General features: G+C 65.9%; 57 protein-coding genes and 1 pseudogene (1 of these 58 cut by a window edge). 45 read left to right on the plus strand and 13 right to left on the minus strand.

Annotation, left to right across the window (positions count from 1 at the left end; genetic code table 11):
* Positions 1-157 precede the first annotated feature (157 nt).
* The 5 genes and pseudogenes from BMW72_RS08485 to BMW72_RS18710 all read left to right on the plus strand — a co-directional run bounded on the left by BMW72_RS08485 (position 158) and on the right by BMW72_RS18710 (position 5,099).
* On the plus strand, positions 158-1,372 hold the full coding sequence (locus BMW72_RS08485; RefSeq protein ID WP_092109447.1) for an ABC transporter substrate-binding protein: 1,215 nt from the start codon (positions 158-160) through the stop codon (positions 1,370-1,372).
* Positions 1,372-2,571, plus strand: a complete 1,200-nt coding sequence (locus tag BMW72_RS08490; RefSeq protein ID WP_092109450.1) for an ABC transporter ATP-binding protein — start codon at positions 1,372-1,374, stop codon at positions 2,569-2,571. The genes BMW72_RS08485 and BMW72_RS08490 overlap by 1 nt, the downstream gene beginning before the upstream one ends.
* A 2-nt stretch (positions 2,572-2,573) precedes the next feature.
* Positions 2,574-3,491, plus strand: coding sequence for an ABC transporter permease (locus BMW72_RS08495; protein WP_092109453.1), 918 nt, complete (start codon positions 2,574-2,576; stop codon positions 3,489-3,491).
* Positions 3,488-4,294: an ABC transporter permease gene (locus tag BMW72_RS08500; RefSeq protein ID WP_174721714.1), complete on the plus strand. Its 807-nt coding sequence runs from the start codon at positions 3,488-3,490 to the stop codon at positions 4,292-4,294. The genes BMW72_RS08495 and BMW72_RS08500 overlap by 4 nt, the downstream gene beginning before the upstream one ends.
* A gap of 38 nt (positions 4,295-4,332) precedes the next feature.
* A pseudogene (locus tag BMW72_RS18710) lies at positions 4,333-5,099 on the plus strand (diacylglycerol/lipid kinase family protein).
* Here the strand turns inward: BMW72_RS18710 and BMW72_RS08510 are convergent.
* Together BMW72_RS08510 and gabT are read right to left on the minus strand one after the other, a co-directional pair.
* Positions 5,090-6,082, minus strand: coding sequence for an asparaginase (locus tag BMW72_RS08510; protein WP_092109456.1), 993 nt, complete (start codon positions 6,080-6,082; stop codon positions 5,090-5,092). The pseudogene BMW72_RS18710 and the gene BMW72_RS08510 sit on opposite strands and share 10 nt — an antisense overlap.
* 4 nt (positions 6,083-6,086) lie before the next feature.
* Positions 6,087-7,472: a 4-aminobutyrate--2-oxoglutarate transaminase gene (gene gabT / locus BMW72_RS08515; protein ID WP_092109459.1), complete on the minus strand. Its 1,386-nt coding sequence runs from the start codon at positions 7,470-7,472 to the stop codon at positions 6,087-6,089.
* Between the two features lie 78 nt (positions 7,473-7,550).
* Here gabT and BMW72_RS08520 point away from each other — a divergent pair, with 78 nt between their 5' ends.
* The 4 genes from BMW72_RS08520 (at position 7,551) to BMW72_RS08535 (ending at position 10,615) form a co-directional block, all read left to right on the plus strand.
* A complete protein-coding gene (locus BMW72_RS08520; protein ID WP_092109462.1) occupies positions 7,551-8,030 on the plus strand; it encodes an OsmC family protein in 480 nt (159 codons plus the stop codon).
* A 165-nt stretch (positions 8,031-8,195) separates the two neighbouring features.
* A complete protein-coding gene (locus tag BMW72_RS08525) occupies positions 8,196-8,555 on the plus strand; it encodes a PadR family transcriptional regulator (protein ID WP_092109464.1) in 360 nt (119 codons plus the stop codon).
* Positions 8,552-9,649, plus strand: a complete 1,098-nt coding sequence (locus BMW72_RS08530) for a hypothetical protein (protein ID WP_092109467.1) — start codon at positions 8,552-8,554, stop codon at positions 9,647-9,649. Before BMW72_RS08525 ends, BMW72_RS08530 begins: the two co-directional genes overlap by 4 nt.
* A 159-nt stretch (positions 9,650-9,808) precedes the next feature.
* Positions 9,809-10,615 carry a hypothetical protein gene (locus BMW72_RS08535; RefSeq protein ID WP_134450324.1) on the plus strand — a complete coding sequence of 269 codons (807 nt, stop codon included), beginning with the start codon at positions 9,809-9,811 and terminating at the stop codon, positions 10,613-10,615.
* 119 nt (positions 10,616-10,734) lie between these two features.
* Here BMW72_RS08535 and BMW72_RS08540 read toward each other — a convergent pair whose 3' ends face one another.
* Both BMW72_RS08540 and BMW72_RS08545 read right to left on the minus strand, forming a co-directional pair.
* Entirely contained in the window at positions 10,735-12,081 is a 1,347-nt protein-coding gene (locus BMW72_RS08540; protein WP_092109474.1) for an aminotransferase class III-fold pyridoxal phosphate-dependent enzyme, read from the minus strand.
* 53 nt (positions 12,082-12,134) lie between these two features.
* The gene (locus tag BMW72_RS08545; RefSeq protein WP_370448733.1) at positions 12,135-12,974 is read right to left on the minus strand and encodes a lysophospholipid acyltransferase family protein; all 840 of its coding nucleotides are present in this window, start codon (positions 12,972-12,974) and stop codon (positions 12,135-12,137) included.
* A 67-nt stretch (positions 12,975-13,041) separates the two neighbouring features.
* Here BMW72_RS08545 and dxr point away from each other — a divergent pair, with 67 nt between their 5' ends.
* A complete protein-coding gene (gene dxr / locus BMW72_RS08550) occupies positions 13,042-14,124 on the plus strand; it encodes a 1-deoxy-D-xylulose-5-phosphate reductoisomerase (RefSeq protein WP_092109477.1) in 1,083 nt (360 codons plus the stop codon).
* 39 nt (positions 14,125-14,163) lie between these two features.
* Here the strand turns inward: dxr and BMW72_RS08555 are convergent, their stop codons facing one another.
* Positions 14,164-14,688 (minus strand): hypothetical protein, encoded by a 525-nt coding sequence (locus BMW72_RS08555; RefSeq protein WP_092109480.1) that lies wholly within the window; start codon positions 14,686-14,688, stop codon positions 14,164-14,166.
* Complete coding sequence (locus BMW72_RS08560; protein WP_241983815.1) at positions 14,685-15,959, minus strand: serine/threonine-protein kinase; 1,275 nt, start codon at positions 15,957-15,959, stop codon at positions 14,685-14,687. The genes BMW72_RS08555 and BMW72_RS08560 overlap by 4 nt, the downstream gene beginning before the upstream one ends.
* A 109-nt stretch (positions 15,960-16,068) precedes the next feature.
* Between BMW72_RS08560 and BMW72_RS08565 the strand changes: the two genes are divergently transcribed.
* Positions 16,069-17,448, plus strand: coding sequence for a M50 family metallopeptidase (locus BMW72_RS08565; RefSeq protein WP_166787681.1), 1,380 nt, complete (start codon positions 16,069-16,071; stop codon positions 17,446-17,448).
* 3 nt (positions 17,449-17,451) lie between these two features.
* Here BMW72_RS08565 and BMW72_RS08570 read toward each other — a convergent pair whose 3' ends face one another.
* Positions 17,452-18,630, minus strand: a complete 1,179-nt coding sequence (locus tag BMW72_RS08570; protein WP_092109490.1) for an acetyl-CoA C-acetyltransferase — start codon at positions 18,628-18,630, stop codon at positions 17,452-17,454.
* A 220-nt stretch (positions 18,631-18,850) separates the two neighbouring features.
* On the opposite strand from BMW72_RS08570, the gene BMW72_RS08575 reads away from it, so the two are divergent.
* From BMW72_RS08575 to rbfA, 20 genes are all read left to right on the plus strand, one after another.
* Positions 18,851-20,065, plus strand: coding sequence for a substrate-binding domain-containing protein (locus BMW72_RS08575; protein ID WP_092109494.1), 1,215 nt, complete (start codon positions 18,851-18,853; stop codon positions 20,063-20,065).
* 4 nt (positions 20,066-20,069) lie between these two features.
* Positions 20,070-20,840, plus strand: coding sequence for an ABC transporter ATP-binding protein (locus BMW72_RS08580; protein WP_092109497.1), 771 nt, complete (start codon positions 20,070-20,072; stop codon positions 20,838-20,840).
* The gene (locus BMW72_RS08585; protein WP_092109500.1) at positions 20,837-21,598 is read left to right on the plus strand and encodes an ABC transporter ATP-binding protein; all 762 of its coding nucleotides are present in this window, start codon (positions 20,837-20,839) and stop codon (positions 21,596-21,598) included. Before BMW72_RS08580 ends, BMW72_RS08585 begins: the two co-directional genes overlap by 4 nt.
* A complete protein-coding gene (locus BMW72_RS08590) occupies positions 21,595-22,470 on the plus strand; it encodes a branched-chain amino acid ABC transporter permease (RefSeq protein WP_092109503.1) in 876 nt (291 codons plus the stop codon). The genes BMW72_RS08585 and BMW72_RS08590 overlap by 4 nt, the downstream gene beginning before the upstream one ends.
* Positions 22,467-23,564: a branched-chain amino acid ABC transporter permease gene (locus BMW72_RS08595; protein ID WP_092109506.1), complete on the plus strand. Its 1,098-nt coding sequence runs from the start codon at positions 22,467-22,469 to the stop codon at positions 23,562-23,564. The genes BMW72_RS08590 and BMW72_RS08595 overlap by 4 nt, the downstream gene beginning before the upstream one ends.
* Positions 23,561-25,120: a class I adenylate-forming enzyme family protein gene (locus BMW72_RS08600; RefSeq protein ID WP_092109510.1), complete on the plus strand. Its 1,560-nt coding sequence runs from the start codon at positions 23,561-23,563 to the stop codon at positions 25,118-25,120. Before BMW72_RS08595 ends, BMW72_RS08600 begins: the two co-directional genes overlap by 4 nt.
* Positions 25,117-25,794 (plus strand): TetR/AcrR family transcriptional regulator, encoded by a 678-nt coding sequence (locus tag BMW72_RS08605; protein ID WP_092109513.1) that lies wholly within the window; start codon positions 25,117-25,119, stop codon positions 25,792-25,794. The genes BMW72_RS08600 and BMW72_RS08605 overlap by 4 nt, the downstream gene beginning before the upstream one ends.
* On the plus strand, positions 25,791-26,687 hold the full coding sequence (locus BMW72_RS08610; protein ID WP_092109516.1) for an alpha/beta fold hydrolase: 897 nt from the start codon (positions 25,791-25,793) through the stop codon (positions 26,685-26,687). Before BMW72_RS08605 ends, BMW72_RS08610 begins: the two co-directional genes overlap by 4 nt.
* Complete coding sequence (locus BMW72_RS08615) at positions 26,684-27,733, plus strand: alpha/beta fold hydrolase (RefSeq protein WP_092109519.1); 1,050 nt, start codon at positions 26,684-26,686, stop codon at positions 27,731-27,733. The genes BMW72_RS08610 and BMW72_RS08615 overlap by 4 nt, the downstream gene beginning before the upstream one ends.
* A 62-nt stretch (positions 27,734-27,795) precedes the next feature.
* Positions 27,796-28,950: a flavodoxin-dependent (E)-4-hydroxy-3-methylbut-2-enyl-diphosphate synthase gene (gene ispG, locus BMW72_RS08620; RefSeq protein ID WP_174843160.1), complete on the plus strand. Its 1,155-nt coding sequence runs from the start codon at positions 27,796-27,798 to the stop codon at positions 28,948-28,950.
* A 206-nt stretch (positions 28,951-29,156) separates the two neighbouring features.
* Positions 29,157-29,360, plus strand: a complete 204-nt coding sequence (locus BMW72_RS08625) for an antitoxin MazE family protein (RefSeq protein WP_092109525.1) — start codon at positions 29,157-29,159, stop codon at positions 29,358-29,360.
* Entirely contained in the window at positions 29,357-29,683 is a 327-nt protein-coding gene (locus BMW72_RS08630; protein WP_092109528.1) for a type II toxin-antitoxin system PemK/MazF family toxin, read from the plus strand. The genes BMW72_RS08625 and BMW72_RS08630 overlap by 4 nt, the downstream gene beginning before the upstream one ends.
* 93 nt (positions 29,684-29,776) lie before the next feature.
* Positions 29,777-30,097 carry an ArsR/SmtB family transcription factor gene (locus BMW72_RS08635; RefSeq protein ID WP_092109531.1) on the plus strand — a complete coding sequence of 107 codons (321 nt, stop codon included), beginning with the start codon at positions 29,777-29,779 and terminating at the stop codon, positions 30,095-30,097.
* A complete protein-coding gene (locus tag BMW72_RS08640; protein WP_092109534.1) occupies positions 30,094-30,330 on the plus strand; it encodes a hypothetical protein in 237 nt (78 codons plus the stop codon). Before BMW72_RS08635 ends, BMW72_RS08640 begins: the two co-directional genes overlap by 4 nt.
* A gap of 102 nt (positions 30,331-30,432) precedes the next feature.
* Complete coding sequence (locus BMW72_RS08645) at positions 30,433-30,960, plus strand: ABC transporter permease family protein (protein WP_092109537.1); 528 nt, start codon at positions 30,433-30,435, stop codon at positions 30,958-30,960.
* A 4-nt stretch (positions 30,961-30,964) separates the two neighbouring features.
* Entirely contained in the window at positions 30,965-32,728 is a 1,764-nt protein-coding gene (locus BMW72_RS08650; RefSeq protein WP_092109540.1) for a proline--tRNA ligase, read from the plus strand.
* Positions 32,729-32,919: 191 nt separating this feature from the next.
* Positions 32,920-33,957, plus strand: a complete 1,038-nt coding sequence (nusA, locus tag BMW72_RS08655; protein ID WP_092109543.1) for a transcription termination factor NusA — start codon at positions 32,920-32,922, stop codon at positions 33,955-33,957.
* 8 nt (positions 33,958-33,965) lie between these two features.
* Positions 33,966-34,223, plus strand: a complete 258-nt coding sequence (locus tag BMW72_RS08660) for a YlxR family protein (RefSeq protein WP_092109546.1) — start codon at positions 33,966-33,968, stop codon at positions 34,221-34,223.
* A gap of 76 nt (positions 34,224-34,299) precedes the next feature.
* The gene (gene infB, locus BMW72_RS08665) at positions 34,300-37,164 is read left to right on the plus strand and encodes a translation initiation factor IF-2 (RefSeq protein ID WP_092109549.1); all 2,865 of its coding nucleotides are present in this window, start codon (positions 34,300-34,302) and stop codon (positions 37,162-37,164) included.
* Between the two features lie 223 nt (positions 37,165-37,387).
* On the plus strand, positions 37,388-37,888 hold the full coding sequence (gene rbfA / locus BMW72_RS08670) for a 30S ribosome-binding factor RbfA (protein ID WP_092109552.1): 501 nt from the start codon (positions 37,388-37,390) through the stop codon (positions 37,886-37,888).
* 133 nt (positions 37,889-38,021) lie between these two features.
* On the opposite strand, the gene BMW72_RS08675 is transcribed toward rbfA, so the two are convergent.
* The 3 genes from BMW72_RS08675 to BMW72_RS08685 are packed head-to-tail and all read right to left on the minus strand — an operon-like array spanning position 38,022 to position 40,229.
* The gene (locus BMW72_RS08675) at positions 38,022-38,534 is read right to left on the minus strand and encodes a dihydrofolate reductase (RefSeq protein ID WP_092109555.1); all 513 of its coding nucleotides are present in this window, start codon (positions 38,532-38,534) and stop codon (positions 38,022-38,024) included.
* Positions 38,531-39,343 (minus strand): thymidylate synthase, encoded by an 813-nt coding sequence (locus tag BMW72_RS08680; RefSeq protein WP_241983816.1) that lies wholly within the window; start codon positions 39,341-39,343, stop codon positions 38,531-38,533. Before BMW72_RS08680 ends, BMW72_RS08675 begins: the two co-directional genes overlap by 4 nt.
* Before the next feature lie 22 nt (positions 39,344-39,365).
* The gene (locus BMW72_RS08685) at positions 39,366-40,229 is read right to left on the minus strand and encodes an HhH-GPD family protein (protein ID WP_092109650.1); all 864 of its coding nucleotides are present in this window, start codon (positions 40,227-40,229) and stop codon (positions 39,366-39,368) included.
* Positions 40,230-40,276: 47 nt separating this feature from the next.
* On the opposite strand from BMW72_RS08685, the gene BMW72_RS08690 reads away from it, so the two are divergent.
* A complete protein-coding gene (locus tag BMW72_RS08690; RefSeq protein ID WP_092109560.1) occupies positions 40,277-40,879 on the plus strand; it encodes a nucleoside/nucleotide kinase family protein in 603 nt (200 codons plus the stop codon).
* Positions 40,880-40,882: 3 nt separating this feature from the next.
* Here BMW72_RS08690 and BMW72_RS08695 read toward each other — a convergent pair whose 3' ends face one another.
* Positions 40,883-41,875, minus strand: coding sequence for a ketopantoate reductase family protein (locus BMW72_RS08695; RefSeq protein WP_092109563.1), 993 nt, complete (start codon positions 41,873-41,875; stop codon positions 40,883-40,885).
* A 76-nt stretch (positions 41,876-41,951) separates the two neighbouring features.
* On the opposite strand from BMW72_RS08695, the gene truB reads away from it, so the two are divergent.
* Genes truB through BMW72_RS08715 form a run of 4 tightly spaced genes read left to right on the plus strand, consistent with a single transcriptional unit; the run spans position 41,952 to position 44,688 of the window.
* Complete coding sequence (gene truB, locus BMW72_RS08700; RefSeq protein WP_092109565.1) at positions 41,952-42,881, plus strand: tRNA pseudouridine(55) synthase TruB; 930 nt, start codon at positions 41,952-41,954, stop codon at positions 42,879-42,881.
* A complete protein-coding gene (locus BMW72_RS08705) occupies positions 42,878-43,246 on the plus strand; it encodes a hypothetical protein (protein ID WP_092109568.1) in 369 nt (122 codons plus the stop codon). Before truB ends, BMW72_RS08705 begins: the two co-directional genes overlap by 4 nt.
* Before the next feature lie 60 nt (positions 43,247-43,306).
* Entirely contained in the window at positions 43,307-43,744 is a 438-nt protein-coding gene (locus BMW72_RS08710; protein WP_092109571.1) for a hypothetical protein, read from the plus strand.
* A complete protein-coding gene (locus tag BMW72_RS08715) occupies positions 43,741-44,688 on the plus strand; it encodes a bifunctional riboflavin kinase/FAD synthetase (protein ID WP_092109573.1) in 948 nt (315 codons plus the stop codon). The genes BMW72_RS08710 and BMW72_RS08715 overlap by 4 nt, the downstream gene beginning before the upstream one ends.
* Here BMW72_RS08715 and BMW72_RS18400 read toward each other — a convergent pair.
* Positions 44,685-44,903 carry a hypothetical protein gene (locus BMW72_RS18400; protein ID WP_134360190.1) on the minus strand — a complete coding sequence of 73 codons (219 nt, stop codon included), beginning with the start codon at positions 44,901-44,903 and terminating at the stop codon, positions 44,685-44,687. The genes BMW72_RS08715 and BMW72_RS18400 overlap by 4 nt on opposite strands.
* A 128-nt stretch (positions 44,904-45,031) precedes the next feature.
* Between BMW72_RS18400 and BMW72_RS18405 the strand changes: the two genes are divergently transcribed.
* Both BMW72_RS18405 and BMW72_RS08725 read left to right on the plus strand, forming a co-directional pair.
* A complete protein-coding gene (locus tag BMW72_RS18405; protein ID WP_134360189.1) occupies positions 45,032-45,691 on the plus strand; it encodes a ScbR family autoregulator-binding transcription factor in 660 nt (219 codons plus the stop codon).
* Positions 45,692-45,695: 4 nt separating this feature from the next.
* Positions 45,696-46,919 (plus strand): MFS transporter, encoded by a 1,224-nt coding sequence (locus BMW72_RS08725; RefSeq protein WP_092109577.1) that lies wholly within the window; start codon positions 45,696-45,698, stop codon positions 46,917-46,919.
* Positions 46,920-46,948: 29 nt separating this feature from the next.
* Here BMW72_RS08725 and BMW72_RS08730 read toward each other — a convergent pair whose 3' ends face one another.
* On the minus strand, positions 46,949-47,893 hold the full coding sequence (locus tag BMW72_RS08730; RefSeq protein WP_092109580.1) for an ROK family protein: 945 nt from the start codon (positions 47,891-47,893) through the stop codon (positions 46,949-46,951).
* A 120-nt stretch (positions 47,894-48,013) separates the two neighbouring features.
* Between BMW72_RS08730 and BMW72_RS08735 the strand changes: the two genes are divergently transcribed.
* From BMW72_RS08735 to BMW72_RS08765, 7 genes are all read left to right on the plus strand, one after another.
* Complete coding sequence (locus BMW72_RS08735; RefSeq protein WP_241988458.1) at positions 48,014-48,988, plus strand: sugar-binding transcriptional regulator; 975 nt, start codon at positions 48,014-48,016, stop codon at positions 48,986-48,988.
* Positions 48,985-49,998 (plus strand): deoxyribose-phosphate aldolase, encoded by a 1,014-nt coding sequence (deoC, locus tag BMW72_RS08740; RefSeq protein ID WP_092109582.1) that lies wholly within the window; start codon positions 48,985-48,987, stop codon positions 49,996-49,998. The genes BMW72_RS08735 and deoC overlap by 4 nt, the downstream gene beginning before the upstream one ends.
* A gap of 9 nt (positions 49,999-50,007) precedes the next feature.
* The gene (locus tag BMW72_RS08745) at positions 50,008-51,552 is read left to right on the plus strand and encodes an aldehyde dehydrogenase family protein (protein ID WP_092109585.1); all 1,545 of its coding nucleotides are present in this window, start codon (positions 50,008-50,010) and stop codon (positions 51,550-51,552) included.
* Positions 51,549-52,412, plus strand: coding sequence for an aldehyde dehydrogenase family protein (locus tag BMW72_RS08750; RefSeq protein WP_092109588.1), 864 nt, complete (start codon positions 51,549-51,551; stop codon positions 52,410-52,412). The genes BMW72_RS08745 and BMW72_RS08750 overlap by 4 nt, the downstream gene beginning before the upstream one ends.
* A gap of 57 nt (positions 52,413-52,469) precedes the next feature.
* Positions 52,470-53,990 carry an SDR family oxidoreductase gene (locus tag BMW72_RS08755; RefSeq protein WP_092109590.1) on the plus strand — a complete coding sequence of 507 codons (1,521 nt, stop codon included), beginning with the start codon at positions 52,470-52,472 and terminating at the stop codon, positions 53,988-53,990.
* A gap of 95 nt (positions 53,991-54,085) precedes the next feature.
* Positions 54,086-54,646: a GDSL-type esterase/lipase family protein gene (locus BMW72_RS08760; protein WP_092109592.1), complete on the plus strand. Its 561-nt coding sequence runs from the start codon at positions 54,086-54,088 to the stop codon at positions 54,644-54,646.
* A 64-nt stretch (positions 54,647-54,710) separates the two neighbouring features.
* On the plus strand, positions 54,711-56,541 hold the 5' portion of the coding sequence (locus BMW72_RS08765; protein WP_092109594.1) for a DUF2207 family protein. The gene runs 83 nt beyond the window's last position; only the first 1,831 of its 1,914 coding nucleotides appear in the window; its start codon is at positions 54,711-54,713; the stop codon falls past the right edge of the window.

The following is a 56,541-nucleotide window of genomic DNA, read 5'->3' on the forward strand; positions in this document are numbered from 1 at the left end:
ATGTTGCGAGTTTGTGCTGATTTCGTGACAAATCGATTGCAAGATCAATGTTTTGACCTCTTTCAGGTGTTTCTACCACTGATATGTGCAATTATCGACCAACTCGCAACGCAGCGAGTCATGACCGTGTGCGTGCCCGAATGCTAGGAGAACCATGATGAAGTCCAAGCCGCTGCCCGCCGATCCCATGATCCGCCAACTCATCCGCCAAGCGCAAAACGCCCAAATGGGCCGCCGTACTCTCCTGGCCGGTGCCGGTGCCGGCGCCACAGCGCTCGCTCTCGCCGCGTGCTCCTCCGGCGCCGCGGTCAAACCCACCGCTGCCGCCGACACCTCAGCCACGAATAAGACCATCCGCTGGGACAACTGGGCGCTCTACGTCGACGTCGACGATGCCGGCAACTATCCCACCCTCGATGCGTTCAAGGCACAAACGGGAGTATCGGTCAAGTACACCGAGGCCGTGGACGACAACAACTCCTACTACGGCAAGGTGAAAGACCAGCTCGCCCTCGGCCAGGATATCGGTGCCGATGCCGTGTGCCTGACCGACTGGATGGTCAGCCGCATGATTCGGTTCGGCTACACCCAGGAACTCGATCACGCCAACATTCCCAACCTCGCCAATCTTCTGCCGTCGCTGCAGGACGTCGACTTCGACCCGGGGCGCGCCATGAGTGTGCCGTGGCAGGGCGGGTTCGCCGGCCTGGCCTGGAACAAGGCGAAGTATCCGCAGGGCCTGGCCTCGGTCGAAGACCTGTGGGCGCCGGAACTGAAGGGTCGTGTTGGGGTGCTCTCCGAAATGCGCGACACGATGGGCCTGATCATGCTCGACCAGGGCGTCGACATCTCCGGCAGCTGGGGCGAAGAGGAATTCACCGCCGCCATCGACGAGTTCAAAAAACAGGTCGCCGACGGCCAGATCCGCAACATCAAGGGCAACTCCTACAAAGAAGACCTCGCCAACGAGGACACCCTGGCCGCGATTGTCTGGTCGGGCGACATCGTGCAGCTGAACGCTGAAAACGGCGATAAGTGGGGCTTCATCGTTCCCGAAAAGGGCGGCACGCTCTGGAACGACAACTTCGTGGTGCCGATCGGTTCGCCCGGCAAAAAGAACGTCGAAGAACTCATCAACTACTATTACGACCCGGCCGTTGCCGCCGAGGTCGCCGCCTATGTCAACTACATCACCCCCGTCGTCGGTGCCAAGGAAGCCATGATGGCGATCGACCCGACGCTGGCCGAAGACCCCTTGATCTTTCCCGACGACGCCACCCTCGCCAACGCCTATGTCTTTCGTGGCCTCGACGGCACCGAAGAACAGACCTTCAATGCCCAGTTCCAGGCGATCCTGCTGGGTGCTGCCTGATGGCCGTCGGTGCGTTCGCCGATCGCGGCGCTGACCTGGAACTGGTCGGCATCGAGAAACGTTTCCCCGGGTTCACCGCCATCGAAAATCTCAATCTCACCATTCCGGCCGGGTCGTTCTTTGCACTGCTCGGTCCCTCCGGCTGCGGAAAGACGACCACGCTGCGGCTCGTCGCCGGGCTGGAAGAACCCACGAACGGCCGCATCCTCATCGGGGGAACGGATGTCACGAATCAGAAATCTTTCCAGCGTCCGGTCAACACCGTGTTCCAGAGTTACGCGCTCTTTCCGCACATGTCGGTGCTGGAGAACGTCGCCTTCGGGCTACGCCGACGCAAGATCGGCGACCCGGTGGCCAAAGCGCACGAGGCGCTGCTCCTGGTCGAGCTGGATCACCTCGCCCACCGCAAACCCCAGCAGCTCTCCGGCGGTCAGCAGCAGCGGGTGGCACTGGCCCGCGCCATCGTCAACCGGCCGGCGCTACTCCTGCTCGACGAGCCGCTCGGGGCACTCGACCTGAAGCTTCGACGTCAGATGCAGCTCGAGTTGAAGACCATTCAGGAGGAGGTCGGCCTCACCTTTCTGCACGTGACCCACGATCAGGAGGAGGCCATGACCATGGCCGACACTATCGCTGTCATGAACAAGGGTCGCATCGAACAGATGGGCGAACCCCAACAACTCTACGAACTGCCCAGGACCGCGTTCGTCGCCAACTTTCTCGGCCAGTCCAATCTGTTCACCGGTCCCGTCGTCTCCACCACCAGCACCGCCATCGCCGTCGACGTCTCCGGGCAGAAGATTGTGGTGCCGCTGGAGCGCGCGCACCGGGTGTCGGGCGAGGTCACGATCGGGGTGCGCCCCGAAAAACTCACCTTGCACGGCGAGGCGCCGTCTGACGATGCCGGCCGAAACCTGATGGGCCCAGGCACAGTCATCGATGTGTCGTTCAGCGGGGTCAGCACGCAATACCTCGTGGCGGTGCCAGGAGTCGGTACCCTGGTCGTCTTCGCCCAGAACATGGCCTTCGGCCCGGCCGCGCACGTCGGCGCCCAGGTCTGGCTCAGCTGGAACGTCGACCACGGTTTCGGGCTCGACGACGATCCAGCTGATTCGCCACGGTTCGAGGCCGACCTGGACACCAAGACCATCGCACAGCAGCGACGGTCGTCCCTGCTGACGGAGCTTGAGGGGGCCTAACGATGGCCTTCGCCGCATTCTCCTCCACGGCCGCTCCGACGACGGACCCGGTCACTCGGCGTCGCAGTCCGGTGGCGTTGTTCCTGCTGTTGCCGGGCATCCTCTATCTGGTGCTGTTCTTTCTCACCCCGCTCATATCGTTGCTGCTGACATCATTCCAGGCGCCGCGGGAGTTCGGCGATATCGGTCAGTTCGACTACGCCTTTCGCTGGCAGAACTACCTCGAGGTCGTGACGACCTATTGGCCGCACATCGTGCGCTCGTTCAGCTATGCGCTGGCCGCGACCTTCTTCGCACTGCTGATCAGTTATCCGCTGGCCTATTTCATCGGCGTAAAGGCCCGCAAGTGGCCGCTTCTGCAGAGTTTGATGCTCGTGCTCGTGATCGCACCGTTCTTCATCAGCTTTCTGCTGCGTACCCTGGCCTGGAAGCAGCTGTTCTCCGACGAGTCCTTCGTCGTGCAGTCGCTGAAAGCGCTGTCGCTGCTGGGGCCGGAAGCCCACGTGACCGGAACCGCGTTCTCGGTGATTTTCGGATTGACCTATAATTTCATCCCGTTCATGACCCTGCCGCTGTACACGACGCTGGAACGGCTCGACGTGCGCTATCTCGAGGCCGGCAGCGACCTCTATGCGAGCCCGTTCCACGTGTTCCGCAAGGTCACCATTCCGCTGTCCATGCCCGGGATTGTGGCGGGAACCCTGCTCACCTTCATCCCGGCCGCCGGTGACTATATCAACGCCAGCCGGGACTTTCTCGGCGGTACCGGCACCCAGATGATGGGTAACGTCATCGAGGCGAACTTTCTGGTCCTGCAGAACTTCCCCGCCGCCGCGGCGCTGTCGATCATTCTGATGACCGTCATCCTTGTGATCGTGAGTATTTATGTGAAACGTTCCGGAACGGAGGAACTGCTGTGAAGTTTTCCCTCGGCAAATGGTTGCTGCCCGTTTACAGCGGCCTTGCCCTGCTCTTTCTGATGATTCCCATCGGCTACACCTTTGTCTACTCGTTCAACGACTCGCTCAAATCGAATATCACCTGGCAGGGTTTCACCCTTGATAAATGGTTCAACGTCTGCAACGTGCAGAACGGGGCGGTCTGTCAGGCCTTCGGCAACAGCCTGTTCATCGGAGCCGTCGCCACCGTTGCGGCGACCACGCTCGGCACGATGATCGCGATCGCCATCGTGCGCTACCGGTTCAGGTTCCGGTCGCAGACCAGCCTGCTCCTGTTCCTGCCGATGGCCACCCCGGAGGTCGTGCTCGGCGCCGGCCTGGCGGCCCAATTTCTGTCGGTGGGTGTGCCGAAGGATATGCTGACGATCATTCTCGCGCACACCATGTTTTGCATCAGCTTCGTCGTGGTCACGGTCAAGGCGCGTGTCGCGAGTCTCGATCCGGCGTTGGAAGAGGCCGGTCGAGACCTCTATGGTTCGGCCGTGCAGGTTTTCGCACGCATCACGTTCCCGCTGCTCCTGCCCGGCATTCTGGCGGCTGCCCTGCTGTCGTTCGCGTTGTCCTTCGACGACTTCATCATCACGAACTTCAACTCGGGCGCGGTTTCGACGTTTCCGAAGTACATCTATATTTCGGCGGCGCGCGGTATTCCGGCGGAAGCCAATGTGCTTGCCTCTGCGGTGTTCATCATCGCGATCGTCGTGGTCGTGACGGTGCAGGTCACGGGGGCAGCCAAGGCCCGGCGTCTGGCCAGGCTCAGCTAGCGCCGGTAAGGCGGCTCCTGCGTGAGGCGGGCGCCGCCGTGACGGTGACCCACACCCAGAGCGTTCATCACGGCCACCAGGTCGCGACCGAGGCCGCCGCGCGCGGCAGCGGCGACGGCACGGTCGGATCTCTGGCCGGTGCGATCGTCGCGGCGGGAGGAACCCTCGGAGTTGTGCCGGTGGGGCGGGGGAACGATTTTGCACGGCAGTTGGGGATTTCGGCCGATATTGCGGCCGTGGCCAAACTCTTGCTGACCGGATCGGTGCGGCAGGTCGACATAATCGACGTCGGCGGTCAGATCGTGGTGGGGAGCGTCTACGCCGGAATCGATTCGCTCACGTCACAGCTCGTCAACCGGGTGCACCGGCTGCCGGCACGATGGCAGTATCCGACGGCGGCTGTCTGGGCGATTGCGACGCACCGATCGACCGGGTACCGCATCGTGATCGACGGCGTGAGCCAGAGCGTCGACGCGCACACCGTGACGTGGCGAACTCGGGTTACTACGGTTCGGGCATGCACGTGGCACCGTCGGCGCAGCTGGACGATGGCCTGTTCGACATCGTCATCTTTGCCTCAGCCGGCCGTCTGCGGCTTCTGAAAGCGCTGCGCATGATCTACACCGGGTCTCATCTGGAATTGCCAGAAGTGACCGTGCAGACCGGGCGAGTAGTCGCGATCGACTCGGTCGGGGCGGTGGATGCCTACGCCGATGGCGACCGCATCGGGCCGTTTCCGGTCGGGGCGCGGGTGCGGCCGGGCGCGCTTACCGTGATTGCGCCCGACCTCACCGGTCAGACGTAGCTGGCGCGAATCTCGCCGACCGGCCGGCCGCCGCCGGTGACGGTGAGGCCGAGCTCCGGCAGCAACTCGGCGACATCCGTTCGCGCGATGGCACCCGCGTCGGCCAGCAGACCCAGTGCGACTGCCGCCGCGGCGCGTAGGTTGCCGTCGAGAACCTTCAGCGCCACTGTCGTACCGTTCTCGGCGGCGGCGACCATGATTCCCTCCGCTCCGCCCTTCATGAACAGGCCGAGGCGTTCGATCACGATGCTGTCCGAGTGTCCGGGACCGGCTATCACCCAGCCGTTGGCGCGCACTGCCTCAGCGAGAAAACCGGCCTCACGATAGATCGCAAACGGTGAGTTGGACTTGCTGGTGGCGATGCGCGCAATGCCGCGGGCCAGCCCGGTGAGGGAGATCGCGTGCACCGGAGCGCCGCACCCGTCGGTGCCGGAAACCACCGGTCGTTCGCCGGTGAAACGTTCGAGCACGTCGAGAATACGTTTCTGCAGCGGATGCGCCGGATTCAAATAGCCGTCCAGCGCCCAGCCGTTCTGTTGACAGGCCACGAGCATCGCCGCGTGCTTGCCCGAGCACTCCATATACACGGGAGCCTTGCTGGCACCGAGACGCACCAGGGTGTCACGGGCTGCTGAATCGATCGGCCAGGCGGCCGGGCAGGCGAGCGCTGTCTCGGGCACTCCCGCCCGGGCCAGCAGTCCGCGAACGAGCTCGATGTGGGCCGGCGTGCCGGTGTGGCTCGCGGTGGCGATGGCGGCATCCGCTCCGCGCAGGGCGGCGCCGCTCGCCATGACCGCAACGGCCTGGAACGGTTTCATGGCCGAGCGCGGAAAAACCGGGCTGGTCACGTCGCCGAGCGTACGCAAGACCTCACCGTTGGTGCCGAGTACGATCGCCGATCCGGCGTGGCGGGATTCGACGAAGCTGCTGCGTTCGACGACGGCGAGCTCGACCGAATCGTTGACCGTGAAGGTTTCTGTCACGGCGTCAGTGTGCGGGCGCGGTCAGGGCTGCCATGGCGTCGTCGATCACCGAGAGGGCGTCGACGATGAGCGCATCGGACAGCGCCAGGCTCGGCAGGAAGCGCAGCACGTTACCGTAGGTGCCGGCGGTGAGCAGCAGAACGCCGTGCTGACCGGCGTAGGTCGAGATGGAGGCGACAGCGGCGGCGTTGGGGGCCTTCGTCGTGTCGCCCGTTCCCGGCTGCACCAGTTCGATCGCGATCATGGCACCACGGCCGCGGATCTCGCCGATGATGTCGTACTTGTTCTTCAGCGCGGTCAGGCCCGCGGTGAGGGACTTCTCGATGCGCTGCGCTTCGCCGAGCAGGTTGCCCGCTGCGATCGCGTCGAAGACGGCGATTGCTGCGGCGCAGGAGACGGGGTTGCCGCCGAAGGTGCCGCCGAGGCCGCCGGGCTGGGAGGCATCCATAATTTCGGCGCGACCGGTGACGGCGGCGAGGGGGAAGCCGCCGGCGATGCCCTTGGCGGTGAGCACGAGGTCAGGGATCCAGCCGAAGTGCTCGCTCGCGTAGTACTTGCCCGTGCGGGCCATGCCGCTCTGAATCTCGTCGGCGATCATTACGACCCCCTTGCTGCTGCACCATTCCTGCAGGGCCGGGAGGTAGCCCTCGGCTGGCACCATGAAACCACCCTCACCCTGGATCGGTTCGACGACCAGGCAGGCCAGATCGGATGCGCCGATCACCTTGTCGAGGTAGGCGATGGTGCGTGCGGCAGCTTCGGCGCCGGTCAGGCCGTCGTGATACGGGTAGGAGCTCGGTGCGTGGTACACATCGCTCGCGAGCGGGCCGTAGCCGGTGGCGTAGGGCATGGCCTTGTAGTTCATGGCCATGGTCAGTACGGTGCGGCCGTGGTAGGCGTGGTCGAGCACGGCGACGGCGCGCCGGCCGGTGAACTTGCGGGCGATTTTCACACCGTTCTCAACGGCTTCGGCACCGGAGTTGATGAGCACGCTTTTCTTCGGGAAATCTCCGGGGGTGTGCTCGGCGAGCAGCTCGGCGACCCGAACGTATTCTTCGTAGGGGGTGACGGTGAACAGGGTGTGGATGAAGTCCTGGGACTGTTCGACGGCCGCGGCGACGACGCTGGTCTCGGTGTGGCCGATGGTCGTGACGCCGATTCCGGCACCGAGGTCGATGAACTGGTTGCCGTCGACGTCGACGACGATCGCCCCATTGGCCTTGGCAATGTAGACGGGAAGCATGGAACTGACCCCGTCGGAGACAACGGCCCGGCGCCGCTCATGCAACGCCGCCGAGATCGGGCCGGGAATGGCGGTCACGATCTTTCGTTCTTGGGCAACGGAGTATGTTGCGGCATCGGTGGCAGAGTTTGTGAGGGTGTCAGTCATGATGAATCCACTGTACCGACCCCTGGCGGGGTCAACCTGAGTTCGCCTGCAAGAATCTTGGAGAGTAGAGGGAGAAGCATGAACGGAGTGCACGAATATGCGGTGCGAGTCGAGTGGACCGGTAATCGCGGCACCGGAACGAGTCATTACAAGGCCTATGGTCGGGACCATCTGATATCGCCGGCCGGTCGGGCATCCGCTGACAAGGCGACGATCCTGGGGTCGTCCGACCCTACCTTTCACGGTGACAACGACCGCTGGAACCCCGAGGAACTGTTGCTCGCGGCGCTCGGCCAATGCCATTTGCTGTCTTACCTGCACGTGGCGGCCCGCAACGGGGTGATCGTGACGGCGTATACGGATGCCCCGGTCGGCACGATGAAACAGGTCGCCGGTGGTGGGCACTTCACCTCGGTGACCCTGCGGCCGCGGGTGAGCATCACCGACCCCGAACAGGTTGAGTTTGCTCAGTCGCTGCATGCCGAGGCGGCCCGGGAATGCTTCATCGCGGCCTCGGTGAACTTTCCGGTCGAGCACGAGCCGGTCACCACCGCCTGATCGCTTCGCGACTCATCGAGCCGTGAGTTTGGCGGCATTTCAGCGCGGAAATGACCTCAGACTCACGGCTCGGCGAGGTCGACACAGATTGTGTATAGCGCGGTAGTGCGGTTTGCGTAGTAGTGTGGGATCCGTTGAAGGCTGAAACTGATCGAAGGGACGCCGATGGATACCACCCAGTTGCTCAAGGGGGTGCTCGATCTGGCCGTCCTGGCCGTGATCGTCGACGACGACGGCTACGGCTATGACATTGTGCGCCGGTTGCGCGCCGCCGGTCTGGATGAGGTCGGGGACGCCTCGGTCTACGGCACCCTGCGGCGGCTGTACAGCGCGGGAGCACTGTCGAGCTACGTCGTCCCGTCCGACGGCGGGCCGCACCGCAAGTACTACGGAATGAACGCGAACGGCCGGGCCATGCTCGCCGAACAGCGCGCGAACTGGACCCGCTTCGCCGACACCCTCACCCAGCTGCTCGATAAGCCGCAGCCCTCCGTCTCCCTACCCACGATCGGCGACAACTCATGAGCGACACCGCCACGACCATCCAGTCCATTCGCGATTTCGCCATTGCCGTGCGAGCTGCCCTGAGCGATCTGCCCACCGACGATGTCGATGAACTCACCGACGGACTCGAGGCCGACCTGACGGAGCAGGCGGCCGACGTCGATGCGGGCGATTTGGCGGTGCCCGACTTTGAGCTCGGCGATCCGGTCGCCTACGCCGACGAGCTGCGCGGCGCCGCCGGACTGCCGGTGCGTGGAACGGATGAGACCGCCCGGGTGCCGCAGCTGCGCCGGCTGCGCACCCGGGTCGGTGACGCGCGGGTGGGCGCGGCTCGGCGCATCCGTTCGAGTGCCGCTGGTGCGGCGCTGCTCGACTTTCTGCTCGCTTTGCGCCCCGCGTGGTGGGTGCTGCGCGGCTGGGTCGTCTACGCGGTCGTTGCGGTCTTCGCCGGCGGCGCTCTCAGCACTGTGCCGACCGATCCGCTGCGGTGGGTTGTACTCACGGCTTTCGTGGTGCTGAGCGTGCAGTGGGGGCGCGGCCGGTGGCTGCCCTGGCGCTGGCTTCCCGGTTTTCGCACGGTGGTCAGTGTGTGCGCGGTTCTCGTTCTGCCGATCGTGCTGCTGGCCACGGCCCAGAATGCCGGAGCGCAGAACAGTGCCTACCTGGACTACAACCCGGCGCCGTTGCCGGGACTCATGCAGAACGGTGAGCAGGTGACCAACGTATTCGCGTATGACGCCGATGGTCAGCCTCTGACAGACGTGCAGTTATTCGACCAAGACGGGCGATCTCTTAACGTGGTCAATGACCCGGCGAATACGAATTACCTCCCCCAACTCGATAAGGCCGGCGAGCAGGACATGGTCGTACCGAGCCTGCTGGTTCCGGCGGGCGGAGGCTGGAATGTGTTTCCGCTGCGGCTGGTTTCGTCTGACGATATCGACTATACCTACGACTATCTCGGCCAGGCCTACCAAGCGGATGCCGCGCCAGCGCCGTTACCGTACGCTCGGGTGCAGCCCTTGGTCGAACTGCCCGCGGAGGGGGAGCCGACGCCCGCGCCCACGCTGTCGCCGGAACCGACAACATCCGCCGCACCGACGGCCGGACAATGATGCTGCCGGTCACCGATCTGGTAGCGGTCATCAGCCCGTCGGCCGTCGACCTGCCTCCCACCCAATCCCTCGACATAACCGATTGGGTTGCCACGGGCGAATCGCCGCAAACCTCGACCAGACAGGATTGCACGGGTTAGGGTGGCACGAGGGGGAAACATGAGTCGAAACGTTGCCACTGCGCCGCACAATCTGTCGGTTGCGCGAGCGCGATGGCTTGGTGCGAGTGCCGTGGTGATCGTTGCAGTCCTTGCACTGACGGGCTGCGCTACCGGCGACAGCGTCGCTGCCGACACGGTTGAACACATCGCTGCGGAGCTCACCGACGACCTGGACTCGCCGGTGTCGCGGGTGCGGAATGCTGAATGGTTTGCGGCCACCTATATCACTCCGCTGAATTCCACGGCGGGCGGCCTCGGTTCCACTGTCTACGCGGACACACTCGCTTGGAGTGGGAGCTCCGGTGACGAAATGGGTGCCCGCATCGAGGTGCGCATCCGGGTGGATGAGGAGCAGAAAAATGCTGTCGGGGTCGGCGACTCCTCCTATGGCAAGGGGAGCGCGACCAAATGTTTCCGCTACGAGATTTTCCGGCGGCCACATCCGGTCACCCGACAAAGTATCAGCTGCCCGGACAATCCGGAGCTCGCGATCCCGACCGCGGCACCGCTCCCAGCCCTGCCTGACGACGCCAAGGATGTGCTCGCGGCGGTTCTGGGTGCCGCGACGAGCGCAAGTTTGGAGCGAGACGTGCGCGCCGCCTTCGCCGAAGACTTCATGACGGTCGATACGGATTACGTCGACGGTGCCCTTATCGCGGCCGTGGGTGTTCCGGGCGAGCGCGAATGCATTGTGGGAGTGCGGGGTTCCGATGGAGTCGTGGAATTCTCGGGCTTTGATCGCACCTGGATCGAGCCCGGCGAGCTCGGCTGTACGACGAACATTGTGACGAGCCCGCCCCTGTAGATGCCTCGAACCGAGGGGAGCCGCCGAGCCGTAAGTTTCAGGCGTCCCCTGCTGCCGAAACTCACGGCTTGGTGCCCATACTCACGGCTCGGCGACGGGGAAGCGACGCCGCCCGCGAGTTACGCCGGGTAGGCGGCGACCAGGGCGGTGAGGGCCTCTTCGAGCACCGTCGCCGCGTCATCGATGAGTTCGTCGGAGATCACGACACTGGGCATGATGCGCAGCACGGAATCCCAGCTGCCGGCATCCAGCGCGATGACCCCATTCGTGGTGGCGTGCTTGATCAACGCAGTGAGGGCCTCGGGGTAGGGCTTCTTGGTTCCGGGGTGTACGAGCTCAACGCCGAACATCGCGCCCTTGCCCCGCACCTCGCCGACGATGGAGAACTTATCGGCCCAGTCGCCGATGCGCGCCCAGAGGGCCGCCTCGACCCGCTTCGCCTCGCCGAGCAGGTTGTCCCGCTCGATCAGGTTGAATACCGCAAGGGCGGCAGCGGTCGAAACCGGGTTGCCGCCGAAGGTGCCGCCGATGCCGCCCGGCTGCACGGAATCCATGATGTCGGCGCGGCCGGTGACCGCGGCAAGCGGGAAGCCGCCGGCGATGCCCTTGGCGGTGGTGACCAGGTCGGGAACGACGTCGTGGTGCTCGATCGAGTACCAAACGCCGGTGCGGGCAATGCCGGCCTGAATCTCATCGGCCACGAACACGATGCCGTTCTCGGTGCAGAATTCGCGGATGCGCTTGAAGTATCCGGGCGCGGGGATGACGATTCCGCCATCGCCCTGGATCGGCTCGACGAAGAACGCCGCGACCTCGGTCGCGCCGATGTGGGTGTTGATGTAATCGATGGTCTTCTCGGCCGCTTCAAGCCCGCTCAGGCCGTCACGGAACGGGTAACTCGTCGGAACGCTGTAGATCTCACCGGGGAAGGGACCCATGCCGGCGCGTTCCGGCCAGGGCCGGTAGGTCATCGTCATGGTCAGGTTGGTGCGACCGTGGAAGGCGTGGTCGAGGGCCACGATGGCGCGACGGCCGGTGAACTTACGGGCGATCTTCACCGCGTTCTCCACCGCTTCCGCGCCGGTGTTCACGAGAACGGAATGCTTCTCAAAATCTCCCGGGGTGATCTGGCTAAGTTTCTCGGCGACCGCCACATAGTTTTCGTAGGGCGTGACCGTGAACAAGGTGTGAGTCAGTTTCGCTGCCTGAGCGGATGCCGCCGCGGCGACCTCCGGATGGGCGTGGCCGATCGTGGTCACCCCGATTCCGCAGCCGAGGTCGATGATCTGGTTGCCGTCGACGTCGACCAGGATGGCTCCAGCGCCGTGGTCCATGTAGATGTTGGCGAGGGTCCCGGCGCCGCGGGCGACCGTCTTCTCGCGCCGGGCCTGTAGTTCTACCGACTTGGGGCCGGGGAGAGCCGTGACGAGCTTGCGTTGCTGGGGCACCGAATACGTTGCAGTCATTGTTCCAGCCTATGACGGTCGGCGGTGCTCGCCGACCGATTCATCGCTCGCCGCTACAGGCGTTCGCGCGGAAAGACCCGGCGGGCGAGACGATTGAGCGTGCCGACCGGCGGCGATTCGTTGTAGGCATGGGCCAATTCTTGGCCGGACAGGCCGTGAATGGCCGCCATGACCTCATCCGTCGCCTGACGGCGGGCTTTGCCCGACGTTGCGTGGCCGTGATGGCTGAGGTCGAGCGGTTGGCCGAAGCTGACCGTGATCTTGCGGATGCGGGGCACCTTGGTGCCGACTGGCTGAATCTCCTGCGTGCCGATCAGTCCCACCGGAACTACGACGGCCCCGGTGGTGAGGGCCAGCCAGGCGACGCCGGTGCGGCCCTTGTAGAGACGGCCGTCGAGTGAGCGGGTGCCCTCCGGGTAGATCGCGAATGCGCCCTCGGCATCGAGCACCGCTCGACCTTCATCGAGGGCAAGCTGGGCGGCCTGCCCGGCCCCGCGTTCCACCCCGATGGCGCCGATCGCGGTGAAGAACGTGCGGGAGACCCAGCCATTGAAGCCGGTTCCGGTGAAGTAGGTCGATTTGGCGAGGAACTGCACCCGCCTCGTTGCGACGAGCGGGATGACGATGCTGTCGATGAAGGAGAGATGGTTGCTGGCCAGGATGACGCGGCCGGTGGCCGGGATGTTCTCGCGCCCCAGAATGCGCGGGCGGAACACAACGCGGGCGACGGGTGCCATGATGCCGTAGCCGAGAAAGTAGACGAAACCCGGACGCTTCACGTGCTCCGGTTCGTCGGGCAGGTCTGCCGCCTCGTCGCGTGGGACGGCTGCGGATTCGCTGTCGCTGGTGTCGGTTGCGTCGTCGTCTAGGGGTTCTGCTTGGGCACCAGTCACCCGTTGACCCTACGCCACAGTTACCGCGCACCGAACATGAACCGCGGCATGCACCTAGCATGGAGGGGTGCAGAGAGTAATCATCCTCGGGTCTACGGGCTCGATCGGAACCCAGGCCCTCGATGTCATTCGTGCCAACCCGGAACGGTTCGAGGTGGTTGGTCTCGCGGCCGGCAGCAACCGTGAACTCCTCGAGGCGCAGGCGCTCGACTTTCAGGTCGAGCACACTGCTTTGGGAGCGGATGCTGCGGAGCAGCTCGTGCAGGGCGTCGACACCGACGTCGTACTGAACGGCATCACCGGTTCGGTCGGTCTCGGACCGACGCTCGCCGCTTTGAAGGCCGGTCGTACCCTGGCCCTGGCCAATAAAGAGTCGCTCATCGTCGGCGGCGACCTGGTGAAATCGCTCGCCGCGCCCGGGCAGATTGTGCCCGTCGATTCCGAACACTCGGCCATTGCGCAGGCGCTGCTGGCCGGAACCGCGCAGGAGGTGCGTCGACTTGTGCTGACGGCATCCGGCGGACCGTTTCGTGGTTTCACGCGGGAGCAGCTGGCCCGGGTCACCCCGGCACAGGCCCTCGCGCACCCCACTTGGAACATGGGCCTTGTGGTGACCACCAACTCGGCCACCCTCGTCAACAAGGGCCTCGAAATCATCGAGGCGCACCTGCTGTTCGACGTGGAATATGACCGCATTGACGCCGTCGTGCACCCGCAATCCGTGGTGCACTCCATGGTGGAATTCGTCGACGGATCAACGATTGCGCAGGCAAGCCCGCCGGACATGCGCCTGCCGATCTCGCTCGGGCTGGACTGGCCGAACCGGGTCGCCGCTGTCGGCACCCCGATCGACTGGACCGTGCCGCACAGCTGGACCTTTGAGCCGCTCGACGACGCGGCATTCCCCGCGGTCGAACTGGCCAAGAAGGTCGGCCGTAAGGGCGGCACCTATCCCGCGGTGTTCAACGCGGCCAACGAGCAGGCCGTTGCGGCTTTCCACGCCGGGCGCGTCGGGTTTCTGGATATCGTGGACACGGTGCTGCGTGTGGTCGAATCCCACGAACAGGGCCAGGAACTCACCAGGGAGTCGCTCGTCGACGCCGAACGGTGGGCGCGTGCCGCGGCCGACAAACTCATCGCGGCGCGCTAGACGCTCTCGCCTCACTCCCGCACTGGCTGGCCTGGCGCACTAATCGCACTCGCCGGCCTTGACCTTGTCATTGTTCTCCCTGCAATCTTCCCGGGCTTGCTTGGCGTCTTCGGCAGCGTCCTTCGCGGCTTCCCTGGCCTGTTCCGCGTCTTCTTGAGCCTGCTCAGCGTTCTTCTGGGCGTCTTCGTCGTGCTGCTTCTCAGCGAGGGCCGCTGCCGCCGCCGCTGCCTGGGCTGCGGCTTCGGCGGCAACAACGGCGGCATCGATTTCAACGGTCAGGTCGTCGCGCACCAGGTTGATCGCGGCCTGAATGGCGGCGGATCGTTCGGTACTGACCTCGCCCGCCGCTGCGGCCGTGCGCAGATTTGCCTGCATGGCCTCGAGCCGCGACTGGGCGGTCGTGAAGTCTGCGGCGGCTGCCGCCTCAGTGATCTGCAGAATTTCACCCTGCAGGTTCTCGGCCGTGGCGGCCTGCAGGTCGACGGGGTTGGCCGTGCAGCCGGCCAGAGTCAACAGGAACCCGACGGCCACAGCAGCCAGGGTCAGGCGGTGGCGTCGAATCATGGGTTCACGCTTTCTTGAAGCTCTTGAAGGTGGACGCCGAGCGTGCCGTCGACGGCCGGATAGCTCGGGGGCGGCACGGCCGGCGCTTCGGCCGGCTTGATCAGGAGCGCAGCGGCGATGGCGAGTGCGATCAGAGTGACGCCGCTGGCGATTAGGACGGGCACCCGCCGGCTTGCGGGCCGGCGCGGCTTGACCGGGACCGCGGTCCCGGTACCTGCAGCAGGGGCGTGAGCGGGAGCATCCGTTTTCAGGACCTCGGTCGGAGCGGCCTCGGCCGCAGCCAGCAGCAGGGTGGGCGCCGGGGCCAAGTCGGGCATCACCCGGGTGGGCGCCGGCGTCAGGTCTGGCAGCAGGCGGGTGGCCGCAGTGGCGCTCTCCGTGGCCGTCGCCGGGGCGCTCTCCGTGGCGAGGGCTCGCAACGACCCGGCGGTCTCAGCCGCGGTGGGTCGGTCGGCAGCCTCACGGGCGGTCATCGACGCGAGCAGCTCTGACCAGTCCCTGCCCAGAGTATTCGGGATCTCCGGCTGGCGTTGTAGTCGGGCCATCGCCGACTCCACCGCGGTGCCGGGGTACGCCCGCTGCCCGGTCAGGCATTCGAGCAGGACCAGGCCGAGGGAGTAGACATCCGTTGGCGCACCGATAGCGGCGCCGAGGGCCTGTTCGGGGCTGAGATAGCTCGCGGTGCCCAGCAGCGACCCCGTCGCGGTAAGCCGCGTCTCATCGAGCAGCCGGGCTATGCCGAAGTCGGCAAGTTTGGCGTGCATGCCGCGGCCGGGAAACCCGGACGGTGCGAGCAACACATTGGCCGGCTTGACGTCCCGGTGGATGATGCCGCGTTCGTGCACGTAGTGCAACGCTTCGGCGAGGTCGGCGCCCATCCCGGCGACGTCGACGCTCGGCACGGGGCCGTCGTTGATGCGGGTGCGCAGGTCGGGGCCGTCGACGAGTTCCATCACGATGAAGGTGCGTGGAACGCCCTCGACGGTTGTGGTGCCGGCGTCGAACAGGGTGACGAGGGCGAAATGGTTCAGGCTCGCGAGCAGGGCGATCTCCCCGCTTTGCCGTTCGGGCTCTGAGGCGCCGCCATCGGCCCGAAAGAGTTTGACGGCCACGGTGCGGCCGAGCGCGGTGTCGGTCGCCCGATAAACGGATGCCATCCCGCCGGTGCCGATGAGACCCCCGAGCAGGAAACGGTCGGCGAGCAGGCTGCCGACCGGGCCGAGCGGTGGTGGCACTGGCAGCTGTTGGGTGGGAACGGGTTCGTAAGACAAGGGGACCTCCTGGTGCGTCCGCCTTCTAGCAAACCACATGCGCCCCTTAATCGGGAGGTCTGCCCGCACAGCCAGCCGCTTTGCAGCTTGGTGCGGATACTCTACGACAGTGGAAACCGTACTGCTGTTCATACTGGGCGTCGCCATTGTCGTCGTGGGTCTTGCCGTGTCGATCGGCCTGCATGAAATCGGCCACCTGGTGCCGGCGAAGCTGTTCGGCGTCAAGGTCACCCAGTACATGATCGGCTTCGGCCCGACGCTCTGGTCGCGCACCAAGGGTGAGACGGAGTACGGTGTCAAGGCCATTCCCATGGGCGGTTATATCGCCATGATCGGCATGTTTCCTCCCTCCAAAAAGGGCGGAGCCCCGCGCAGCACCACAACCGGCTTCTTCGATCAGATGGTGCAGGAGGGTGCCCCGGAGAAGAAGTCGAGCGCCCTGTCGACCCTGGTCGATGATGCCCGTCAGGCCAGCGCCGAGACCATCGGCGACGGTGAAGACCACCGCGCGTTCTATCAGTTACCCGTCTACAAACGCGTGATCATCATGCTCGGCGGACCGACCATGAACCTGCTCATCGCGATTGTGATGTTCGCAATCCTGCTCATGGGATTCGGCACCCCGCAGATCAGCACGACTGTTGGCAGCGTGAGTAAGTGCGTGTTGCCCGCATCGAGCGACCGGCAGACCTGTGAGACCACCGACGAAGCCTCGCCAGGTGCTGCCGCCGGTTTGCAGCCGGGTGACCGCCTGGTCAGCATCGGCGGAACGGTCATCACCAGCTGGGAGGAGTCGACCGATGTCATCCGTTCGGCCCCAGGGCGCACCCTCGCCGTGGTCGTCGAACGCGACGGTGCCAACATGGATCTCTCGCTCACCCCTAAACTCACCGAGCGTTACATCTACACCGCCGCGGAAAAGATCAAGACGGATGCTTCCGGCACGTTGCTGACCGAAGAGGTCGGTTTTGTCGGCATCGGAGCGGCGAGTGAACTCGTGCCCCAGCCGGCCACCGCCGTGCTGCCCGCTGTCGGCGACAACATCGGCGGGGTCGCGCACATGATCCTCAACCTGCCCGACCGGCTGGTGGCCGTCGCGAATGCCGCCTTCGGGCCCGGCGAGCGGGACCTGAACGGGCCGATCAGCGTGGTCGGTGTCGGCCGGGTGGCGGGTGAGATCGCGAGCATCGACACGATCCCGGTCGCGACCAAGGTGGCGAGCATGTTCCAGTTGCTCGGATCGCTCAATATCGCCCTGTTCGTGTTCAACCTGGTGCCCCTGCTGCCGCTCGACGGCGGCCACGTTGCCGGTGCGCTTTGGGAAGGCATCCGTCGCTTCTTTGCGAAGCTGTTCAAACGGCCCGACCCCGGCCCGGTCGATATGGCCAAGCTCATGCCGCTGACGCTCGCGGTCGTCATTCTGCTCGGTGGGATGAGTCTGCTGCTCATCTACGCCGACATCGTCAAGCCGATCAACCTGTTCGGCTAGAAGCTACCGGGACAGCAGCAGCGCCTCGCCCTGGCCGCCGCCGCCACACAGGGCGACGGCGGCTTTGCCGGAGCCGCGCCGAGCCAGTTCGAGCGCGGCGTGCAGGGCGACGCGCCCGCCGCTGGATCCGATCGGGTGCCCGATCGCGATGCCTCCGCCGTGAATGTTCACGACGTCGGCGGAAACTCCGAGCACCTTCGACGACTGGGCCACGACCGAGGCGAACGCCTCGTTGATCTCGACCAGGTCGAGGTCGGCCGCAGTCCACCCCTGCCGGCTGAGGGCGTGCTGGATGGCATTGGCCGGCTGGGAGTGCAGCGAGTTGTCCGGGCCGGCGACCTGGCCGCTCGCTTCGATCACGGCGAGCCAGGGCAGGTTGTGCTTCTCGGCCCAGGCGCGGCTGGTCACGACTACGGCGCTCGCGCCGTCGCTCAGGGGGGCGGCGTTGCCGGCGGTGATGCTGCCCGCCGGGTCGAAGGCCGGGCGTAACCGGCCGAGCGTCTCGGTCGTGCTCTCGGCGCGTACGCCCTCATCGGTGCTGATCAGGAGCGGCTCGCCCCTGCGCTGGGGCACACTGATCGGGGTGATCTCGTCGCTGAACAGGTCGTTCGCGGCGGCAGCGGCGGCCCGTTGATGTGAAGCGGCGGCGATCTCGTCCTGCTCGAGCCGAGTCTGGCCGAGCTCTGCGTTGGCGCGCTCGGTGGAGAGCCCCATCGAGAGGCCGTCGAACGCGTCGGTGAGGCCGTCGTGGGCGGCATGGTCGATGGCGGACACTGTTCCGTACGCCCAGCCCTGGCGGGAGCCCGGTAGCAGGTGGGGAGCGCGCGACATGGATTCCTGGCCACCGGCCACCACCACGTTTGCCTCGCCGAGCCGCACCAGGCGGGCGGCATCGATGACCGCCGCCAGGCCGGACAGGCACACTTTGTTGAGCGTCATCGCCGGCACATTCCACGGGATGCCGGCAGCCACGCTGGACTGCCGGGCCGGGTTCTGCCCGCAGCCGGCTTGCAGGACCTGCCCCATGAGCACGAAATCGACCTGCTCCGGAGCCACTCCGGCGCGGGCGAGGGCACCGGCAATGGCGGCGGCGCCGAGGTCAACGGCAGTGAGGGACGAGAGCTGCCCGTTCACGCGACCCTGCGGGGTGCGCGATCCGGCCAGGATAACGACGTCGTTCATCGGGACTCCTTTGTCAATGAGGTGAGGTATCCAGCATATTGGCCACGTCTGGGCATCGGTTTACACCTGCCTCTTGACACTAGCGTCGATCGCCCCTAGATTCCTGATACCTGAACCACCTGTCATGTTTGGGTCGTTTTCGTGGCAGTCCCTCACACAGCACCTCCTGGCACCACCCCAACCCACCAGCACGCCACTAACAAGAACAGAGGCTAATTTCATGCGGGTAACAAAGATGTTCCTGGCCCCGGCGATCATCGCCGTCACCGCGCTCGCGCTGGTCGGCTGCGCTCCCACGGCAACGACCGGCGGTACGGCAGCCTCCGATTCCACCGACAAGGCCGTCGTGCAGGTGGGTATGATCACCTCCGCGACCGGCCCCCTCGCCGCCTACGGTGCCGCGTACACCGCCGGCTTCGAGGCCGGCCTCGACTATGCGACCGACGGCACCGGAACTGTCGATGGCCGTGAGCTCGACATCACCTGGAAGGATGACCAGGGCAACCCGGACACCGCCGTCTCGGTCGCGAAGGACCTGATCGGGCAGGGCTATCAGATTTTGGCCGGCACTGTCGCTTCGGGTATCGCCGTCACGCTGGCCGAGCAGGCCGCGCAAAACAAGATTCTGTACATCTCCGGCCCGGCCGCTGCCGACGCCATCACCGGCATCAACGACTACACCTTCCGTTCCGGACGTCAGACCTACGAAGACGTCGCGACCGCCGGAACGTTCATCGGCGACCCGAGCGGCAAGAAGATCGTCGTCTTCGCCCAGGACAACGCCTTCGGTCAGGGCAACCTCGCCGGCGTCCAGGCCGTGCTCGGCGCCAAGGGGGCGAGCGTTGATGGCATACTTGTCGCCGAGGATGCGACCGAGTTCACGCCGTTCGCGCAGCAGTTGCTGGCCGCCTCACCCGACCTCATCTTCGTCGCCTGGGCCGGAGCAAGCACCGGCGCGATGTGGACTGCGCTGCAGCAGCAGGGCGTCTTCGACGCTGTTCCCGTGGTCACCGGACTTGGTGACGTCTCGACCTACGGTGCCTACGGTGAGGCGAGCGGCAAGATCAGTTTTCTCTCGCACTACTTCGCGTCGGCCACCGACAACAAACAGAGCAAGGCCATGATCAGCTACCTCGAGGCCAACGACGCGCAAGCGGATCTGTTCTCGCCCGACGGCTTCGTCGCCGCGCAGCTGCTCGTGCAGGCCGTGCGTGAGGGCGGCGGCGACAACGTCGACGACATGATCGCCTCACTCGAGGGCTACACCTTCGAATCGGTCAAGGGTTCGCTCACCATTCGTGCCGAAGACCATGCCGTGCTGCAGCCAATGTTCCAGGCGACGCTCAAGGAAGGCGCCGACGGCACCTGGTCACCGGAACTGATCGAGACCGTTGACGCGAAGACCGTCGCCCCGCCGGTCACCGCAGCAAAGTAACCCGATGCCCGACCAGCCCGTGCTCAGCATGGATGTGCTCACGTTAGAGCGTGCCGGACTGCAGATCGGCGGTGCACGCATCCTCAACGATGTGTCACTGTCGATCCCGCGGGGCGAGATGCTCGGTGTGATCGGCCCCAACGGGGCCGGCAAGACAACCCTGTTCAACCTGATTTCCGGCGTACTGTTCGCCACGGAGGGTGTGGTGCGCCTCAACGGCCGCGACATGACCCGGGAACCGATCCACGTCAGGGCACGGGCCGGTCTCGGTCGCACGTTCCAAACTTCCAGCCTGTTCAACGGTCTCAGCGCCACCGAAAACGTTCGTCTGGCCGCGCAGGCCAAGGCCGGCGGAGGCAGCCTGGTCACCCGCTTTCCCCGGGTAACGGATGCCGCCACCCGGCTGGCCACAGCTCAACTCGATGAGGTCGGCCTCGCCGACCACGCCCAAGCCAAAGCCGGCGGTCTCTCGCACGGTGACAAACGCAAGCTGGAGATCGCGATGCTGCTGGCCATGGATCCGAGTGTCATCCTGCTCGACGAGCCGATGGCCGGCGTGGGCTCTGGCGACGTTCCCGGCCTGATGGAAGTCATTCGTGGCCTGCACCACGGTGGCCGAACCGTGCTCATGGTCGAACATCACATGGAGGTCGTGCTCGGCCTGGTCGACCGCGTTGCGGTCATGCACCACGGCGAGCTGCTCGCCTGCGACACCCCCGATGCCGTGATGAAGAATCCCACGGTGCAGTCCGCCTATCTCGGAGACCCGGTATGAGCGCCAACTTGAGCACCACCAACATCCTCACAGTGCGCAACCTGTACGGCCGCATCGAGGGGCAACAGGTCATTGAAGACGTCTCGTTCGACGTGCCGAACACCGGAGTCACCGCCCTGCTCGGCCGCAACGGCGTCGGCAAGACCAGCACGATCAAGTCGATCCTCGGCCTGATCGACCGCAGCGGCGAGGTCACCCTGGACGGACGCCGGGTGGACCGGCTGCCGACCCACAAGGTCGTGCAGCTCGGCGTTGGCTACGTGCCGGAGGATCGCGAGGTCTTCGGTAAGCTCACCGTCGCCGAGAATCTGAAACTGGCCGAACGCTCCATTCACCCCAACCGGGCCCTGGTCGAGGAACTTTTTCCCGACCTGGTGCACCGCCAGGCCCAGCTGGCCGGCACGCTCTCCGGCGGACAGCAGCAGATGGTGTCGCTGGCCCGTGCCCTGCTGAACCAGAATCGGCTGCTGCTCGTCGACGAACCCACCAAGGGACTCTCCCCGAAGATCGTCGGCGAGGTCGCCCAGGCGCTGCTCGCCGCCGCGAAAACGGTGCCGATCCTGCTGGTGGAACAGAACCTGCAGGTGATCAGGCAGCTCGCCGACCGGGTGGTCATACTGTCCGGTGGTCGCGTCGTCTTCACCGGCGAAGCCACGGAACTCCTCGACGATCCCGAACGCATCCAGCGCTACCTGGGGGTCCACAGCGGTTCGGAGCACAGCGGCACCGAACAAACGGATGCGACGGTGCCGGCATGAGTACCATCGTGCTGCTGCTCATCACGGGATTCGGCCTGGGCGCCCTCTACTTTTTGGTCGCCTCCGGCCTCTCGCTCATCTATGGCCTCATGGGCGTGCTCAACTTCGCGCACGGCTCGTTCCTGACCATCGGCGCTTTCATCGGCTGGGAGGTCGCCCGCCGGCTGAGCGACGGATCCTGGTGGGCCCTGGCCGCCGCCATGCTGACCGGCGCCGTGGTAGGTGCGATCGTCGCCGCCGCGACCGAATTCTTTCTCATTCGTCGGCTCTACAACCGACACATCGAACAGGTGCTCGTGACGGTCGGCCTCGCCCTGGCTTCCGTGGCGCTGTTCGAAGGAATCTGGGGCACCGACCCGACCTATGTCACGAGCCCGTCCTGGCTCGGGCAGACCAGCGAGATTCTCGGCGCTCGCATTCCGAACAACCGGTTCATGCTCATCGTCGTGGCGATGCTCGTACTCGTAGCGATCGTGCTGTTCCTCAAGTTCACCCGCTATGGCCTGATCATTCGGGCCGGCGTCGAGAATCGGCTCATGGTCACCGCGCTCGGCATCGACGTGCGCCGTGCCTTCACCCTGGTCTTCGCGATCGGCGGCGCCGCCGCCGGCCTCGGCGGGGTGCTTGCCTCGATCTACTACGGCTACGTTTCGGCGCACATCGGCGGATCCCTGCTGATCTTCGCCTTCATCGTGACCGTCATCGGCGGCCTGGGGTCGCTGGCCGGGGCGGCCATCGCATCCGTTCTGGTGGCGGTGCTGCAGCAGTTCGCGAACTTCTATCTCGGCGGTACCGGCGATCTCGCCGTGGTGCTCGCCCTCGCCGCAGTGCTGCTGCTGCGCCCGCGCGGACTGTTGGGAGCCAAGGCATGAGATCCCGCACGGTTATCACGATCACGGCGAGCGCAGCCCTGGTGCTGCTCATGGTGCTGCTGCCGCTGCTGAATATCAGCATTCCCGGCGTCTTTCCTGGCCCGACCTACACACCGGGCACCCTGCAACTGCTCGCCTACGCCATGCTGATCGCGGCCCTCGCGCTCAGCTACCACCTGTTGTTCGGGCTGGCCGGCATGCTCTCCTTCGGCCATGCGCTGTTCTTCGCGGCCGGCGCTTACGGTCTCGGCATCGTGTTGCGCAACTTCTCACCGAGCTGGTTGCCGGCCGGCGCAACGTTCGTGGTGGCGATCCTGATAACCGTGCTGATCGGCTTCGTGCTGGCCACGCTGGTCGGCTCGGTGAGCCTGCGCGTCACCGGTATCTCCTTCGCCATGGTCACCCTCGCCTTCGCGCAGGCCGGCTCGGTCGTGGTGCGCCGTAATCCGGGCGGGCAGACCGGCGGTGAGGAGGGACTCACCCTCGACGTCTCGCACGTGCCCGACGCCCTCGTCGGGGTTCTCAACACCCGCAACCTGTACTGGCTCGCGCTCGCGGTGCTCGTCACGGTCTACCTCGTGGTGTTGTGGGTGGAGAAATCGCGCGCCGGACACGTCGTGGCCGCGACGCGCGAAAACGAACTCCGGGTCCGGGTCATCGGCATCCGTCCCTATTTCGTGCGGCTGCTCATCTTCGGCATCGCCGGTGCGCTCGCCGCCCTGGCCGGCGCCGCATTTCTGCTGCTGCAGAGCGGGGTGTCACCCCGAGTCGCGACACCGGACTTCACGCTGACGCTGCTGGTGATCGTCGTGCTCGGCGGCGTCGGGCTGCGTTGGGGCGCTGTGCTCGGCGCGATCGTCTACACGCTGCTTGACCAGCGGCTGACCGCCCTCGCCGGGTCGCAGTTCATCGCCGGACTGCCCGACCTGCTGCGAATTCCGCTGTCGCAGCCGTTGTTCATTCTCGGCACCCTGTTTATCCTCGTGGTGTTGTTCCTTCCGGGCGGGCTTGCCGGTCTGACCAAGCGCACCGGACGGCCGCATCGGCCGTCACGACGCGGCAGGGAGCGCATGCTTGAGGTGGAGGAGCTATGACCGACGACCTGCACACCCTCGGCCGGTGGACCCGAGACCGGGCCCGTGCCACCCCCGAACGCGTCGCCGTCGATGACCGCGGCGTCACGCTGCGCTACCGCGACCTCGATGACCGGGCCGCCGACCTCGCGAGCGCGTTTCGCGCCGCCGGATTCGGCGTCGGCGACCGGGTCGCGACTATCACGGGCAACAGCTCGGATCAGGTCGTGCTGTTCTTCGCCTGCGCGCAGGCCGGGCTCGTGCTCGTGCCGCTCTCCTGGCGGCTCGCACCTCGGGAGCTTGCCGCACAACTTCAGCTCTCCGATCCGGCCCTGTTGCTGGTCGAAGACGAGTTCCAGACCCTGGCAACGGATGCCCAGAGTCGACTTGCCGAGCCCCTCCCGTTTACCCTGCTCGGCGTTCGCGGTGTGGAAACCCTCGTGCCGTCCCCGCGCCGCAGCCCGGACGAACCGTTGGTGACCCGGTCGGTGCGCGATGACGACCCCCTGCTGATCGTGTTCACCTCCGGCACCCTCGGCCCGGCCAAGGGCGTCGTGCTGACCCACGCGAACTGCTTCTGGACCAACCTGTCGCTGTCTCGGATCACGGAGATCACCAGCAAAGACGTCGTGCTCTCGGTCATGCCGCAGTATCACGTGGGCGGCTGGAACATCCAGCCGCTGTTGGCCTGGTGGATGGGCGCAACCGTCGTGCTCGAGCGCACCTTCGACCCCGGTCGGGTGCTGCACCTGATCAAGAACCGCCGAATCACGACGATGATGGGTGTGCCGGCGAACTACCTGTTCCTCGCGCAGCACCCGGATTTCGCCGCGACCGACCTGTCGAGCCTGAACCATGCCGTCGTTGGCGGGGCTCCGATGCCGGCACCGTTGCTGCGCACCTGGCACGCGCGCGGTGTGGCTCTCACCCAGGGGTACGGGCTCACCGAGGCGTCCCCGAACGTGTTGTGCCTGCCCGACGACGAGGCACGCAGCATGGTCGGCTATGCCGGCAAGCCGTACCCCCACGTGGAGGTTGCTGTGGCCGATCCGGTCACCGGTGATCTGCTCGGCGGTGCCGCGACGGGCGAACTGCTCGTGCGCGGTCCCGGCGTATTTTCCGGGTATTTTCGCGACCCGGAGGAGACCGCTCGAACCCTGCGCGGCGGCTGGCTGCACACCGGCGATCTTGTGCATCGTGACGGGCACGGCTACTTCGCCGTGATCGACCGGCTCACCGACATTTACATCTCGGGCGGTGAAAGCGTCGCTCCGGCCGAGGTGGAAACCGTGTTGGTCGAGCACGCCGCGGTCTCCGAGGTCGCCGTCATCGGGGTGCCGCACGAGCGCTGGGGTGAGGTCGGCGTCGCCTTCATCGTGCTGGCGCCCGGATTCTCACCCGATGAGGCCGACGTTCTGACCTACGCCCGCACCCAGCTGGCCGCCTTCAAGGTGCCGGCGTTCGTGCGCTTCGTGCCGGAGATTCCACGATCCCTCGGCAGCAAGGTACTACGGCGTCAGCTGCTCGAGCACTGGCACCACGGTCTTGATTTTCAGACGATAGGACACGAACAATGAGCGCCGGACTGCCCCGCACCGCCCGAGGCGAAGAAACGAAACGCAAACTCATCGAGGCCGCCGAGCAGGTGTTCTCACGGTTCGGCTACGCCGACGCGTCGATCTCACGAATAACGGATGCCGCCGGCATCGGCCAGGGCACGTTCTACCTGTATTTCGACTCGAAACTACAGATCTTCAACGAACTGGTCGAGGACCTCAACCACCGTGTGCGGTTGGCGATGAGTGCGGCATCCGCTGCCACCGAAAATCGCATCGACTCGGAGCGCGCTGGGTTTCGGGCGTTCTTTCAATTCACCGCCGATCACCCCGCCCTGTATCGGGTGATTCGCGAGGCGGAATTCGTCTCGCCCGGCGCCCTCCGACTGCACTACACCCGCATCGTCGAAGGCTATATCGCCGGGCTGCGCGCGGCCGGCGCGGCCGGGGAGATCAGTGATATCGATCCGACCGTGGCAGCCTGGGCGCTCATGGGCATCGGCGAGATGATCGGCATGCGCTGGGTGTTGTGGGGGGATCAGGTTAGCGGGGACGATGAAGCCGTGGAGGGTTCAGGGGCAGACCCGTTCGCGAGCGGAACCAGGGCCGTGCCCGAGCACGTCTTCGAGCAGATGATGCGATTCATCGAGGGTGCGCTCGGTGCCACTCGCCATGCTGAAGTGAGGAACCCGTGAGCGAGGACTATCAGCCGTTCCGTGCCCCGGTGGCCGGGGGAGACCTGTTCGGCGGCCAGTGGCGCGCCGAACCGGGCGAGAACGCCGCAACGGTGCTCGCCGTCCACGGCATCACCGCCTCTCACCTCACCTGGCCGTGGTTGGCCGACCGTCTGCCCGACCAAAGAGTGATTGCACCCGACCTGCGTGGTCGCGCTCGCAGCAACGCGCTGCCCGCACCGTACGGGCTTCGTCGGCACGCCGACGACCTGGCCCGACTGCTCGATTTTCTGGAGGTGGAGCGGGCAGTCGTGGTCGGTCATTCGATGGGCGCCTTTGTCGCGGTCTGGCTCGCGCACCGCTACCCCGACCGGGTCGACTCGCTCGTGCTGGTCGACGGTGGCCTGCCGATCCCTCGTGACGTCGGAATCGACCCGCTGCTCATGCTCGGTCCGGCCGCCGAACGGCTGTCGCAGACCTTTGAAACGGAGGACGCGTACCTCGACTTCTGGCGCCGTCACCCCGCATTCGCGTCTGATTGGACGCCCCGGGTCGCCAACTTCGCCCGGTACGACCTCGATGGCGCAGCGCCACGGCTGCACCCCTCGGCGCGGCTGGCGGCCGTGGCCGAAAACGTGATGGAACTCAACGGTTCCGACGGGTTCACCGAGGCCCTGACCGGCCTGACCGTGCCCATCGACTTTCTGCGGGCGCCGCGCGGGTTGCAAAACGAACGGACCGCCCTCTACGACCCCACGGCTGTCGCCGGCTGGTCGGCTTCACTGCCGAACCTGACCGCGCACGAGGTCGACGACGTCAATCACTACACAGTCGTTATGAGCAACCGTGGCGCCGACCGGGTGGCGCGGGCCGTGCACGAGCAAATCCTGGAGTCAGAGAGGACCCCGACATGACCATTTTCGACGGAATCACCGCCCGCAGCGTTCTCACCCCGCGGCTGCGTGCCGGGGTGCTCGAACGGTCGGCCACAGCCTCGCCGACAGTGACCGTAGTCTTCGTGCACGGCAATGTGTCGTCGTCACTGTTCTGGCAGCCGCTCATGCTGGCCCTGCCAGAGTGCGTGCGTGCGCTCGCGATCGACCTGCGCGGCTTCGGCAGCAGTGCCACCCTGCCCGTCGATGCCACGCGGGGTCTGGCTGACTACTCCGACGATGTTACCGCGGTGCTCGTCGAGCTCGGCGTGGACCGGGCGCACCTCGTGGGCTGGAGCATGGGCGGCGGCGTGACCATGCAGCTGCTGCTTGACCACCCGACCCTGGTGCAGACCCTCACCCTCGTCGCGTCGGTCTCACCGTACGGCTTCGGCGGCACCGGGGGAGCGGATGGCCATCGGCTCAGCAGCGACGACGCCGGCACGGGCGGTGGCGGGGCCAACCCCGACTTCGTCGCCCGGCTGCAGAGCGGTGATCGCGGTTGCGACCCAACCAGCCCCCGCACCGTCTACCAGACCACCTACGTCAAACCGCCGTTCAGTTCGGAGCACGACGACATCTGGGTGGAGTCGATGCTCAGCACGGCGACGGGCATCGCAAACTATCCGGGGGACTCGACGCTGTCCGAGAATTGGCCCGGCTTCGCTCCCAGCGGCAGCGGCGTGCTCAACACCATGACGCCCGGCCACTTCAACACGACCGGTATCGTCGACCTCGCTCTGAAACCAGCCATCCTCTGGATCCACGGCACCGACGACGTCATCGTGTCGGACACCTCGTTCTTCGACCTCAACTATCTCGGCCAACTCGGTGTGATTCCGGGCTGGCCGGGCATCGACGTGGCGCCGCCGCAGCCGATGATCCAGCAGACCCGTGCGGTGCTCGGCGCGTACCGCGACGCCGGTGGTGAGGTGACCGAACTGGAACTGGCCCACTGCGGGCACTCGCCGCACCTCGAACACCCGGCGGCGTTCCTTGCGGCGCTGCTGGAGCAGCTCGAGCGCTGAACCGGGGCGGCTCTCAGCTTGCCTCACAGCTTGGCTCACACCACGGCAACTAAGCTAGGCAAGTGGCTGCAATCAACTTGGGGATGCCCAAAGTACCTGAGGTACTCGCTCCCAGACGTAAATCCCGTCAGATCAAGGTCGGAAAGGTCCTGGTCGGTGGCAATGCTCAAGTGAGCGTGCAATCGATGACGACCACCCCGACCACGAACATCAACGCGACGCTTCAGCAGATCGCCGAACTCACGGCGAGCGGATGCGACATCGTGCGCATCGCGGTCCCCACCCGCGATGACGCCGAGGTGCTGTCGATCATCGCGAAGAAGAGCCAGATTCCGGTCATCGCGGACATCCACTTTCAGCCGAATTACGTCTTCGCCGCCATCGATGCCGGCTGCGCTGCCGTGCGGGTGAACCCCGGCAATATTCGCAAGTTCGACGACCAGGTCGGCAAGATCGCCGCTGCCGCCAAGGCGGCCGGCGTGAGCCTGCGCATCGGCGTCAACGCCGGATCGCTCGAGCCGAGCCTCATGCAGAAGTACGGCAAGGCCACCCCGGAGGCGCTCGTGGAGAGCGCAATGTGGGAGGCGAGCCTGTTCGAGGAGCATGACTTTCACGACTTCAAGATCTCGGTCAAGCACAACGACCCGGTGATCATGGTCAAGGCCTACCGGCTGCTCGCCGAGCGCGGTGACTGGCCCCTGCACCTCGGCGTCACCGAGGCCGGCCCGAGCTTTCAGGGAACGATCAAGAGCGCCACGGCCTTCGGCCTCCTGCTCGGCGAGGGGATCGGGGACACCATTCGGGTGTCCCTGAGCGCCCCGCCGGTCGAGGAGATCAAGGTGGGCCTGCAGATTCTGCAGTCCCTCAACCTGCGCGAACGCAAACTCGAGATCGTCTCCTGCCCCAGCTGCGGCCGGGCCCAGGTGGATGTCTACAAGCTCGCCAACGACGTCACCGACGGGCTCGAGGGCATGACCGTGCCGCTGCGGGTCGCGGTCATGGGGTGCGTCGTCAACGGACCGGGCGAGGCCCGCGAGGCCGACCTTGGCGTCGCGAGCGGCAACGGCAAGGGCCAGATCTTCGTGCGCGGCGAGGTCATCAAGACCGTGCCGGAGTCCGAGATTGTCGCGACGCTCATCGAAGAAGCCAACCGTCTCGCCGCTGAGATGCCCGCCGCCGAACTGGGCAGTCCCACGGTGTCCGTCGGCTCGAAGTAGGTCAGTAGCACCGCTGCTGTGGCGTTGGCGCGGTGACGCCGCCGCATCCGCTCGATGCGCGCTCAATTGTTTCATGAGCTGCCACGAGCTGCTGGCGCGGTTGGCCTGCCCGCCGCGCGAGCAAAAAGCGGCCGCGCGACGCAGAAATCGTCGCTGCACAGGCGTAGATACTGGCACTCGCGAGCTGTTACATGTAACATAGCGGCATGGCTGTTCGAGACCGGGTAAGCGCTCATCGAGAGCGGATGCGTGACCAAGGCTTTCGCCTCGTGCAGGTCTGGGTGCCTGACGTGCGCGGAGAGCGATTCGCCGCCGAGGCGCACCGCCAATCGGAGATGGTCGCGGCCGCTGACCGGCAGTCAGACGACCAGGAGTTTATCGAAGCGGTGTCGGTGAGCTGGGACGAGTGATTCGAGGCGAGCTGTGGCTGGTCGCTGGCGGCGTCTACGCGTCCAAGCCTCGACCGGCGGTGATCCTGCAGGACGATCGCTTTGACGCGACAGATTCGGTCACGGTGGTGCCACTGACAACGACCGATTTGTCGGCACCGCTCCTGCGAGTCAGTATTGCAGCGAACGAGCACAATGGTCTGGACCTGGACAGTTTTGTCATGATCGACAAGCTCACGACCGTTCGCCGGGCGCAGGTGACGACTCGGGTTGGGCGGCTCTCCACCGAACAAGTGGTCGACGTCGAGCGTTTGATCATGGTCTTTCTTGGTCTGGCTGACTGACAGCATTCGCTCTGAGGCGTAGAAATTTTGGCGTGAACTCTTGCATTTCTTGCGGGTGTAACAATATACTGACGCCTGTCAGGAGGCGTTGTTATGAACATGGAACAGCTCAGCGCCACTCTCGCGGCGATCGCCAGCCCGCAGCGGATGCTGATCCTCGCCGAGTTGCAGGGCGGGCGCGTGCACGTGAGCGAGTTGGCGCGACGTGTTGGGATGTCTCGTGCGCTGCTCTATATGCATCTCGCCAAGCTGGAAGCGAGCGGATTCATCACGACGTCACTGGAACTCTCCCCGGAGGGAACCGCACTCAAGCACGTGGCTCTGGCACCCTTTTCACTCAACGTCACCATCGACACCATCGCCGAAGCAGTGGCACACGCCACGGTCGCCAACCAGCAGGGGGAAACACCATGAACTTCGACTTCGCGTATCTCATTCCGATAATTGCGATCATCGGCGGAATCACCTACGGGATCTTTAGCATGTACTTCAAGTCGCGTCGCCAGGTGGCCGCTTCCGACGGTTCGCCCGCCCTGCGGGAAGCGCTCGCGACGAGTAACGCGACCAACGTCGCCCTGCTGGAAAAACTGACCGCAATGGATGCGCGTCTGGTCGCGATCGAGCGTGCCCTGAGCGAGGTCGGCTGACGCCGGCCGAAGGTTGTCGATTACGCGTCGAGCGATGTTTATACCCCATGGGGTATAGTCGAGGTGATGCCGCGGGCATCCGGACGACCAGACGAGGGGTTCATGCCTACATCGATCACGCTCCTGCTCGCTGATCTGCGTACCTGGCCGCGGCGACGTCAACTCATTGCGCTCGGGGTCGCCACAGCGGTCGTGGTCGGCATTCTGGCGACCACCGGACTTCTGTCGGGCCCCGCTGTCTCCCTCTGCTGGACCATTCCGACCGTTGTGGTCGGTTCAATGCTGATCGGCCTCATCGTTTCGAGCTACCTCGGCACGCCCATCGGTGCCGACGCCACCCTGTGCGACACCCGGTGGCCCATTCTGGGGGTCATTGCCCTCTATCTCACGACCGAAATCCACTCGTTCCAGCCGATCTTCAGTGCGCCGGTGCGTCCGGTCGTCGCTGCCGCGGCCGTCGCCCTGCTGGTTTGGGCGCTGCACGAGCGTCTCGAGAGCGAGCGCAAGGCCACGCGCGCGGCCGAGACCGGCAGCCCCGACGGCGAGGTCTGCACCACCTGCCGCCCGCTGTTTCCCCGCCCGGCCCCGAAACCCAGTGGGGGAGCGGATGTCGACGCGCGCGTAAGGTAGACGGGTGCCTACACGTCTCTCCAACTACTTCCTCCGTACACTCCGCGAAGACCCCTCCGACGCCGAGGTGACCAGCCACCGCCTGCTCGTGCGGGCCGGCTACATCCGTCGCCAGGCCCCGGGTATCTTCGCCTGGCTGCCGCTCGGCCTGCGGGTGAAGGCAAAAGTGGAGCGCATCATCCGTGAAGAAATGCAGGCTGCCGGCGCGCACGAGGTGCACTTTCCGGCCCTGCTGCCTCGCGAGCCGTATGAACTGACCGGCCGCTGGGACGAATACGGTGAGGGACTGTTTCGGCTGAAAGACCGCAAGGGCTCCGACATGCTGCTCGCGCCGACGCACGAAGAGGTCTTTGCGCTGCTCGTGAAAGACCTGTACAGCAGCTACAAAGACCTGCCGCTGGCGATTTATCAGATTCAGGACAAATACCGCGATGAGGCGCGTTCGCGCGGTGGCCTGCTGCGCGGCCGCGAGTTCACCATGAAGGATGCGTACTCCTTCGACTACACCGACGCCGGCCTCGACGCGAGCTACCAACAGCAGCGCGACGCCTACGAGCGCATCTTCACCCGCTTCGGCCTCGAGTACGCGATCGTGCAAGCGGATGCGGGCGCGATGGGCGGCTCCAAGAGCGAAGAGTTTTTGCACCCGACCCCGGTTGGTGAGGACACCTTTGTGCGCAGCCCCGGGGGCTACGCGGCCAACATCGAGGCGTTCCGCACCCTCGTTCCGGCCGACAAGGATTTCAGTGCGTTGCCCGCCGCGCAGATCTTCGACACTCCGAACACGCCGACCATCCAGACTCTCGTGGACAAGGCAAACGCCGAGCACCCCCGCCTGGACGGTCGGGAGTGGATGGCCGCCGACACGCTCAAAAACGTCGTGCTCGCTCTGACCAGCCTTGACGGTACCCGTGAACTCGTGGCGATCGGCGTTCCCGGCGACCGCGAGGTCGACCTCAAGCGCGTCGAGGTGGCTTTCGCTCCCGCCGAGGTCGAGGCCGCCAACGAGGGCGACTTCGCCAGGAACCCCGGCCTGGTCAAAGGCTATATCGGCCCGTGGGGCGCGACCGAAGCCGTTCTCGGTATCAAATCGACCACCGGCATCCGCTTTCTGGTCGACCCGCGCGTTGTCGCCGGCACCGAGTGGATCACCGGCGCCAATGAAGACAACCGTCACGTGTTCGGCCTCGTCGCCGGTCGCGACTTCGCCATCGATGACACGATCGAAGCCTCCGATGTGCGCGCCGGCGACCCGGCCCCCGACGGCTCCGGCCCGGTCGAACTCATTCGCGGCATGGAAATCGGGCACGTCTTCCAGCTCGGTCGCAAGTACGCCGAGGTGCTCGGCCTCAAGGTTCTCGACGAGAACGGCAAGCTGGTCACCGTCACGATGGGCTCATACGGCATCGGCGTCACGCGCATCCTCGCGGTCATCGCCGAACTCAACAACGATGCAAAGGGCCTGATCTGGCCCGAATCAGTTACCCCGTTCGACGTGCACGTGATCGCCACCGGCCGTGACGAGATCGTCTTCGACACCTCGGAGGCCGTCGTCGCCGCAATCGAGGCCACCGGCCGCGAGGTGCTCTACGACGATCGTCGCAAGGTCTCGCCCGGCGTCAAGTTCGGCGATGCTGAGCTCATCGGAGTGCCGTGGATCGTCATCGTGGGCCGCGGCGCCGCCGACGGCATCGTCGAGCTGTGGAACCGCCGCACCGGCGAGCGCGAGCAGGTCGACGTCGCCGACATCGCCAAGCACTTCGCCTAATACTCAACGCTGCGCTGTCGAGAGCGGATGCTGCCGGCTGGCCCAGCCCGCCGCATCCGCTCTGCAGCGAACCCGCTGACCCCACCCCGGCGGGAGTAAGTGGGTGACGAGGCCTCGCAGATTCGGGTACCGTAGTATCCAGCCCGCTGCGCGGTTTCGCGGCGGCAAGATCTGAATAGAGGAGGCCGGCCATGGACATCGACCTCAGTGTTTTGCGGCTACTGGAGCGCGAAAAAGAGATTCCCTTCGAGGAACTCGTGCAAATCATCGAACAGGCGATTCTGACCGCCTATGTCAAGCACATTCAGCAGGACATCACGAAGTTTGAAGCTTCGAAAATTGCTGAAGCCAAGCATGATATTCAGGAAGTCCCCGAAGCGCGCGTCGTTCTCGACCGCAAGACCGGGCACGTGGATATCTTCATCCCCGAGCACGACGATGAGGGCAACGTCATCGGCGAAGCCGTTGACAACCCCACCGACTTTGGTCGCATCGCCGCCTTCGCCGCGAAGCAGGTCATCAACCAGCGCCTGCGCGACCTCGCCGACGACGCGGTGCTCGGCGAGTTCAAGGGCCGCGAGGGTGACATCGTCGCCGGAATCATCCAGCAGGGTCCGAACCCACGCATGATTCACGTGGACCTCGGTACCATCGAAGCGATCATGCCCCCCGAGGAGCAGGTTCCCACCGAGAGCTACGTGCACGGTGCGCGCATTCGCGTGTTCGTGACGGCCGTCGGTCGCGGACTCAAGGGCCCGCAGATCACCGTGTCGCGCACCCACCCCTCGCTCGTGCGCAAATTGTTCGCCCTCGAGGTACCCGAGATCGCCAGCGGAGTCGTCGAGATCGTCTCGCTCGCCCGCGAAGCCGGCCACCGCACCAAGATCGCCGTGCGCGCGACCGAGCCCGGCGTCAACGCCAAGGGCGCCTGCATCGGCGAACTCGGCCAGCGCGTGCGCGCCGTGACCGTTGAGTTGAACAACGAGAAGATCGACATTGTCGACTTCTCGCCCGACCTGGCGACCTTCGTCGCAAGCGCTCTGTCTCCGGCCAAGGTGACGAGCGCCTATGTGATCGATGAGTCGATCAAGGCTGTTCGGGCCCTCGTGCCCGATTACCAGCTCTCGCTCGCGATCGGTAAAGAGGGCCAGAATGCCCGCCTCGCGGCCAAGCTCACCGGCGCGAAAATCGACATTCAGCCGGACAGCATTCTGGAGGACGCCGAATAGGGGGTACGATGGAGTCCGTAAGAACGTGTATTGGCTGCCGTTCGCGCGCCCCTCGATCCTCACTTTTGCGGATCGTTGCTGGGAAATCAGAAATTGTGGTGGATGAAACCGCCACAATCCCCGGTAGAGGTGCGTGGCTGCACGCCCGTGAATCGTGCTTTCAGGATGCCGTAAGGCGACACGCTTTCGGGCGTGCCTTTCGTGTGACCAGGTCGCTGGACGCGAAACAACTAGAGAACAGGCTGAATTGGCTTATGGATAACTAATGAGCGGCTCGAAATGAGACCCGTCCGTTACTAACGGTCTGCCCCTTTCCGGGTGCAGACCCGGAACAGGAGAATTGTGGCTGCGAAACCACGCGTACACGAGATCGCTACCGAGCTCGGAGTCGACAGCAAGGTAGCCCTTGCTAAATTGAAAGAAATGGGCGAGTTCGTCAAGGGACCGTCCTCCAGCGTTGAACCGCCAGTAGCGCGCCGCCTTCGCGCCGCTCTCGAGGCGGAAAGTGCCGCCGCCAAGGCTGCGTCACCCGCGCCTGCCGCTGGCGCAGCCGCTGCTGCCACCACGAAGGCAACGCCGGCTCGTCCGAGCCACGGCGCCAAGCCGGGTGCTCGTCCCGGCCCCAAGCCGGTCGCCGAGCCGGTTGCACCGGTTGTTGCCGAAACTGCTCCTTCAGCGGATGCTGCACCTCTTCCGGCCGCGCCGCTCACCGTTGCCGAGCGCCAGACTCAGGCCGCCGAGAAGGCTGCCGCTGCCGAGAAGGCTGCTGCCGCCGACAAGGCCGCCGCCGCTGAGGCCGCTGCGAAGCCGAGCACCGACACCCCGGCCGCGAAGGCCACGGAAGGATCGGCTACGCCGGTCAAGCCGGGCATGCCTCGCCCCGGAGCGGCACGACCGGGTAACAACCCGTTCGCCAGCAACCAGGGCATGGGCCAGCGTCCCGCTCAGCCGCCGCGCCCGGGCAACAACCCGTTCGCGAGCGCGCAGGGCATGGGCCAGCGCCCGGCAACCCCCACCCCGAGCAATATTCCCCGCCCTCCGGCACCTCGCCCCGGCGCCCCGCGCCCCGGCGGACCCGGCCAGGCTGCACGCCCGACCGGTTTCGGTCAGCGTCCAGGCGCCTTCCAGCGCCCCGGCGGCGCCCCGGGTGGAGCCGGCGGCGCACGCCCCGGATTCACTCGTCCCGGCGCTCCGGCCGGAGCCCCCGGCTTCGGGCCGCCCCGCCCGGCCGGCGGTGGCGGTGGAGCCGGTCGCGGTCGCGGCCCTGGCGGTGGTACCGCTGGTGCCTTCGGTCGCGGTGGCGGCAAGAACAAGGCGCGCAAATCGAAGCGTACGAAGAGAGCAGAGTTCGAGCTGCGCGAGGCCCCGTCGCTGGGTGGCGTATCCGTACCCCGCGGCGACGGCGGCACCGTTGTTCGCCTGCGTCGCGGAGCATCCATCACGGACTTCGCCGACAAGATTGACGCGAGCCCCGGAAACCTCGTCACCGTACTGTTCCACCTCGGTGAAATGGCCACGGCAACGGAGTCCCTCGACGAGGCCACGTTCGACGTGCTCGGCAGCGAGCTCGGCTACAAGATTCAGATGGTCTCGCCCGATGACGAAGACCGTGAGCTGCTGCTCGCGTTCGACATCGACATCGACCAGGAACTCGAAGACGAAACCGATGAAGACCTCGAGATTCGTCCTCCCGTCGTCACCGTCATGGGCCACGTCGACCACGGTAAGACCGCGCTTCTTGACGCGATCCGTAACGCCAAGGTCGCCGAGGGTGAAGCAGGTGGCATCACGCAGCACATCGGCGCCTACCAGATCATCACCGAGCACGAGGGTATCGACCGCGCGCTGACCTTCATCGACACACCGGGCCACGAGGCGTTCACCGCCATGCGTGCTCGTGGTGCGCAGGTCACCGACATCGCCATCCTCGTGGTCGCTGCCGATGACGGCATCATGCCGCAGACGATTGAGGCGCTCAACCACGCCCAGGCGGCCAACGTGCCGATCGTGGTCGCGGTGAACAAGATCGACAAGCCCGGCGCGAACCCGCAGAAGGTGCGTCAGCAGCTCACCGAATTCGGTCTCGTCGCCGAAGAGTACGGCGGAGACGTCATGTTCGTCGACGTGTCGGCCAAGAACAAGACCGGTATCAAGGAAATTCTTGACGCCGTACTCCTGGTCGCCGATGCCGGACTCGACATGCGCTCCAACCCGAACAAGGACGCCCGCGGTGTCGCCATCGAGGCCCGCCTCGACAAGGGTCGCGGCGCTGTGGCAACCGTGCTCATCCAGTCCGGAACGCTGCACGTGGGAGACTCCATCGTCGCCGGAACGGCCTACGGCCGTGTTCGTGCGATGGCCGACGAAAACGGTGTTGCCGTTCTCGCCGCCACGCCGTCTCGCGCGGTTCAGGTGCAGGGCCTGTCGAGCGTTCCCCGCGCCGGAGACACCTTCCTCGTCATCGAGGAAGACCGCACCGCCCGTCAGATCGCCGAGAAGCGTGAAGCCGCCGAGCGCAACGCCCTGCTGGCCAAGGCCCGCAAGCGCATCAGCCTCGAAGACTTCACCCGTGCGCTCGAAGAGGGCAAGGTCGAGTCGCTCAACCTCATCATCAAGGGTGACGTCTCCGGTGCCGTTGAGGCCCTGGAAGAGTCGCTGCTCAAGATCGAGGTCGACGATTCGGTGCAGCTGCGGATCATCCACCGTGGTGTCGGTGCGGTCACGGAGAGCGACGTGAACCTCGCTACCGTCGACAACGCCATCATCATTGGGTTCAACGTTCGTCCCGACACGAAGGCCCGCGAGCGTGCTGCCCGCGAAGGCGTCGACGTGCGGTTCTACTCCGTCATCTACTCCGCCCTCGAGGACATCGAGAATTCCCTCAAGGGAATGCTCAAGCCCGAGTACGAAGAGATCCAGAGCGGTATCGCCGAAATTCGCGAGGTCTTCAGCTCGTCGAAGTTCGGAAACGTCGCCGGTGTCATCGTGCGGTCCGGTACCATCACCCGAAATGCCAAGGCTCGCGTCATTCGCGAGGGCATCGTGGTGGGGGACAACCTGGGCATCGAGTCGCTGCGTCGTTTCAAGGACGACGTCACCGAGGTTCGCACGGACTTCGAGTGTGGTATCGGACTGGGCAAGTTCAACGACATCCGAATTGGCGATGAGATCGAGACCATCGAAATGAAGGAGAAGCCGCGCGTCTAGCGTTGGTTTCGGGGGGTCGGGCTTCTCACGAAGCCCGACTTCCGCATTGGGTCGGGTCTCCGCGGAATTTCCTGTCAAAGGAAAGAGCGGGACCCCTACCCCGATTCCTCTTTGCCAGAAAACTCCGCTCCGACCCTCAGTTGGGTGGGCAGCATCCGTGTAATACGGAGACAAAACACAGAATGATCCGGCGCTTCGGCGCCGGCAAACAGGGAGTATCGAAATGGCAGATCCGGAACGCGCCAGAAAGATGGCGGACCGCATTAAGGTCATCATCGCCAAGCGGCTGGAACGGGGACTTCGCGATCCGAGGCTCGGCTTTGTGACCATCACCGATGTGAAGGTCACGGGCGATCTGCAGCACGCCTCGGTGTTCTACACCGTGTACGGCTCAATCGAGGAGCGCACCGAGAGCGCAGCGGCGTTGAAGGCCGCCACCGGCCTCATGCGCAGCGAGGTCGGCAAGAACATCACGGCGCGGCTTACCCCGTCGATCGAATTCATCGCCGACGGCATCCCCGAGAACGCCGCGCTCATCGACGACCTGCTTCGTGAAGCCCACGATCGGGATACCGCGACCGAAGACAGCAAGGGCACCGCCACGTATGCCGGCGACGCCGACCCGTACAAGAAGCCGCGCGACTACGACCTCGACGACGACTCTGATGACGATGCGTCTGCAGACGACGACGAGCCCGACGCCGCGAGCACCCCGAAGCACTAGCACCACCAGCACTCGCACCACTAGCACTCGCACCACCAGCACGACCAACCGGGCCCGGGCCCGGAAACTGGGCCCATGATCTATCGTGCTCCCGCTTTCCGGGCCCGGGCCCGGAAAGGTTTAAGGAGAGGGATTACGGGGCCGGGGCGGGTTCGGTGGTGCGCTCGTAGCGGGTGAAACGGTAGGGGAGCGCGGTGCTCGAGCGCAGCCATCCGCTTGCCGGGTCGGTGGCGACCCTGGCCCAGGCCGCGTCGAGCGCGGGCGCGACGGTGTCGCCGGCGATCGAGGCGTCGATCTCGGTCACCTCGAGTACGTCGGCGTGCGGCAGCGCGAGCCGATAGATTTCGGCGCCGCCGATCACCCAGACCGGCCCCTCGGCCAGCGCGAGGGCCTCATTGAGACTGTGCGCGACGGATGCCCCCTCCGCGGCCCAGCGCTGCTGCCGGGTGATCACGATGTTCTGCCGGCCCGGGAGAGGGCGAAAACGCTCCGGGAGCGAATCCCAGGTCCGTCGCCCCATGATGACGGCTCCGCCCCGGGTGACCGCGCGAAAATGCGTCAGGTCCTCCGGCAGATGCCAGGGCATGACCCCGTCGGCTCCGATCACCCCGCCGACCGTCTGCGCCCAGATCAGGCCGAGGGTCATACCGCGACCGCGCCCTTGATGGCGGGGTGATGCTGGTAGTTCTCCAGCATGAGGTCGTCGTACTCGTAGTCGAACAGGCTCGCTCGACCCGGCTTGATGCGCAGGGTGGGGGAGGGGAACGGCGTGCGGGAGAGCTGCTCGGTGACCTGCTCGACGTGGTTGTCGTAGATGTGACAGTCGCCGCCGGTCCAGACGAACTCGCCGAGTTCAAGCCCGGCCTGCTCGGCGACGAGGTGGGTGAGCAGCGCGTAGCTGGCAATGTTGAACGGCACGCCCAGGAACAAGTCGGCGCTGCGCTGGTAGAGCTGGCAGGAGAGTTTGCCGTCGGCGACGTAGAACTGGAACAGGGCGTGGCATGGGGCGAGCGCCATTTTCGGCAGGTCGGCCACGTTCCAGGCCGAGACGATCATTCGGCGGGAATCCGGGTCGGTGCGGAGGGTGTCGAGCACCTGGCTGATCTGGTCGATGGTCTCGCCGCCCGGGGTGGGCCAGGAGCGCCACTGCACGCCGTAGACCGGGCCGAGCTCGCCGCTCTCGTCGGCCCACTCATTCCAGATGCGTACGCCCTGCTCCTGCAGCCAGGTGACGTTGGAGTCGCCGCGCAGAAACCAGAGCAGTTCGTAGGCGATCGACGCGAAGTGCACCCGTTTGGTCGTCACGAGGGGAAAACCGTTGGCGAGGTCGAACCGCAGCTGGCGGCCGAAGACGCTGCGGGTTCCGGTTCCGGTGCGGTCCGCCTTGCGGGCACCATTCTCGAGGGTGTCGCGCAGCAGGGCTGAATACTGGGCATCGGCAGCTAAAGAAGTCACCGATCCATCGTAAACGATTCGCTCAGGTCGGCAGGGTGTATCCGTCGTCGGCCGGAATGGCGAGTCCATCGGCTACGAGGCTGGCTAGTGCGCGCCGCAACTGGGCCGCATCCGACCAGAGGGTGGCGATGTCGGCATCCGTCACCGAACGATGGGTTGACCGCAGCTCGGCCATGATCAGGCCGCGCACCTGCCGGTCGCTTCCCGCGAACTTCTTCTGCACCGTCTTGCGGGTGCCGGTGTATTCGGGATAGTCGGCGGCCCGCCAGGCACAATCATCCCGAATCGGGCATACCGCGCAGTGCGGGCGGCGGCTGGTGCAGACGACGGCGCCGAGCTCCATGATCGCGGCGTTGAACAGCGCGGCCTCCTGCGCGCTCTGCGGCAGCAGCGCCCCCATCGCGTCGAGGTCCCGGCCCCGGCTGGGCGGCGAGGGTTCCCCGACCCCGGCGATGGCGCGCGCGATCACCCGCCGAGTATTCGTGTCGACGACCGGATGTCGATGGCCGTACGCGAACGCGGCCACCGCTCGCGCGGTGTAATCGCCAATGCCGGTCAGAGCCAGCAGATCATTTAGATCGGAGGGCACCACACCGTCGTGCAGCTGGGTGATCTGCACCGCTGCGGCGTGCAACCACAGTGCGCGCCTCGGATACCCCAGGCTGGACCAGGCCCGTACCGCCTCGCTCGGCGGCACCGCCGCAAGGGAAGCCGGTGTCGGCCAGCGCGTCAGCCACTCCTCCAATCGGGGAATGACCCGGTTCACCGGCGTCTGCTGCAGCATGAACTCGCTCACCAAAATGCCCCAGGCCCCGAAGCCGTCGCGGCGCCACGGCAGGTCGCGCGCGTTCGCCACGAACCAGGAGTTGAGAGCGGAACTAATCATTTTCTCAGAGGGTGTGACGTTCATCCGTTCTAACCTAGGCTCGATTCATGAAGCTGGTTTCCACTCCCCGCACCGATTTTCTGCGCGTCCTCGCCGCCGAGATCCTGCACAATTACGGTCGTGGCCGCACGGTCATCGCCATCGGCGGAACGGATGCCGACGCTCGCGCCGCCTTCGCCGACGATCTCGCCGCGGTGTTCCGCGAAGACGAGCGTCACGTTTTTCGGGCGAACCTGCGCTACTTCCAGCACTCCCGCGCCGAGCAGCAGCGACTCGCTCCCGACACCCCCGAACGGATGTACCGGGTCGGCTATGACTACTCGGCCCTGCGCCGGGTGCTCGTCGAACCCTTCCGAATGGGCGGCAGCACCGGGTTCGTCACCGAACAATTCGACCCCGATCGGGACGCCTGGATTCAACCGACCTGGCAGACCGCCCCCGCCGATGCCATCCTCATTCTCGATGGCGACTACATCAATCGGCCCGAACTGCACGGGCTCTGGCTGTACAGCGTGCTGCTCGAGGGTGCACCGGCGAGCGCGTCCCAGACGCAGTACCTCGCCGAGGTGCACCCGCGCGACGTCGCCTCGGCCGTCGTCGATACGACGAACCCCGAGGCCCCGCGCCGCGTGCTGACTGACCGCTGCTGACGCCTACCGAAACCGGGCCAGAACCTCGGCCGGGGCCAGAAACCGCCCGCGTTGCTCGACCTCGTGCACAAGTTCGGTCAGCAGCGTGTTCATCGGCGCAGCCAATCCGGCCGCGTTTGCTGCGCGTACCACCGCCCCGTTGAGAAAATCGATCTCGGTGCGTTGGCCGCGCGCAAGGCTCTGCAGGGTTGAACCCTGGTTCGGCACCGTTCCCATGCGCGCTCGCATCGAGCGTGGCAGCAGCTGGCCGGCCCAGACCGGCGCGAGCGCAAATAGATGCAGTCGCCTGTGGGAGAGCCCCTGCAGCGCCCCGAACCGCACGCCCGTCGCCAGAGCGACCCGCACGGTTTCCCGCATGCTCCGGGTTACCAACCGGCGCAGTCCCGCCTCGCCGATCACCGCCTGCACGCTGAGCCCGGTGATCGCCGGCAGGGCGTTGAGCATGTTGACGACGAGTTTGGTCCACTGAGCGCCGACGAAATTATCGAGTGCCACGGTGGGGGTGGCGGCGGCCAGCACGGCCTGCCAGCGCTGGGTCTGCGCGTCGACCTCGCCGTCGCCGCGCCCGAGATAGCTCGGCGCCACCGTCGTCACCCGCACCCGGCCCGGCCCCTCGTAGTGGGCGGCAATGATCGTGATCAGCCCGAAACACTCGGACCGCGGCAGCAACCGTTCGGCGGTCGTAACCCCGTCGAGACCGTTCTGCACGACGATCACGGGTGTGCCATCGAGAACGGCGGCGTTCTCGGCGATCGCCGCCGCAGCATCCTGCGCTTTGGTGCAGATCAAAGCCAGGTCGCACGGTTTCGACAACCGGTCGACCGCGAGGGGGTGCGCGAGAAGATCACCGAAACCACCGCTCAACTGGATGCCGTCGGAGCGCACAGCAGAAAGCGCGCCCGCGCGCATCGTCACCACCAGGTCGTGTCCCTGAGCCGCGAGCAGGCAGGCGAAGGTGCTGCCCAGGGCACCGGCTCCGATCACCGCGATTCTCACGGCTCACATATTACGGGCCCAGGCGCCCGGCCCGATTCGCGCCTCGACGGCACTCGCACGCTGATACCCTCAGGAAGTGACCAGCGGCCTTCTACTCATCGACAAGGCGCAGGGCTGGACCAGCCATGACGCTGTCGCCCGAACCCGGCGCCTGGCCGGAACCCGCAAGGTTGGCCATGCCGGTACCCTCGACCCCATGGCGACGGGACTGCTCGTGCTCGGCATCAACAGCTCGACCCGGCTGCTGACCTACGTGGTCGGCCAGGGCAAGGAATACCTCGCGACCATCCGCCTCGGCCAAGCCACCTCAACGGATGACGCGGAGGGTGACAGCCTGACCCGCGCCACCGCAGAGGCGGTCGCCGCCATCACTCCCGCAGCCGTCGCGGCGGGCATGGCAGACCTCACCGGTGACATCAGCCAGCAACCCAGTGCGGTCAGCGCCATCAAAGTGGACGGCAAACGTGCCTACGCCAGGGTGCGGGCCGGTGAAGACGTGCAGTTGCTGTCCCGTCCGGTGACCGTGAGCGAATTCGCACTGCTCTCGAGCACCCCGCGGGACGGTTTTCTCGACCTCGAGGTGCGCGTCGAATGTGGCTCCGGCACCTACATTCGCGCCCTGGCCCGTGACCTCGGCGCCGCGCTCGGCGTCGGCGGCCACCTCACCGCCCTCCGCCGCACGCGCATCGGCCCCTTCAGCATCGACGACGCTGCGACGCTGGAACAGGTCGACGTCGTCGCCGCGCTCATTTCGCCAGCGGATGCCGCCACCCGGCTGCTGGCGCGCCTCGACCTCTCCGCCGAGCAGGCGACCGACCTAGGCCACGGCAAACGAATCACGGTCGAACCCGATGCGACCCGCACCGGACCGGTCGCCGCTATCGCCCCCGATGGCCGACTGGTCGGACTGGTCGAGTATCGCGGCGATCAGGCCAAGTCGCTGCTGAATTTTCCGCCAGACCTTCCCGATCAACCGCACCAGAGCGAATCGACACCCGCGTCATGATCGAATGGTTCACCTGGCTGCAACTGGCCATCGCCGTGCCGGGCGGCCTGCTCTGTGTTGTACTCGGTCTGGTCGGACGCAAACCCACCGACCTCACCATGGGCGCGACCGCGCTCGTCGAACTCCTGCTGATCGTGCAGCTCGCGGCCGCGATCGCGGCGCCGCTGGCCGGCAACACGGCCACCGGCAGTCTGCTCGAGTTCTACACCTACCTGGTCAGCGCCATACTGCTGCCGGTTGTTGCCGGTTTTTGGGCGCTCGTCGAACGCAGCCGTTGGAGCACGGTCATCCTCGGCGTGACCTGTCTGTCGGTCGCGGTCATGCTTTACCGCATGAATCAGATCTGGAACGTGCAGGGGAGCTGACGCGGTTCGGGGTTCGCTGCGGATGCTGCAATAATTAGCGAACCAAATGAATGCCGAGCGATGACAGAAGCCCAGACCGAACAGACCGGCCCCGCCAATCGGGTGAGCGGCATCGGCCGACTCCTCATCGCCGTTTACGGCGTGCTGGCCCTCGCTGCCACCGGGCGTTCGTTCGTGCAGATCGTGCGCGCTTTCGACGACGCCCCGCTCGCGTACTCGCTGTCGGCTTTGGCCGCCGTGGTGTATATCGTCGCGACGATCGCCCTGGTCAGGCGCACCGCCCTCTGGTATCGAATCGCCTGGTTCACGATCGGCTTCGAACTGCTCGGCGTGCTCCTGGTCGGAACGCTGAGCCTCGTCGATCCCGCCCTGTTTCAGCACGCCACAGTGTGGTCGGTCTATGGCAGCGGCTACCTGTTCATTCCCCTCGTGCTGCCGCTGCTCGGCATGTGGTGGCTCGCGCGCCATCCCCCCGCGCCAACCGGGAGCCGGGCATGAAAACCTTCCACGGCGTCGACTCGGTACCCAGCGACTGGCCGCCCTCGGCCGTGAGTATCGGCAAGTTCGACGGCGTGCATGCCGGACACCGGGCCGTTCTCAGCGAGCTCAAGGCCATTGCCGCGCGGGAGCAGCTCGCCGCCGTCGTGGTCACGTTCGACCGGCATCCGCTTGCCTTGCTGGCTCCCGAGTCCTGCCCGAGCGCACTGATCAGCGCCGATCAGAAGCTCAAGCTGATCGCCGAGACCGGTGTTGACGCGACCCTGCTGCTCGAATTCAACCACGCCCTGTCGAGCCTGCCGCCACGGCAGTTCATCGAACGCATCCTGGTCACCGCCCTGCGCGCCCGCTTCGTGCTGGTCGGTCGCGACTTTCGCTTCGGGGCGAAAGGTGCCGGTGATGTGGCACTGCTGCGTGATCTCGGCGTCGAGTTCGGCTATGAGGTGCGCATGATCGAGGATGTGATGCCCGATGGTACCCGGAGGGTGTCGTCGACCTGGATTCGCGAGTTGCTCAGCACCGGCGCTGTGGCCGCGGCCGGCCGTTTGCTCGGGCACGTGCCGACCGTGCGCGGCTTGGTCGTGCACGGCGCTGCTCGCGGTCGCGAGCTGGGCTTTCCCACGGCCAACCTGTCAGCCGATTCTGAGGGCTTGATTCCCGCTGACGGCGTGTACGCCGGTTGGCTGACGGATGCCGGTGCTCGCTTTCCCGCCGCTATTTCGGTGGGCAACAACCCCACCTTCGACGGCGTCGCACAGAAGCAGGTCGAAGCCTACGTGCTCGACGAGGTCAATCTCGACCTGTACGACCACGTCGTCGACGTGTCTTTCGTGGAACGGATTCGCGGCATGGTCGCCTACTCGGGTATTGATCCGCTGATCGTGCAGATGCGCGATGATGTCGCGCGCGCTCGCACGATTTTGGGCCGCAAGACCTCGATCTAGTCCAGCCGCAGCCGGTTTCCGACGGCGAACCAGGCCGTCGCTCCGAACAGGGGAGCCAGCAGAACGGCCAACACCCAATTCGTGCGCACGGTCGGGCACAGATGAGCGGCGCGCCCGATCTGAACCATGGCCACGAGCGAAAGCCCGAGCACGATCATTCCGGCCAGCAGCGCAACGCCGACACCCACCCACTCATAGTCGCTCGCATTCCCCATGCCGGAAACCATACCAAAAAGAATGTTTATTGTATAGCCACAAAGGTGTACACCGGTTGTCTGGGGAACTCCTGGGGGTCAGTTCGCCCCGGTACGCTGGGGGCACGAGCATTTTTCCTGGGGGTTCCATGCAACAACAAGCACGAGCTATTGAAACGCGCGCCGCGATAATCCGCGGCGCGGCGGCAGCGTTCGAACAGCGCGGCTACGGCAGCACGTCCCTGGCTCAGGTGAGCGCTGCCGCCGGGGTCACCAAGGGCGCACTGTACTTCCACTTCGATTCCAAGGAAGCGCTCGCGGTCGCCATCATTGACGCCCAGCACGAGCAGTCGGTCGGTGCCGGTCAACTGCTGCTCGAGAACGACGTTCCCGGCCTGCGCGCCCTCATCTCCATGTCCTACGAGCTGGCTCGCCAGCTGCGCGACGACCTCATCGTGAGCGCCGGGGTGCGCCTAACGATTGAAGCGGCCAACTTCTCCACGCCGGTGTCCGCGCCGTATCTGGACTGGATGGTCACCTGTGAGGAATTCCTGCGCCGGGGAATCACCGCGGGCGATGTGACTCCCACCTTGGACGTGTGTGCGGCTGCGGCCTTTTTCACGGCCGCCTTCACGGGGGTGCAGGTCGTCTCCGACGTGCTAACCGGGCGCAGCGACATCGACCAACGCCTCACCGAGATGTGGGCGATGCTCCTGCCTGGCCTTGTCGCGGCTGAGCGCTGGCCCGAACTGCGGAATCTCGCGGCCGAGGTGCAGCGGGAACGCGCCGCGGCCCTGGCCCTAGACTGACCGAGTGAATACCGCCGTCTCGCGTCGACTGCTGCCGGGGCGGGGCCTGGCTCTGCTGGGGCTTCTCGTGGTCGCGGCGAACCTGCGCACCGCGGTCGCCGCGCTCTCACCGATCGTGGCCGAGGTGAACGCCGATATTCCACTCGGTGCGATTTCTCTGGGTGTGCTCGGCATGCTTCCTCCGGTGTGTTTCGCCTTCTTCGGCATATTCACCCCCATGATCACGCGCCGGCACGGCTTGGAAGTTCCGCTCGTGCTCGCTCTCGTGGCCATTCTGATCGGACACGTCACTCGTGGTCTGTCCGGCTCGCTCACCGTGCTCATCCTCGGCAGCGTCATCGCCTTCGCTGGGCTTGGCGTCGGTAATGTACTCCTGCCGCCGCTCGTCAAGAAATACTTCCCCGACCGCGTTGGGCTTGTGACGAGCCTCTACGTCACCGTGCTCTCGCTGAGTACCCTGATCCCGGCCCTGATCGCCGTTCCGGTAGCGGATGCCTCAAGCTGGCGCGTGTCGCTCGGCATGTGGATGCTGCTTGCTCTGTTCGCGCTGGTTCCCTGGGTCACCCTGCTGGTGCGGCACCGCACCGCGAGTCAGTCCGGCCCCGTCGTCGAGGAGGCTGACGCCGCGATTCTGGGTCGACTGTGGACGTCGTCGATCGCTTGGGCGATCGCCGGCGTTTTCGCGGCCTCGTCGCTCAACGCCTACGCCATGTTCGCCTGGCTGCCGCAACTGCTCGTCGACACCGCCGGGGTCAGTCCGGCGCAAGCCGGAACGCTGCTGGCCCTCTACGCCAGCATGGGTATTCCGTGCGCGCTGATCATTCCGGTACTCACGGCGCGCCTGACCAACGTGGGACCGCTCGTCTACGTCGGCGTGTTCGCGTTCGTAGCCGGCGACCTCGGGCTGTTCTTGGTGCCAGAGACCCTGACCTGGCTGTGGGTCAGCCTGGCCGGCCTCGGCCCGCTGTTCTTCCCCTTCGCTCTTGTACTCATCAACCTGCGCACCCGCACCCACGCCGGCGCCGTCGCGCTGAGCAGCTTCGTGCAGAGCGTCGGCTACACCCTGGGCGCCCTGGGCCCGCTGATCGTCGGCCTGCTGCACGAGCTCAGCGGCGGGTGGAGGTGGCCGCTCGGCTTTCTGATGGTCAGTGCCCTGGCCATCATCATCGCCGGGGCCGTGATCGGTCGTCCGCACGTGCTGGAGGACGATGTCGCCCGCTCGCGCTGACGCTCGGCCTTCGTGAGCAGAGCCCGAGCTCAGGGCACCAGTTTGGCGCGGTGGATCAGCGCTGCGGCGCCGATGAGCGGGCCGTCGCCCGACAGCGCTGACGGCACCACCCGCACCCGGGTCGCGTAGGCGAACTGCACACGCTGCGCGATGGCCTCCCGCGCGAACACGAGCAGGTCGCCAGTGACGTTGGAGAAGCCGCCGCCGATGGCGACGAGGTCGAGGTCGAGCAGTGTCGCGGCGGAGGCGATCGCCTGGCCGAGTGCCCGTCCGCTGCGCGCGACGGCCGCGACGGCGATCGGGTCGGCGGCCGCGTAGGCCTCGGCCAGGTCTTCGCCCGACTCGCCGGGGAATCCCTGCCGACGAGCCCAGGCGACGGTTTTCGGTCCGGAGGCGATCGCCTCGATGCAGCCGACCCCGCCGCAGGCGCAGGCGTCGGAAAAGCCACCCACCTCGATGTGACCGATATGGCCGGCGTTGCCGGTCGGCCCCGATGCGGTCACTCCGCCGAGAATGAGGCCGCCGCCGATGCCGGTCGACACGATCATGCCCATGAGGTTGTCGACGCCCTGCCCGGCGCCCACCCAGTGCTCGGCGAGGGTGATGCACAGCCCGTCCATGCGCAGGCGCACGGGCAGGTTGGGCACGAGCGCGGCGACCAACTGTTTGAGGGGGTACTCACGCCACACCGGCAGGTTCAACGGCGACACCGCTCCGTCTCGCAGATGAATGGGCCCGGCGCAACCGATTCCGACCCCGATCAGGGCCGCGCCGACCGGCAGCAAGGCGCGAGCCTCATTGACCACGCTCGTGACCGCGACGGCGAGCCGCTCGCTCGACGCGGTCGCGCCGGTCGCCGCCCGGCGACGACTGGAGCCGAGTACAACGCCGCGATCATCCACGAGGGCGGCCTCGACCTTGGTGCCGCCGACATCAACGGCGAGAACGAAACGGGGCCGGGCAGTGCTGCTCATGCATCGATCGTACTGGCGCCAGCACCGGCCCCCGTTCGGGCCCCAGGTTTGCTCACATGAGCAATAATCCCTACGACTGTTGATTCGTGCGGCCGGGAGACGTAGGCTGGGCCCAAACGATTGGACCGCGACACCACCATGAGCGACACCGACGAACTCCTGTCCATCCGCGCCGCCGAGTTGTACTACGAAGAAAACCAGACCCAGGACGAGATCGGCGTCATTTTGCGCCTTACCCGCTGGAAGGTCGGCCGGTTGCTCGCGAGCGCCAAGGCCAACGGTTTCATCCGCATCGAGATCGTGCACCCCCGCGCCCGCCGGCTGCCGATCGAACGGCGCCTCCGCGAATCTACCGGCCTTACCGACGCGATCGTCGTCTCCTCCGCCGGGGTGTCGAGTGACGCCGAGCTGCAGTCGCGCACTGCTCAGGCCGCCGCCGACTATCTCACCAGCCTGCGCCCGATTCCGCGCACCCTCGGCATCAGCTGGGGGCGCACCCTGCACGACGTCTCCCTGCACCTGAAACAGGGCTGGGCGCCGGGGGTGAACGTGGTGCAGATCAACGGTGGCGTCAGCCTGAACCAACGCACCGGCACCGCGGCATCCACTGCGGTGACCATCGCGCACAAAGCCGACGGTTCGGCCACCCTGCTGCCGAGCCCCGCCATCTTCGAACGCCTCGAAACCAAGCAGGCGATGGAGGCCGACCGCACCATCGCCGGGGTGCTCGCCCTGGCCCGCAACGCCCAGGCCTACGTCTTCAGCGCCGGTCAGGCTGACGCGAATTCCGCCCTCGTCGACAGCGGCTACCTGACCGTGGAGCAGATCAACGAGCTCGTGGCGAAGGGCGCTGTCGGCGACGTCGTCGGCCGCTACATCGACAAGCACGGTCGCATCGTCGACCCGGAACTCAACGAGCGCACAGTCGGCATTCAGATCGACCAGTTGCGCCGTGCCCCACTCACCATCGCGGTCATCTCCGGAAACACCAAGCACGCCATTGCCCGCGCCGTCGTGCGTAATGGGCTGTGCACCGTGCTGGTGACCGACGAAGACACCGCGAACGCACTGCTTCAGGATAAGGACACCCCATGACCAACAGCCCATTGGCCGCCGACCAGCCCGATCAGCGAGCCCTTGCGCTGATCGGCGGGGAAGCGACCGACGCCAACCTGCGCCGGTACCTGCACGGAATCCCCGGAATCGACGCCGTCGGTCTCGAGGCTCGCGCCGCCGATCTCGGCACCCGGTCGATCAAGACCAGCTCCAAACGCTGGGCGATCGACACCATCATCGGACTGATCGACCTCACCACCCTCGAGGGCGCTGACACCCCCGGCAAAGTGCGTTCACTCGTCGCTAAAGCGCTCGTTCCCGACCCTGGCGATCCCGGCTGCCCCCGTGTCGCCGCCGTCTGCGTGTACGGAGACATGGTCGGCGCCGCCGTCACCGCGCTTGGTTCGGCCCACGCTGCCGGTGGAACAGAGGGAATCAACGTGGCCGCCGTCGCGACCGCTTTCCCGAGCGGTCGAGCGTCCCTCGCCGTCAAGCTCGCCGACGTGCACGACGCCGTCGCAGCCGGCGCCGACGAGATCGACATGGTCATCGACCGCGGTGCTTTTCTGGCCGGCCGGTTCGGCCAGGTCTACGACGAGATCGTCGCCGTCAAGGAGGTCTGCCGTCGTGCCGACGGAACCCTCGCCCACCTCAAGGTGATTCTCGAAACCGGCGAACTGAACACCTACGACAATGTGCGCCGTGCCTCCTGGCTGGCCATCCTCGCCGGCGCAGACTTCATCAAGACTTCCACCGGAAAGGTGGCCCCGGCCGCGACGCTGCCGGTGACGTTGTCGATGCTCGAGGTCGTTCGCGACTGGCACCGACTCACCGGCGTGCGCATCGGCGTCAAGCCGGCCGGCGGTATCCGTACCTCCAAAGACGCCATCAAATACCTCGTGACGGTCGCCGAAACCGTGGGGGAGGAGTGGCTCGTGCCGCATCTGTTCCGCTTCGGCGCCTCCAGCCTGCTGAACGACGTGCTGCTGCAGCGCCAGAAGATGACCACCGGGCACTACTCCGGCCCCGACTACGTGACGATTGACTAGGGAACGACCATGAAATTTCTCGACTACGCCCCGGCCCCCGAGTCGCAGGCCCTGCTCAACCTCAAAAGCGACTACGGCCTGTTCATCAACGGTGACTTCACCGCCGGCCGCGGTACCCCCTTTCAGAGCATCAATCCGGCCACCGAGCAACGGATCGCGATGATCGCCACCGCCAATGAAACGGATGTCGACGCCGCCGTCGCCGCCGCCCGGCACGCCTACGACGGCGTCTGGTCGCGTCTGTCCGGAAGCGACCGCGGCAAGTACCTGTTTCGCATCGCCCGCCTGGTGCAGGAACGCGCCCGCGAACTGGCCGTCGCCGAAACCCTCGACAACGGCAAGCCAATCAAAGAAACCCGCGACGTCGACATTCCGCTCGTCGCGGCCTGGTTCTTCTACTACGCCGGCTGGGCTGACAAGCTCGACCACGCCGGAGTGGGCCCCAACCCGGCCTCGCTCGGCGTCGCCGCCCAGGTCATCCCGTGGAATTTTCCGCTCATGATGCTGGCCTGGAAGATCGCCCCCGCGCTCGCTGCCGGAAATACCGTCGTGCTCAAGCCCGCCGAGACGACCTCGCTCACCGCTCTGCTGTTTGCTGAGATCCTGCAGCAGGCGGATCTGCCGGCCGGGGTGGTGAACATCATCACCGGCGACGGAAGCACCGGTCTTGCCCTCGTCAACCACCCCGGGATCAATAAGGTCGCCTTTACCGGCTCGACCTCGGTCGGCCGAATGATCGCCCGTTCGGTCGCCGGAACCGAGAAAAAGCTCAGCCTCGAACTCGGCGGCAAGGGCGCCAACATCGTCTTCGACGACGCCCCGATCGACCAGGCCGTCGAGGGCATCGTGCGCGGCATCTTCTTCAACCAGGGCCACGTCTGCTGTGCCGGAAGCCGCCTGCTCGTGCAGGAAAGCATCCACGACGACGTCGTCGACCGGCTCAAACGCCGCATGCAGACCCTGCGCCTCGGCGACCCGCTCGACAAGAACACCGACATCGGCGCCATCAACAGCGCCGAACAGCTCGCCCGCATCCGCGAACTGTCCGCGCGAGGCCAGCAAGAGGGCGCCGAACGTTGGAGCGCCGACTGCGCCATCCCCGAGAACGGCTTCTGGTTCGCGCCGACCATCTTCACCAACGTCACGACCAGCCACCGCATCGCCCGCGACGAAATCTTCGGCCCGGTGCTTTCCGTGCTCACCTTCCGCACCCCGGCCGAGGCCATCGCCAAGGCCAACAACACCCCCTACGGCCTCTCGGCCGGCATCTGGAGCGACAAGGGCAGCCGCATCCTCGCCGTCGCCGACAAACTGCGCGCCGGCGTCATCTGGGCGAATACCTTCAACCAGTTCGACCCGTCCAGCCCGTTCGGCGGCTACAAAGAGAGCGGCTACGGCCGCGAGGGTGGCCGCCACGGCCTCGCCGCCTACCTCAAGCCCGCCGTGCGCTCCGGCTCGCGGTCGATCGCCGCCGCCGACCGCGTCACACCCGTCAGCAAGAAGTCCGCATCCGCCGGCAAGAAGTCCGCATCCGCAGAGAAGGCCGCCAAGTGAACCGCCTCGCCATTCCCAAGACCTACAAGCTCTACATCGGCGGTAAATTCCCGCGCAGTGAATCCGGCCGGGTCTACGAGGTGCTCTCGCACAAGGGCGACTTTCTCGCCAATGCCGCCAAGGGCAGCCGCAAGGATGCCCGCGACGCCGTCGTTGCCGCCCGCAGCGCCCTCGGTGGCTGGGCCGGTGCCACGGCTTATAACAGGGGCCAGGTGCTCTATCGCATCGCCGAACTGCTCGAAGGCCGCCGAGCGCAGTTCATCGACGAGATCATGAGCAGCGAGGGCGGGAACGCCGCCGCCGCGAGCGCCCAGGTTGACGAGGCCATTGACCGCTGGGTCTGGTACGCCGGCTGGGCCGACAAGTACGTGCAGGTCGCCGGTAACGCCAACCCGGTTTCCGGGCCGTTCTTCAACCTCTCGGTGCCTGAACCGAGCGGCGTCGTCGCGATCATCGCGCCGCAGGGCAGCGAATCGCTGCTGGGGCTGGTCAGCGCCATCGCGCCGGCCCTGGTGGCCGGCAACACGGTTGTCGTCGTCGCCAACGAGAACGCACCGCTCTCGGCCATCAGCCTCGGCGAGGTGCTCGCCACGAGCGACGTGCCCGGCGGAGTGGTTAACATCATGACCGGTTCCCCGGCCGAGATCGCCCCGTGGCTGGCCAGCCACGCCGACGTGAACGCCCTCGACCTGGTCGGTGCCGGCGACCTCGACTGGGTGGAGCTGCAAATCAGCGCCGCTGACACCCTGAAGCGGGTGCTCCCGCCCGAAAACGGGGCGGATGCCGCGGCTCCGGCCCTGTCCCGCATCCTCGCTTTCACCGAGCTGAAGACGGTCTGGCACACCAAAGCGATTCTCTGAACGCGCCCGGGGACGACACTCAGCCGGGGGTCAAGAGAACGGGATAGGCTCCGCCGCATGACCTTACGCAGAGCACTTGTCACCGGAGCAACGGGCTACATCGGGGGGCGCCTGGTTCCCAAACTCCTCGAGGCCGGTTTCACGGTGCGGGTGCTCGTGCGCACCCCGTCGAAGCTGCGTGACGTGCCGTGGGCAGACCAGGTCGAGGTCGTGCAGGGGGACCTCGGCGACCTCGCCTCCGTGCAGCGCGCCTGCGTCGACATCGACGTGCTGTACTACCTCGTGCACTCGATGGGCGCGGCCGGTGACTTCGAGAAAACCGAGCACCTGGCCGCCCAGAACGTCGCGCAGGCCGCTGCCGCAGCCCACGTTGAGCGCATCGTCTATCTTGGCGGGCTGCACCCCTCGACCGGAACGCTCTCGCCCCACCTCAACTCCCGGCGGGAAGTCGGCCGTATCCTGCTCGCCAGCGGTGTGCCGACCATTGCCTTCCAGGCCGGCGTGGTCATCGGTTCCGGCTCGACCTCGTTCGAGATGATCCGCCACCTGACCGACGTGCTGCCGTACATGCCGGCACCCAAGTGGGTGCGCAATAAAATCCAGCCGATCGCCGTGCGCGACGTGCTGTACTACCTTCAGGCCGCCGCCGACCTGCCGCCCGAGGTGAACCGCACCTTCGACATCGGCGGACCCGACGTGCTCCGTTACGGCCAGATGATGAACGGCTACGCCCTGGAGGCCGGCCTCAAGCAGCGGGCCATCGCCGCCCTGCCGGTGCTCACCCCCTGGCTGGCCTCACAGTGGGTGAACCTGGTCACGCCGATTCCGCGCAACCTCGCCATCCCCATCATCGCCTCGCTGCAGTACGACTGTGTCGTGAGCGAGAGTGACATCGACGAGTTCATTCCGCAGCCGAAGGACGGCCTCACCGGTTATCGACGTGCGGTGCGCCTCGCGCTCGGCCGCATGCGCGACGGCGACGTCGAGACCAGCTGGCGCAACTCCTCGATCGAGGGCGCGTCGAGCAACTCGCTGCCGAGTGACCCTGACTGGGCCGGCCACGCCGTCTACACCGACCTGCGCGAGAAGACCACCCCGGCCGACCCGGCGGCCCTCTGGCGGGTCATCGAGAGCATCGGCGGCGAAAACGGCTGGTACTCCTTTCCGCTCGCCTGGGCGGTGCGCGGCCTGATGGACAAGGCCGTCGGCGGCGTGGGCCTGCGCCGCGGACGCCGCAATCCCGACCATCTGCACAACGGCGAGGTGCTCGACTTCTGGCGGGTGGAACAGATCGACCACGGCAGCTTCTTGCGACTCCGCGCCGAAATGCGCGTTCCGGGTCGAGCCTGGCTGGAAATGAGCGTCTCACCAACGGTTGCCGGCGGCTCGGTCTACCGGCAGCGTGCCATTTTCTTTCCCCGCGGCCTCGGTGGCCGGCTGTACTGGGCGGTCATCTTTCCGTTCCACGGCATCATCTTCGAGGGCATGGCTACCCGGATCGCCGCGGCGGCGGCGGTGGAACGCGAAGCTGAGGCCGGGCATCCGCTCGCGACAGTTTCTCACTCCAAGGGCGACTGAGGCGGGCCGCTCTGTGGACAAAACGTGCGGATAGTCTGAGAATTCTGGCGGCTCGCACCGGTTCGAGGCATGATGGAAACGAGTAGGAGGCCACGATGTCAGTTTCTCTCGCCTTTTTGGGCGACGGCCTCGTTGCGGGCGGTCAATGGGACGAATGGTTTCCCGAACACGACGTGCACAATCTGGCGCTGAGTGGAAACACCACCGACGAGGTCATTGAACAGCTGGATCAGGTCATTGAGCTGCGGCCGGATGCCATCGTCATCGGGGTCGGAACCAACGATCTCGGCTGGCGCAAATCCGACGAGTATGTCGTGCGCAATCTTGAAACCATCCTGCACACCCTGCGCCGCGCACTACCGGAAACCCGCATCATGGTTCAGTCGGTTCTGCCACGCGACCGGGAGTTCGCCCCGATCATTCGCTCCATCAACCGGCATATCTGGCAGTACGCCCCCACCCAACACGTGCAATACCTCGATCTGTGGCCGGCATTGGCCCTGCCCGACGGCGAACTCGACCCGGCGCTCGGCATCGACCGGCTGCACCTGAATCCGGCTGGCTATGCGGCCTGGCTAAGCGAACTGAAGCCCGGGCTGGAGATTCTGTTCGAACGCCCGCCGTCGACGACGTCCATTCCCATTCAGCACGCCTGATCCGCATACGAGCGGGCCGGGCCTGGCAGAGTTTCGAGCGCCGCACGCTCGGTAGAGTGGAGTCATGCTCCGATCGGTTCGTCCTGCCCTTGTTCTGACCCTCGGTGCGCTGGTCTTCGGGGGAGCCGTGTTCGCGCTCGCTCCGTCCGCGCAGGCCGCAGCTGCCGGAGCGGCGAACACCAGCGCCGTCAGCCTGGTGGGCTCCGACGCCAACGACTTCAGCTTCGAGTCCTTCGATGCGCAGTACGAGCTCGGGCTTGACGCCGACGGCCGCTCGACGCTCACCACCGTCGAAACGATCGTGGCCCGATTTCCAGACATCGATCAGAACCACGGCATCCGCCGGGCGTTCCCCACGCGATACCAGGGCCACCCGACCGATATCGTGATCGACAGCGTCACCGATGAGACCGGAGCACCGCGCAGTTTCGACACCGAGACCACGAGCGAGGAGCGTGAGCAGGAATTTCTCGACGTGACCATCGCCGCCGACGAATTCGTGCACGGTGCGCAGACCTACGTGATCACCTATGAGCAGTCGAATGTGACGCTGTACCCCGCCGACGCGAACACCGAAGAGTTCTACTGGGACGTGAACGGCACCGGGTGGGACCAAACTTTCGGCCTGGTCACGTCCACCGTGCGGTTCGATCCGCAGCTGGTCGACCAGCTGCAAGGACAGGCGCTCTGTTTTCATGGACCGGAAGGCTCCAGCACACCGTGTGAGGACATCCGCGTGGTCGGTTCGTCGGCGCAGCCGGCCGTGATCGGGCTCGCCAGCAATCTGGATGCGCGAGAAACCCTCACTGTCGTCGTTCCGTTCGAGCCGGGCACCTTCGTGCCGCGGGATGATTCCTTCACCGCCAACGCACTACCGAGCGTGGGGCTGGTCGGCGCACTGGTGACCCTGTTCACGGCGCTCGTCGCCGGTCTGCTGCGGACCACGCGTTGGCGGAGCGCCGCCGGCCGCTTCACGATCATCGCCGAATATCTGCCGCCGCGGGGGGTGAACCTGCTCACCTCCGGCGATGTCACCGGCACAGCCAGCAAGGCGATGGCAGCCCAGTTCATCAGCTTTGCGGTGCGCGGCAACGTGCGCATTCTCGAAGCGGGCGACAAGAAGAGCCACTTTCTGCTCGAATTCGTGCACGCACACGGGGTCGATGAGACCGAGAGTCGTATTCTCGGCAAGCTGTTCCCCGGTCTGCAGGCCGGCGACCAGCGAGACCTGAAGAAGAAGAGCATCTCTTTGAGCAAGGCGCTGCAGAAGGAGCGCCTGGCTGCCAGAGCGCAATCGTTGCGGCTGGGCCTGCGGGAGAAGAAGAACGACGGCCTGCGGTTCTGGCTGTTTTTGCTCGCGGTCGTCGGTGCCGGTGTGGCACTGGTGGGAAGCCTCGGCGCCGTCATCACCGTTGTGGGCGGTTGGTGGCCGTTGTTGTTCATCGCCGTCGCGATCATCAGCGCGGTGGGCACGTTCGTGTTCGCCGGTAATCTGCGACCGCTGACCGAAAGCGGCGCTGAGCTCCGTGACTATCTGAAGGGCGTCAAGTTGTATATAGGTCTGGCTGAAGCCGATCGGCTGCGAGTATTGCAGAGTCCGGAGGGAGCCGTGCGCTCCGTGTATCGGCCGGAGAATTCACGCCCCGATCTGACCCAGGGCACCGATACAGCGGATGCCCCCTCCGTGCAGATCGTGAAACTCTACGAACGAGTGCTGCCCCTGGCCGTCCTGTTCGGGCAGGAGAAGGACTGGTCCGGCGTTCTCAGCCAGTATTACGCCGAAAGCAACACGCAGCCCGACTGGTATTTTGGGTCTGGAATATTCCAGGCGGCCTACTTCGCCGGTGCGATCAGCACGTTTTCGACCGCCACGAGCGCGTCCTGGTCGGGCAGCG

Source organism: Cryobacterium luteum (assembly GCF_900110125.1).
GTDB lineage: Bacteria > Actinomycetota > Actinomycetes > Actinomycetales > Microbacteriaceae > Cryobacterium > Cryobacterium luteum.

Bases quoted from the DNA above. Each gene is read 5' to 3' on its own strand.
- BMW72_RS08645 (WP_092109537.1), top strand. From the start codon at position 30,433: ATGCCTACATCGATCACGCTCCTGCTCGCTGATCTGCGTACCTGGCCG.
- BMW72_RS08690 (WP_092109560.1), top strand. From the start codon at position 40,277: ATGAAGCTGGTTTCCACTCCCCGCACCGATTTTCTGCGCGTCCTCGCC.
- BMW72_RS08595 (WP_092109506.1), top strand. From the start codon at position 22,467: ATGAGATCCCGCACGGTTATCACGATCACGGCGAGCGCAGCCCTGGTG.
- BMW72_RS08530 (WP_092109467.1), top strand. From the start codon at position 8,552: ATGAGCGACACCGCCACGACCATCCAGTCCATTCGCGATTTCGCCATT.
- BMW72_RS08495 (WP_092109453.1), top strand. From the start codon at position 2,574: ATGGCCTTCGCCGCATTCTCCTCCACGGCCGCTCCGACGACGGACCCG.
- BMW72_RS08575 (WP_092109494.1), top strand. From the start codon at position 18,851: ATGCGGGTAACAAAGATGTTCCTGGCCCCGGCGATCATCGCCGTCACC.
- BMW72_RS08605 (WP_092109513.1), top strand. From the start codon at position 25,117: ATGAGCGCCGGACTGCCCCGCACCGCCCGAGGCGAAGAAACGAAACGC.
- BMW72_RS08570 (WP_092109490.1), bottom strand. From the start codon at position 18,630: ATGAACGACGTCGTTATCCTGGCCGGATCGCGCACCCCGCAGGGTCGC.
- BMW72_RS08525 (WP_092109464.1), top strand. From the start codon at position 8,196: ATGGATACCACCCAGTTGCTCAAGGGGGTGCTCGATCTGGCCGTCCTG.
- BMW72_RS08715 (WP_092109573.1), top strand. From the start codon at position 43,741: ATGAAAACCTTCCACGGCGTCGACTCGGTACCCAGCGACTGGCCGCCC.
- BMW72_RS08535 (WP_134450324.1), top strand. From the start codon at position 9,809: ATGAGTCGAAACGTTGCCACTGCGCCGCACAATCTGTCGGTTGCGCGA.
- BMW72_RS18405 (WP_134360189.1), top strand. From the start codon at position 45,032: ATGCAACAACAAGCACGAGCTATTGAAACGCGCGCCGCGATAATCCGC.
- BMW72_RS08710 (WP_092109571.1), top strand. From the start codon at position 43,307: ATGACAGAAGCCCAGACCGAACAGACCGGCCCCGCCAATCGGGTGAGC.
- rbfA (WP_092109552.1), top strand. From the start codon at position 37,388: ATGGCAGATCCGGAACGCGCCAGAAAGATGGCGGACCGCATTAAGGTC.
- BMW72_RS08520 (WP_092109462.1), top strand. From the start codon at position 7,551: ATGAACGGAGTGCACGAATATGCGGTGCGAGTCGAGTGGACCGGTAAT.
- BMW72_RS08640 (WP_092109534.1), top strand. From the start codon at position 30,094: ATGAACTTCGACTTCGCGTATCTCATTCCGATAATTGCGATCATCGGC.
- BMW72_RS08540 (WP_092109474.1), bottom strand. From the start codon at position 12,081: ATGACTGCAACGTATTCGGTGCCCCAGCAACGCAAGCTCGTCACGGCT.
- BMW72_RS08585 (WP_092109500.1), top strand. From the start codon at position 20,837: ATGAGCGCCAACTTGAGCACCACCAACATCCTCACAGTGCGCAACCTG.
- gabT (WP_092109459.1), bottom strand. From the start codon at position 7,472: ATGACTGACACCCTCACAAACTCTGCCACCGATGCCGCAACATACTCC.
- BMW72_RS08625 (WP_092109525.1), top strand. From the start codon at position 29,157: ATGGCTGTTCGAGACCGGGTAAGCGCTCATCGAGAGCGGATGCGTGAC.
- BMW72_RS08485 (WP_092109447.1), top strand. From the start codon at position 158: ATGAAGTCCAAGCCGCTGCCCGCCGATCCCATGATCCGCCAACTCATC.
- BMW72_RS08745 (WP_092109585.1), top strand. From the start codon at position 50,008: ATGAAATTTCTCGACTACGCCCCGGCCCCCGAGTCGCAGGCCCTGCTC.
- BMW72_RS08600 (WP_092109510.1), top strand. From the start codon at position 23,561: ATGACCGACGACCTGCACACCCTCGGCCGGTGGACCCGAGACCGGGCC.
- BMW72_RS18400 (WP_134360190.1), bottom strand. From the start codon at position 44,903: ATGGGGAATGCGAGCGACTATGAGTGGGTGGGTGTCGGCGTTGCGCTG.
- deoC (WP_092109582.1), top strand. From the start codon at position 48,985: ATGACCAACAGCCCATTGGCCGCCGACCAGCCCGATCAGCGAGCCCTT.
- BMW72_RS08660 (WP_092109546.1), top strand. From the start codon at position 33,966: ATGGAGTCCGTAAGAACGTGTATTGGCTGCCGTTCGCGCGCCCCTCGA.
- BMW72_RS08675 (WP_092109555.1), bottom strand. From the start codon at position 38,534: ATGACCCTCGGCCTGATCTGGGCGCAGACGGTCGGCGGGGTGATCGGA.
- BMW72_RS08705 (WP_092109568.1), top strand. From the start codon at position 42,878: ATGATCGAATGGTTCACCTGGCTGCAACTGGCCATCGCCGTGCCGGGC.
- nusA (WP_092109543.1), top strand. From the start codon at position 32,920: ATGGACATCGACCTCAGTGTTTTGCGGCTACTGGAGCGCGAAAAAGAG.
- BMW72_RS08755 (WP_092109590.1), top strand. From the start codon at position 52,470: ATGACCTTACGCAGAGCACTTGTCACCGGAGCAACGGGCTACATCGGG.
- BMW72_RS08555 (WP_092109480.1), bottom strand. From the start codon at position 14,688: ATGATTCGACGCCACCGCCTGACCCTGGCTGCTGTGGCCGTCGGGTTC.
- BMW72_RS08490 (WP_092109450.1), top strand. From the start codon at position 1,372: ATGGCCGTCGGTGCGTTCGCCGATCGCGGCGCTGACCTGGAACTGGTC.
- BMW72_RS08590 (WP_092109503.1), top strand. From the start codon at position 21,595: ATGAGTACCATCGTGCTGCTGCTCATCACGGGATTCGGCCTGGGCGCC.
- BMW72_RS08580 (WP_092109497.1), top strand. From the start codon at position 20,070: ATGCCCGACCAGCCCGTGCTCAGCATGGATGTGCTCACGTTAGAGCGT.
- BMW72_RS08760 (WP_092109592.1), top strand. From the start codon at position 54,086: ATGTCAGTTTCTCTCGCCTTTTTGGGCGACGGCCTCGTTGCGGGCGGT.
- BMW72_RS08635 (WP_092109531.1), top strand. From the start codon at position 29,777: ATGAACATGGAACAGCTCAGCGCCACTCTCGCGGCGATCGCCAGCCCG.
- BMW72_RS08730 (WP_092109580.1), bottom strand. From the start codon at position 47,893: ATGAGCAGCACTGCCCGGCCCCGTTTCGTTCTCGCCGTTGATGTCGGC.
- BMW72_RS08685 (WP_092109650.1), bottom strand. From the start codon at position 40,229: ATGATTAGTTCCGCTCTCAACTCCTGGTTCGTGGCGAACGCGCGCGAC.
- BMW72_RS08615 (WP_092109519.1), top strand. From the start codon at position 26,684: ATGACCATTTTCGACGGAATCACCGCCCGCAGCGTTCTCACCCCGCGG.